The organism is Pseudomonas sp. OVF7 (assembly GCF_030644265.1).
GTDB lineage: Bacteria > Pseudomonadota > Gammaproteobacteria > Pseudomonadales > Pseudomonadaceae > Aquipseudomonas > Aquipseudomonas gorinensis.
This window is the reverse complement of record NZ_CP128996.1, coordinates 4005228-4062898: the sequence shown is the minus strand read 5'-3', so window position 1 is coordinate 4062898 and position 57671 is coordinate 4005228. Positions and strand designations below refer to the sequence as shown.

General features: G+C 59.1%; 47 protein-coding genes and 2 pseudogenes (2 of these 49 cut by a window edge). 23 read left to right on the top strand and 26 right to left on the bottom strand.

Going from position 1 to position 57671, the window contains the following annotated elements:
- The 3 genes in view from QU606_RS18435 to QU606_RS18425 are tightly spaced (at most 11 nt apart) and all read left to right on the top strand, a layout consistent with a single transcriptional unit that may run on beyond the window.
- Positions 1-482, top strand: the end of a protein-coding gene (locus tag QU606_RS18435; protein WP_017530617.1) for a caspase family protein. The gene continues 1435 nt to the left of window position 1, outside the view; the window shows 482 of its 1917 coding nt (coding positions 1436-1917); its start codon lies beyond the left edge, outside the window; the stop codon is at positions 480-482.
- Between the two features lie 11 nt (positions 483-493).
- Complete coding sequence (locus QU606_RS18430; RefSeq protein WP_017530616.1) at positions 494-1474, top strand: MoxR family ATPase; 981 nt, start codon at positions 494-496, stop codon at positions 1472-1474.
- Between the two features lie 7 nt (positions 1475-1481).
- Positions 1482-5090, top strand: a complete 3609-nt coding sequence (locus QU606_RS18425) for a response regulator (protein ID WP_304997297.1) — start codon at positions 1482-1484, stop codon at positions 5088-5090.
- An 836-nt stretch (positions 5091-5926) separates the two neighbouring features.
- Here QU606_RS18425 and QU606_RS18420 read toward each other — a convergent pair.
- Positions 5927-6073, bottom strand: a pseudogene (locus QU606_RS18420) (glutathione S-transferase); the annotation flags it as partial.
- A 278-nt stretch (positions 6074-6351) separates the two neighbouring features.
- Between QU606_RS18420 and QU606_RS18415 the strand changes: the two are divergent.
- From QU606_RS18415 to QU606_RS18405, 3 genes are read left to right on the top strand one after another with little or no spacing between them, the layout of a single operon-like run.
- Positions 6352-8772 carry a TerB N-terminal domain-containing protein gene (locus tag QU606_RS18415; protein WP_304997296.1) on the top strand — a complete coding sequence of 807 codons (2421 nt, stop codon included), beginning with the start codon at positions 6352-6354 and terminating at the stop codon, positions 8770-8772.
- On the top strand, positions 8769-10064 hold the full coding sequence (locus QU606_RS18410) for an ATP-binding protein (RefSeq protein ID WP_277378197.1): 1296 nt from the start codon (positions 8769-8771) through the stop codon (positions 10062-10064). The genes QU606_RS18415 and QU606_RS18410 overlap by 4 nt, the downstream gene beginning before the upstream one ends.
- A 43-nt stretch (positions 10065-10107) precedes the next feature.
- Complete coding sequence (locus QU606_RS18405) at positions 10108-12279, top strand: DEAD/DEAH box helicase (RefSeq protein ID WP_304998634.1); 2172 nt, start codon at positions 10108-10110, stop codon at positions 12277-12279.
- Positions 12280-12356: 77 nt separating this feature from the next.
- Here the strand turns inward: QU606_RS18405 and QU606_RS18400 are convergent, their stop codons facing one another.
- The 5 genes from QU606_RS18400 to QU606_RS18380 all read right to left on the bottom strand — a co-directional run bounded on the left by QU606_RS18400 (position 12357) and on the right by QU606_RS18380 (position 18428).
- Positions 12357-13397: a hypothetical protein gene (locus QU606_RS18400; RefSeq protein ID WP_024075606.1), complete on the bottom strand. Its 1041-nt coding sequence runs from the start codon at positions 13395-13397 to the stop codon at positions 12357-12359.
- The gene (locus QU606_RS18395) at positions 13397-14881 is read right to left on the bottom strand and encodes a hypothetical protein (protein ID WP_024075607.1); all 1485 of its coding nucleotides are present in this window, start codon (positions 14879-14881) and stop codon (positions 13397-13399) included. Before QU606_RS18395 ends, QU606_RS18400 begins: the two co-directional genes overlap by 1 nt.
- Entirely contained in the window at positions 14882-15688 is an 807-nt protein-coding gene (locus QU606_RS18390) for a hypothetical protein (RefSeq protein WP_024075608.1), read from the bottom strand. It lies immediately after the preceding gene.
- Positions 15689-15698: 10 nt separating this feature from the next.
- A complete protein-coding gene (locus QU606_RS18385; protein WP_024075609.1) occupies positions 15699-17132 on the bottom strand; it encodes a hypothetical protein in 1434 nt (477 codons plus the stop codon).
- Positions 17133-17987: 855 nt separating this feature from the next.
- Positions 17988-18428 (bottom strand): hotdog fold domain-containing protein, encoded by a 441-nt coding sequence (locus QU606_RS18380; RefSeq protein ID WP_024075610.1) that lies wholly within the window; start codon positions 18426-18428, stop codon positions 17988-17990.
- A 162-nt stretch (positions 18429-18590) separates the two neighbouring features.
- Here QU606_RS18380 and QU606_RS18375 point away from each other — a divergent pair, with 162 nt between their 5' ends.
- Entirely contained in the window at positions 18591-19211 is a 621-nt protein-coding gene (locus QU606_RS18375; RefSeq protein WP_069075952.1) for a TetR/AcrR family transcriptional regulator, read from the top strand.
- A gap of 6 nt (positions 19212-19217) precedes the next feature.
- Here QU606_RS18375 and QU606_RS18370 read toward each other — a convergent pair whose 3' ends face one another.
- The gene (locus tag QU606_RS18370) at positions 19218-20012 is read right to left on the bottom strand and encodes an SDR family NAD(P)-dependent oxidoreductase (protein WP_304997295.1); all 795 of its coding nucleotides are present in this window, start codon (positions 20010-20012) and stop codon (positions 19218-19220) included.
- Positions 20013-20407: 395 nt separating this feature from the next.
- Here QU606_RS18370 and QU606_RS18365 point away from each other — a divergent pair, with 395 nt between their 5' ends.
- The 4 genes from QU606_RS18365 (at position 20408) to QU606_RS18350 (ending at position 25452) form a co-directional block, all read left to right on the top strand.
- Positions 20408-21343, top strand: a complete 936-nt coding sequence (locus tag QU606_RS18365; RefSeq protein WP_024075613.1) for a LysR family transcriptional regulator — start codon at positions 20408-20410, stop codon at positions 21341-21343.
- Positions 21344-21513: 170 nt separating this feature from the next.
- Positions 21514-22962 carry an FAD-dependent tricarballylate dehydrogenase TcuA gene (gene tcuA, locus QU606_RS18360; RefSeq protein WP_304997294.1) on the top strand — a complete coding sequence of 483 codons (1449 nt, stop codon included), beginning with the start codon at positions 21514-21516 and terminating at the stop codon, positions 22960-22962.
- Positions 22949-24106 carry a tricarballylate utilization 4Fe-4S protein TcuB gene (tcuB, locus tag QU606_RS18355; RefSeq protein WP_069075949.1) on the top strand — a complete coding sequence of 386 codons (1158 nt, stop codon included), beginning with the start codon at positions 22949-22951 and terminating at the stop codon, positions 24104-24106. The genes tcuA and tcuB overlap by 14 nt, the downstream gene beginning before the upstream one ends.
- Positions 24107-24153: 47 nt before the next feature.
- Complete coding sequence (locus QU606_RS18350) at positions 24154-25452, top strand: MFS transporter (protein WP_069075948.1); 1299 nt, start codon at positions 24154-24156, stop codon at positions 25450-25452.
- A gap of 96 nt (positions 25453-25548) precedes the next feature.
- On the opposite strand, the gene QU606_RS33025 is transcribed toward QU606_RS18350, so the two are convergent.
- From QU606_RS33025 to QU606_RS18325, 6 genes and pseudogenes are all read right to left on the bottom strand, one after another.
- Positions 25549-26304, bottom strand: coding sequence for a methyl-accepting chemotaxis protein (locus QU606_RS33025; protein WP_370531121.1), 756 nt, complete (start codon positions 26302-26304; stop codon positions 25549-25551).
- A gap of 102 nt (positions 26305-26406) precedes the next feature.
- Positions 26407-27177: pseudogene (locus QU606_RS33020) on the bottom strand (cache domain-containing protein); the annotation flags it as partial.
- A gap of 126 nt (positions 27178-27303) precedes the next feature.
- The gene (locus QU606_RS18340) at positions 27304-28557 is read right to left on the bottom strand and encodes an OprD family porin (protein WP_304997293.1); all 1254 of its coding nucleotides are present in this window, start codon (positions 28555-28557) and stop codon (positions 27304-27306) included.
- Positions 28558-28650: 93 nt separating this feature from the next.
- The gene (locus QU606_RS18335; RefSeq protein ID WP_024075619.1) at positions 28651-29955 is read right to left on the bottom strand and encodes a CitMHS family transporter; all 1305 of its coding nucleotides are present in this window, start codon (positions 29953-29955) and stop codon (positions 28651-28653) included.
- 141 nt (positions 29956-30096) lie between these two features.
- On the bottom strand, positions 30097-31422 hold the full coding sequence (locus QU606_RS18330) for a dicarboxylate/amino acid:cation symporter (RefSeq protein WP_069075946.1): 1326 nt from the start codon (positions 31420-31422) through the stop codon (positions 30097-30099).
- A 43-nt stretch (positions 31423-31465) separates the two neighbouring features.
- Positions 31466-32548: a 4-oxalomesaconate tautomerase gene (locus tag QU606_RS18325; protein WP_024075621.1), complete on the bottom strand. Its 1083-nt coding sequence runs from the start codon at positions 32546-32548 to the stop codon at positions 31466-31468.
- Between the two features lie 167 nt (positions 32549-32715).
- Between QU606_RS18325 and QU606_RS18320 the strand changes: the two genes are divergently transcribed.
- On the top strand, positions 32716-33606 hold the full coding sequence (locus QU606_RS18320; protein ID WP_304997292.1) for a LysR family transcriptional regulator: 891 nt from the start codon (positions 32716-32718) through the stop codon (positions 33604-33606).
- A gap of 135 nt (positions 33607-33741) precedes the next feature.
- Here the strand turns inward: QU606_RS18320 and QU606_RS18315 are convergent, their stop codons facing one another.
- Genes QU606_RS18315 through QU606_RS18300 form a run of 4 tightly spaced genes read right to left on the bottom strand, consistent with a single transcriptional unit; the run spans position 33742 to position 38769 of the window.
- Positions 33742-36114, bottom strand: coding sequence for a hypothetical protein (locus QU606_RS18315; RefSeq protein ID WP_304997291.1), 2373 nt, complete (start codon positions 36112-36114; stop codon positions 33742-33744).
- 51 nt (positions 36115-36165) lie between these two features.
- On the bottom strand, positions 36166-36915 hold the full coding sequence (locus QU606_RS18310; protein ID WP_024075624.1) for an ABC transporter permease: 750 nt from the start codon (positions 36913-36915) through the stop codon (positions 36166-36168).
- A 13-nt stretch (positions 36916-36928) separates the two neighbouring features.
- Positions 36929-37930, bottom strand: a complete 1002-nt coding sequence (locus QU606_RS18305) for an ABC transporter substrate-binding protein (RefSeq protein WP_304997290.1) — start codon at positions 37928-37930, stop codon at positions 36929-36931.
- Positions 37927-38769, bottom strand: a complete 843-nt coding sequence (locus QU606_RS18300) for an ABC transporter ATP-binding protein (RefSeq protein ID WP_150054803.1) — start codon at positions 38767-38769, stop codon at positions 37927-37929. Before QU606_RS18300 ends, QU606_RS18305 begins: the two co-directional genes overlap by 4 nt.
- Before the next feature lie 136 nt (positions 38770-38905).
- Between QU606_RS18300 and QU606_RS18295 the strand changes: the two genes are divergently transcribed.
- A complete protein-coding gene (locus tag QU606_RS18295; protein ID WP_102624524.1) occupies positions 38906-39649 on the top strand; it encodes a GntR family transcriptional regulator in 744 nt (247 codons plus the stop codon).
- A gap of 56 nt (positions 39650-39705) precedes the next feature.
- On the opposite strand, the gene pqqA is transcribed toward QU606_RS18295, so the two are convergent.
- Together pqqA and hpaR (QU606_RS18285) are read right to left on the bottom strand one after the other, a co-directional pair.
- On the bottom strand, positions 39706-39777 hold the full coding sequence (pqqA, locus tag QU606_RS18290) for a pyrroloquinoline quinone precursor peptide PqqA (RefSeq protein WP_081329280.1): 72 nt from the start codon (positions 39775-39777) through the stop codon (positions 39706-39708).
- A 117-nt stretch (positions 39778-39894) separates the two neighbouring features.
- On the bottom strand, positions 39895-40317 hold the full coding sequence (hpaR, locus tag QU606_RS18285; protein WP_304997289.1) for a homoprotocatechuate degradation operon regulator HpaR: 423 nt from the start codon (positions 40315-40317) through the stop codon (positions 39895-39897).
- A gap of 212 nt (positions 40318-40529) precedes the next feature.
- Here hpaR (QU606_RS18285) and QU606_RS18280 point away from each other — a divergent pair, with 212 nt between their 5' ends.
- Complete coding sequence (locus QU606_RS18280; protein ID WP_304997288.1) at positions 40530-41786, top strand: OprD family porin; 1257 nt, start codon at positions 40530-40532, stop codon at positions 41784-41786.
- Positions 41787-41897: 111 nt separating this feature from the next.
- On the opposite strand, the gene hpaA is transcribed toward QU606_RS18280, so the two are convergent.
- The gene (gene hpaA, locus QU606_RS18275; RefSeq protein ID WP_024075630.1) at positions 41898-42788 is read right to left on the bottom strand and encodes a 4-hydroxyphenylacetate catabolism regulatory protein HpaA; all 891 of its coding nucleotides are present in this window, start codon (positions 42786-42788) and stop codon (positions 41898-41900) included.
- Between the two features lie 193 nt (positions 42789-42981).
- Between hpaA and QU606_RS18270 the strand changes: the two genes are divergently transcribed.
- The 8 genes from QU606_RS18270 (at position 42982) to hpaI (ending at position 50279) form a co-directional block, all read left to right on the top strand.
- Positions 42982-43647 carry a fumarylacetoacetate hydrolase family protein gene (locus tag QU606_RS18270; RefSeq protein WP_069075941.1) on the top strand — a complete coding sequence of 222 codons (666 nt, stop codon included), beginning with the start codon at positions 42982-42984 and terminating at the stop codon, positions 43645-43647.
- Positions 43644-44414: a fumarylacetoacetate hydrolase family protein gene (locus QU606_RS18265; protein WP_304997287.1), complete on the top strand. Its 771-nt coding sequence runs from the start codon at positions 43644-43646 to the stop codon at positions 44412-44414. The genes QU606_RS18270 and QU606_RS18265 overlap by 4 nt, the downstream gene beginning before the upstream one ends.
- A 5-nt stretch (positions 44415-44419) precedes the next feature.
- Positions 44420-45880, top strand: coding sequence for a 5-carboxymethyl-2-hydroxymuconate semialdehyde dehydrogenase (gene hpaE, locus QU606_RS18260; protein WP_150056289.1), 1461 nt, complete (start codon positions 44420-44422; stop codon positions 45878-45880).
- A gap of 148 nt (positions 45881-46028) precedes the next feature.
- A complete protein-coding gene (gene hpaD, locus QU606_RS18255) occupies positions 46029-46886 on the top strand; it encodes a 3,4-dihydroxyphenylacetate 2,3-dioxygenase (RefSeq protein ID WP_024075634.1) in 858 nt (285 codons plus the stop codon).
- Positions 46887-46900: 14 nt separating this feature from the next.
- Positions 46901-47293 (top strand): 5-carboxymethyl-2-hydroxymuconate Delta-isomerase, encoded by a 393-nt coding sequence (locus tag QU606_RS18250; RefSeq protein ID WP_024075635.1) that lies wholly within the window; start codon positions 46901-46903, stop codon positions 47291-47293.
- A gap of 48 nt (positions 47294-47341) precedes the next feature.
- Positions 47342-48646, top strand: coding sequence for an MFS transporter (locus QU606_RS18245; protein ID WP_024075636.1), 1305 nt, complete (start codon positions 47342-47344; stop codon positions 48644-48646).
- 12 nt (positions 48647-48658) lie between these two features.
- Positions 48659-49462: a 2-oxo-hept-4-ene-1,7-dioate hydratase gene (gene hpaH / locus QU606_RS18240; protein WP_304997286.1), complete on the top strand. Its 804-nt coding sequence runs from the start codon at positions 48659-48661 to the stop codon at positions 49460-49462.
- A gap of 16 nt (positions 49463-49478) precedes the next feature.
- Positions 49479-50279 carry a 4-hydroxy-2-oxoheptanedioate aldolase gene (gene hpaI / locus QU606_RS18235; RefSeq protein WP_304997285.1) on the top strand — a complete coding sequence of 267 codons (801 nt, stop codon included), beginning with the start codon at positions 49479-49481 and terminating at the stop codon, positions 50277-50279.
- A gap of 53 nt (positions 50280-50332) precedes the next feature.
- On the opposite strand, the gene hpaR (QU606_RS18230) is transcribed toward hpaI, so the two are convergent.
- The 4 genes from hpaR (QU606_RS18230) to QU606_RS18215 all read right to left on the bottom strand — a co-directional run bounded on the left by hpaR (QU606_RS18230) (position 50333) and on the right by QU606_RS18215 (position 54279).
- Complete coding sequence (gene hpaR / locus QU606_RS18230; protein WP_024075639.1) at positions 50333-50755, bottom strand: homoprotocatechuate degradation operon regulator HpaR; 423 nt, start codon at positions 50753-50755, stop codon at positions 50333-50335.
- Positions 50756-51144: 389 nt separating this feature from the next.
- Positions 51145-52107 (bottom strand): transcriptional regulator FeaR, encoded by a 963-nt coding sequence (feaR, locus tag QU606_RS18225; RefSeq protein ID WP_024075640.1) that lies wholly within the window; start codon positions 52105-52107, stop codon positions 51145-51147.
- 119 nt (positions 52108-52226) lie between these two features.
- A complete protein-coding gene (locus QU606_RS18220) occupies positions 52227-52799 on the bottom strand; it encodes a DUF3156 family protein (protein WP_304998633.1) in 573 nt (190 codons plus the stop codon).
- Entirely contained in the window at positions 52780-54279 is a 1500-nt protein-coding gene (locus QU606_RS18215) for an APC family permease (protein WP_102625746.1), read from the bottom strand. The genes QU606_RS18220 and QU606_RS18215 overlap by 20 nt, the downstream gene beginning before the upstream one ends.
- Before the next feature lie 293 nt (positions 54280-54572).
- Here QU606_RS18215 and QU606_RS18210 point away from each other — a divergent pair, with 293 nt between their 5' ends.
- A complete protein-coding gene (locus tag QU606_RS18210) occupies positions 54573-55901 on the top strand; it encodes a hypothetical protein (protein WP_150055351.1) in 1329 nt (442 codons plus the stop codon).
- Positions 55902-55940: 39 nt separating this feature from the next.
- On the opposite strand, the gene QU606_RS18205 is transcribed toward QU606_RS18210, so the two are convergent.
- Entirely contained in the window at positions 55941-56912 is a 972-nt protein-coding gene (locus QU606_RS18205) for a methyl-accepting chemotaxis protein (protein ID WP_304997284.1), read from the bottom strand.
- Between the two features lie 362 nt (positions 56913-57274).
- On the bottom strand, positions 57275-57671 hold the 3' end of the coding sequence (locus QU606_RS18200; protein ID WP_024074122.1) for an IS110 family transposase. 629 nt of this gene lie beyond the right edge of the window; the window shows 397 of its 1026 coding nt (coding positions 630-1026); its start codon lies beyond the right edge, outside the window; the stop codon is at positions 57275-57277.

The window sequence follows — 57671 nt, the reverse complement described above, 5'->3', positions numbered from 1 at the left end:
GCCTTGAGTTCATCCGGGATGAGGTACCCGCGTACCTGGGCCATGGCGAGTCGCTGCTGGCGTTGCGCATTCTGGAGCGCTGGACCGACGAGCGCTGGAATCGTGTGTGGAAACGCCACTGGAAGGACGCCAAGGTCAACAGCGGGCGACCGCCGAAAATGGCCTGGCTCTCCTCCGGCACCGCGATGCCCCGCAGTGACTGGCTTTGGCACGGCACAGCGCACCTAGACACCCAGAGGGCCGACCTCGAGCGGTTGCTCAAGCAAGGCGCAGCCTGTGCCACATGGTGCGAGCCTGCGCATATGGAGCAGGTCACTGCGATCGTGGAAAGCGGGCTGTTTGCCTACCTGCACCAGACCCGCACCGAGTTGGCCACACTCAACGCCCAAGGGCAGCATGGCATTACCTGCATATTTGACAACCCCGACCAGATTCCAGACGGTGCTGGCGGCTTTTCCAGTCGCTTCAAGCAACCCTCCTAAAGGACATGAACATGACCCAGTGGCACATTTTTTCGGGTGAGCGCAAACCTGCGACCGTTACCCTGCCTCCCGCACCACCGTGGCGCACTTTCGTCGAACCGGCCGCCGATCAACTGTACGACTGCGGATCAGTCGAGGATGACGACCGCTACTGGGATCATGCTAGGGCCTACCAGACGCCGCCCGCAATCATCGATGCGATCAACGCCGCCCTGATTCTCCGTCGTCCATTATTGGTCACCGGCCCTCCAGGCACCGGAAAAAGCTCGCTGATCTACCGTATCGCCTACGAACTGAAACTGGGCCCGGTGCTGGTCTGGCCGGTGAATTCGCGCACGACCCTGGAAAATGGCCTGTACGACTACGATGCCATCGGCCGCCTGCGCGACCAGAGCCTGAGCGGCGGCTCGGCGCCGGACATTGGCAAGTACATTCGCCTGCAAGCCCTCGGTACAGCGTTGCTGCCGTCGAAGCGCCCGCGGGCGCTGCTGATCGATGAACTCGACAAGGCAGACCCTGACCTGCCCAACGACCTGCTCAACGCGCTGGAAGAGGGCTGGTTCGAGATCCCAGAGTTGCAGCGAGATGAATGCGAAGAGGTGGAGGTACGGGTCGCATCGTCCGCCAAGGTCATGACAGCACAGGTTGAGAAAGCCAGGATCAGGGGCGGACGGGTGCAGTGCCATGAGTTTCCGTTCATCGTCTTCACCAGCAACGACGAACGGGAGTTCCCTGCGGCATTCTTGCGCCGCTGCATTCGCATCGAATTGCAGGCACCGGATGACAAGGCGCTGACGAAGATCGTCGAAGCACAGATGGGGAGCGAGGCCGCCGCCAAGGTGCAGAAGTACATCTCGGAATTTGCCGAGAACGATACGGTCAGCGCCACCGACCAGCTGCTGAACGCTGCCTACCTGATCCACAAGGTCAACCAGGGCACGCCTGACGAAGCGCAGAAGTTTTACGACCTGCTGACCCGCCCACTGAGCTGACACGACCATGCTCGACACGTTGATAAAGGCGTTGCGCGAAAGTGGCGCGTCGGTGGACAGCGACAGTATCGCCAACACACTGTGGCTGCGAATGGCCATGGGCGCGCATAACGCCGCAGAGAAGCCGCTCGCGCAGCGCCCCAGCGAGCCTGCATGGCAGGAAGACGTGGAGGCGCCCATCGACACGTCTACTAGCACGCCCGCCCTGCCGGCCACGGTCGAGAGCCCGCCTCCAACCTCGCCAGTCGTCGATGACATCCCGCTCGTCCCGACTGCCGCAAGCCCGGTCGCGGGACAGACGGCAGCGCTTGGCGTTCTTCCCTCGCTGCCCGAGCGCGCCGCGTTCAAGCGCGCAGTGAAGCAACTGCGCTCACAACACCGCCAACCTTCGCAACGGCTCGACGAACGGGCGATGGTCCGAAGCGTCGCCGAGGACAGCCTGCAAGCACTGAAGCCGGTGTTCATGCCAGGTTCGCGCCGCTCGCTGCGTCTGAGCCTGATCAGGGAACGCAGCGGCACCAACGCCCTGTGGACGCAGCCGCTAGATGAGCTGGCGGCATTGTTCCATGGCCAGGGCACCTTCAAGTTGCAGCGCGAGTGGTCGCTGGGCGAGCGCGAAGCCGGCGCAGAAGCGCCCATGGCGGTGCTTAGTGAACTCGACCGGCAAGGCCAGCCCATCGGCGTCGAGCGGTCGGCAGAGCGCATCAAATGGTGGCCTGGGGAGATCATCCTGATCGCCAGCGACTTCACCAGCAACGGATGGTGGGACGGCACCTACCTGAAACTGCTGCGCGGCCTGGCGGCGCGCCAGCCGGTTGCGCTGCTGCACACCCTGCCCGGCCGCTTATGGTCACGGACCTGGACCGGCACCCCGGACGCCTCAGTCAGCAGCGCACGGGCATTGGTTCCTGCACGCGCGCTGGATGTCCGCGTACTCCACCTCAGCAACGCTGCGGTACGCGACGATGCCCGGCTGGCCATTCCCTTGGTCGAACTGGCGGTTCAGCCCTTGAGTGCTTGGGCCAGGCTGCTGATGGGGCGCGCAGGGTCGATGGCCGCCATCCTGCTGGATGAGCGTGAACCGGAAGTGCCAGCGGCGGATGAGGTGCAAGAGCAGACGTCGCCTCCTGTGGACGCCAAGCGCCTGGCCATGCAATACCGCATGGCGTCGTCCCCCCTTGCCCGACTACTTGCCCAGCACCTGTCGGTGACCGCACCGCTGAGCTTCCCGGTGATGCGCTGGGTACAGCAGGCGATGCTGCCACACTCGGATACCTCGCATTTGGCCGAATTTGTCCTCGGTGGCTTGCTGAAAGTACAGCCCTCATCCGCTGACACCCCAGCCGATACCCTGACCTACGATTTCATCGAAGGCGTGCGCCCCCTGTTGCAGCAAGGCATGCCCAAGGTCTTGGGGCTGGAGACGCAGTTGCTCGTCGGACGCTATCTGGAACGCATGCATGACAGCACCCTGGACATGCGTGCGGTGGTAGAGACCTGGAGTGACGAACAGTTGCACGAGCTGTCGTCCGAGCACCAAGCATTCGCCATGGTTTCCCGGGGGTTTCTCGAACGGATCGGCCTGCGGCCGCGCGCGACCAGCAGCACAGCGCAAAAACCCGGAAAGCCGACACCAGTACATTCTACGGAGCCCGACCCGGACCAAGGATCACCTGCGCCCAAACCAGCTCCACCCTTGCAGTCCGCACAGAACCAGTGGACACGCACGTTGCGTGAACCGGTCCAGGAACTGCAATGGTCGCCTTTCGATGAAGAACGCCTGGCGATTCGCACCTTCAGCGGGATCGATCTCTGGCGACCGGCCCACGAAACCGACAGCAGGACCCTGCGCCAGCAGAAAAACGTCGCCAGCATCAGAAAACCGACCTTGGTCCTGTACTGGTGGGTGCCGGCAGGGCCTGAGGACGAAGGCGGAAAGCTCGAAGCCATCAAGATGATCGTTCGTCGCCTCAGCGAAGCACTGATGGCGCGCCTGCCGGGTCGTGTCCGGATCAAGCGGCTGCGCAATCCCATCGTGTTGAACAACCGGCGAAATCCGGCTCAGGCCTTGTTGATATTCCAGACGAGCGAGTATTCACGCTGGGCCCATGCCCAACCGCTGCAGTTTACCGCGATAGAACGTTTCAGCGCGCGCAAGAACATCCTCTCCTCTTGCGTGGAGATGGGCGCAAAGCGTTCCGCCCATCCTCTGATCCACAAAACCATTCACCTGAAAGAGCGTGATCTGCAGGCATCTGGGTACCTATCGACTTCTGAGTTCTGGGCGAAGCTGAGTTGGCTGACCAATACACTTTGCAAACGAATACAGCGGTTGTTACCTACGGAGAACGAGCCGATAACGGCCATGACGTGGCTCTCGGAGAACCAGATCGGCATCGCAAGCCATGATGGTGCGGCAACGACAGTGGCCGCATTGAATGTGGGTCGCAAAAGCCTGAGTGGCGACATCGACAGCGGGCTGCTGGCCTTCCATCGTTCGTCAATTCCGTTGACTCACCTGTTCGTCCGTCCCGCACTCGAAACACCTCGCGGGTCTCGAAACGAGCAGCCCGGTGCGGAGCAATTGGTCTGCATGGATGCGCAAGGCTCGACCTACATCAAGCGCGACCGAGAGGATCAAAACGCCCCCCTGAAAGAGGTGATTTCAGGTGAAGGCATCCCACGACGACCGGTCTTTTCACCCTTGGACCGGCGCTGGTGGATCGCAGGAGAGGAACCCCGCTTGCTGTCCCCCAGCACTGCCAGAAAACTCCACCCCCCCGAAGTCCCCCTGCTGTCCATCTGCGACCTGCGCAAGGAGGACAACGTGCATACCTTGTTGCATGACCAGATATTTGCCGGCTGGACGCTGGATGACTCCGTCTTCGCCATTACCGCGGCAGGCTTCCTGCACCAGGGTTCGATCCATGATATGCGGGTTTCCAACCGCACGTCGCAGCCGTTGCTCGACCGGCAACCCCGGTACCTTAACGGCATCTTGCGAGAGGCGGCGGCAAGCGCCGATGGCCATCGCTTCGCCACGTTGACTGCGTATGGACGTCTGGACCTATGGGACACCCTGAGCATGACCCGACTGAACAGCTGGCAGGTCATCACCGCGCTCGCCGAGGTCAGGCATGTGAGGCTGGGACTTTCGGCGACCGGGCAACGCATCGCGTTCAGCGATGGCAGGACGGTGAGGGTGTTCGAGGAGCCACTGTCGGCCATTAGCGACAGTCGCTGGATGCGTCAGGTCCTGTGGGTCGACGATCGGCCGGGTAACAACGAGTGGGAGCGCCACGCTCTGGCCTCCCAACAAGTGCGCTGCACCTTGGCGCTGTCCACCGACGAGGCCTTGGAGACGCTTGAGAAGCGCCGTTTTGCCGTGATCATTTCCGATATGGGCCGTAGGGAGGGATCGGCTGAAGGCTATGTCTTGCTCAAGGCCCTGCGCGAAGCAGGCAACCTGACCCCTTATTTCATCTACGCCAGCTCAGATCTGCCTGAACACCACGATCTGGCGCTGCAGAATGGCGCTCAAGGGTCCACGAGCAAGTCGGACAAACTGCTGCGGTGGGTCATGGAGTGCATCGATGGCCCCAGCGTCAAAGCGTAAGTGCCCTGATGCCCACAGCGCTGTCAGCTACTAGCTCTCGATCAGCCCTCCAGCCCCGCGTTTAACTGCTCGCTATGAAGGGTGAAGTTCATTTCGTTCAACAGTATCGGCTCAGGCGGATTTCACGCCGGCTTCGGCGCGCCCAGCAAGTGCCGTGGCCGTTGCAGGCCAGCGCGACATAAACGTTCGGTCGTAACTCGCAGAAGAACGGAATCACGCTCCAGAAGTACGATACTCGCCTGTTCAGCTGCGGCCATCGGCAGGTCAGGGTGCCGTAGGGGAAAATCGACAGCATGCGCCCCAGAAGTAAGTTGAAATAAGCACCGGGTGGATAGTTGGCGAGAATCAGCTGGTTGATAAAGGGGGCAAAACTGGGGGCACGATTCGATTTTTTCGGGTGATAACTACCGTCCTAGAGCCCAGTCAAAATGTTTTTCGGCGATCCTGAGAGTCTCTAGGCGTCGTCGGGCAGGCTGTTCATCTGATCATTTTTGCCTTTCCACAAACCATGGAGCTCCATCCACTTCCAGTGGATTGGTACATTGGGGGCACATCTGAGGGCATGCTTTGGATGTTTTGAAAAGGATGCCCTCAGTCTAAGGCTCAACAGTTCCGTTCTCGAAAAGTCTCCCCGGCGTCGTTCCCAGCCGCCGTGAGCGCTAGTCGATAACTTCAGTTAATAGCTGAGAACCTCCATACGAGAAGAAGTGAGGAGTCGTGTGATCGACAATGATGGTAGCGCACCATCATTCGGCCAAGACGACAGCGGCACGTGATCGTTTCCAACGATGCCGAGGGCCAGCAGGACACTGCATCAGGGCGCCCCTACGCCACCCCGTGGCACCTATGCCCTGCAGGAGGGATCCGGCAAGTTCGCTCAAGCGCTGGAAATAATCCGCCACTGCCGGCAACCACGGATGCTCGAACGGCGTGTCGAACCAGCGATTAACCGAGCGTCCCACAGGAATATCCGCCTGGGTATATGGTCCGTATCTACTAATGGGGGCGGAAGGCTTCGTTAGACTCAAGTTGTTGTCAGGCAGGTCTCACTACTGATGCTTGAAATTACTGAGGATGGCTCACGTAAACGCCGTGACGTTCAGATGAAATGCGTTAAGCATCAAATCTTGAGCTGAAATGACCTACATCCAAGATCGTTCAACTTTCCGATCATCTGCTCAGCCAAGCCATTGGCTCAAGCGTTAGAAATATTGGATACTGCCATTGCGCCAGCACCCATTTTTCAAGGTTGAAATGACACATGGCAAGGAAGAAAGCAAAAAACTCCGGTGGCACCGGCATACTTATTATTTTTGCTCTGGCATTCAGTGCTCTCGCTGCTATCCCAAAAAATGCCTGGATAGCGATCGGTGTCATAGCGGGTATCGGCACCATTATGTGGCTGCTGGCCGAACGCGGAAAACGCCGGCTCAATCAGCTTCAAGCATCCGCTGCAAAGAATGTACGCCCGCAAAAGCCACAAAGCTTGGGCGTAACGTTTTCCATGCGTGAAGTCTCGACGAGCAATAGGGACAATGAGGAAAGCCCCGAGTTTTATACGGTGCAACTCGGCTCTCCCCCTGCCAATACCTTTAAAATTCCAAGTATCAGCTCACAGAAGGCCGACGCCCGCTGGGTGCCTGCTGGCGAAATCATCGAAGTTGCCGGCTTCTCCCTGCCTGGCGGCATGTTTTATATCGGGAGCACACTCGGTAGCACACATGATGCTCAAGAGCCTTCACTGATCAACCCAAAGCTTCGGATTGCCAAGAACTACGTCGACCTCAATGAGCGACTGATGTCTTATTGGCCGAGCTTTCACTCCATTACACCGCAAGCGCGACGCGGATACCTGCAATGGCTCGCAGGTGGGCGTAGTGATCCGTTGGCGGATACCGGCTATGTATTTTTGTTTTTCTACGGTTTAGAACGTCGAGCCCTCATTGATCCCATTTACGATTCAAAGGTCATTAATGAGGTTCCTCTAATAGTCGACGAGGTCCGGCGTCTACTGAGTATTTATAGAGGAAATGGGTCATTCCGAGGCTATGCAGAAGGCTTCCTTGACTACCTAGGCAACCGCGTTGTTGACGCGAATCTCTACCTTGGCCTGCCACCCAATGTGGCCGAACACAGCTACGAAATGCCTTTGCCGCTGCGCATTGGTTTAGGTCAGCACGCAGCCAATAAGCATCCGCTGAATGCCGATTGGGCACTGGCATGGGCGTTGGCTGACCCCAACATCAGTAAACGCACGCCAGTCATACGCTGCAAAGATGTGTTTTCACGCTTGTTCAAGCTCAAGTACGAAAACACTTATCCTGCGGGCCTGACATTGGCGCAGAACAAAACCAAGCTGAAGGCCAGCTATCGCCCTGCCTCTGCCGTAATAAAGGCCCCCACGCTTACCCTGGGGGATCTACCTGACATCATGGCAACCTCGGGCACACGTAAAATTTTGCAACTGCTGGTCGAGCAATGCACCAACGAAGTTGAGCCCTACAGCCGTTATTTGGGAAGAAACCCTGAAAGCGCAGAGGCACTTGAGGGGCTCCTGCAGCTTCCTGTCGCGCTCTGGCCGAAGGCAGCCCACGATGAATTGGATGAGTTGCGGTCTAGGATTGGTAACGACCTGATCGTCATGAGTTTTGGAGAGCTCGCAGGACGCTTTAAAAGCGCGGGCGCGTTGTCTCGAGACAAAGTACTCGCTCTGGCCCGCGCATTGGAGTCGCTGCATATTGGAATGGAACCCGACGTACTGGGTGGTAGCAAGACGCCAAAAGCCCAGGACCGGATCGCGTTGTTTGTAACCCAGCCTGAAGATGGATCACTCCGTGCGTCTGCTGCATACAACGCTGCATCGGTAACCCTTGATTTGGCCAGTGCGGTGGCTTCGGCCGACGGTGATACCTCCAACGAAGAAATCACACTGCTTGCTCAGCATATCGATTCATGGAGTCACTTGAGCGGTGCCCATCACAAACGCCTCAAAGCACATCTGCAAATCCAACTCCAACAACCACCCACGCTTGCTAGCCTTAAGAAAAAGCTCGATCCCTTGCCCGTCGATGCAAAACGCACCATTGCCGGCTTCCTCGCTCATCTGGCGCAGGCCGATGGCATCGTCAGCCCTGCGGAAGTGAAGTTGCTGGAGCGTGTTTATAAGGCACTGCAATTGGATAGCCAGTTGCTTTACAGCGACCTCCATGGGGCGGCAGCCGGTGTGGGTATCGCCGTGACGCCTGCCACCACTTACCCATCCGCCGAACCCGGCGCGCAGCCTGCCTCATCTTCGAAACAAGGTTTCGTCCTTGATCATGATCGGATTGCACAGCTTCAGCGGGAGACAGCGGAGGTCTCCGCCCTCCTCGCCAAGGTGTTCACTGAGGATCAGGTTGAGGAGCCGGAGCGGCCGACTGAAAGCGCTGAACCGAATTCGGAGTCGAGCGTGGACGTGCCTGGGCTTGATCTGGAACACTCGGCCTTCCTCCGCCTGTTGATCTCTCGCCCGGAATGGACCCGCGCAGAACTGGAAATCGCTGCCAGCGACATGGAGCTGATGCTCGATGGCGCTCTGGAACAAATTAACGACATGGCTTTTGAACGATTCGACATGCCCGTCACAGAAGGCGACGACCCGGTCGAGATAAACACAGACATCCTGGAAGAATTAGCCCTATGAGCACTATCAGAGCCAAGGATCGCGATGCGGTCATTCAATCGTTACGCGCGGGCGTAGTGCCACGTGTTGGTCAGCACCTGATTCAGGTTGGCCGTGTAGGTGAGCTTGATGCTCTGATCAAGGATGTCGAACGCCTGGTGGAAAGCGGATCAGCGTTTCGGGTGGTGATAGGCGAGTACGGCGCAGGTAAAACGTTCTTTCTGAACCTGGTTCGTGCTATCGCCATGGAACGAAAACTCGTGACCATGCATGCCGACTTGAACCCTGACCGCCGGTTACACGCCACTGGGGGGCAAGCTCGCTCGCTTTACTCCGAACTGGCCAAGAATATGTCAACGCGCACAAAGCCTGACGGTGGTGCCATGCAAGGCATCGTGGAGAAATTCATTTCCCAGGCCAAAACAGAAGCCAAGGCAGCGGGTACCGACAGCGAGACAGTAATTCGTAAACACTTGGCCGAATTGACCGAAATGGTTAATGGCTATGACTTTGCCGAGGTGATCGCTGCCTACTGCCGCGGCTTTGAGGAAGGCAATGAGCAACTGAAGGCGGACGCCATTCGTTGGCTACGCGGAGAATTCACCACCAAAACCGATGCCCGCGCTGCCCTGGGCGTGCGGACGATCATTGACGACGCCTCCGTCTACGACCAGCTCAAATTGCTTTCCAGGTTCGTCAGACTCGCAGGGTTCGGTGGCCTGATGATATGCCTCGACGAACTGGTTAACCTCTACAAACTGGCGAATACGCAGGCTCGTAATGCCAACTACGAACAGATCCTCCGCATCCTCAACGACTCATTGCAAGGGTCATCCGAAGGATTGGGTTTCGTGCTAGGCGGCACGCCCGAGTTTTTGATGGACACTCGTCGAGGGTTATTCAGCTACCCCGCCCTGCAGTCGCGATTGGCTGAGAACTCGTTTGCCAAAACCGGACTGGTGGATCTCTCGGGGCCGGTCATTCGCCTTACCAGTCTTACCCCTGAGGACTTCTACGTACTGCTTCAAAAACTCCGCCACGTATATGCCGGCGGCGATGCCGAAAAGTATTTGCTGCCTGACGAGGCGCTTCCTCTGTTTATGGCTCACTGCAACCAACGCCTAGGGGAAGCCTACTTCCGCACACCGCGCACCACAATCACAGCGTTCATCAATCTACTGGCCATCCTGGAGCAAAACCCAGGGGCCGATTGGCGAACACTGCTAGGGGCGGTCGAGGTCGCCAAGGATTCCGGCGGTGAGGATGATATGAAGGTCGATGCGGACGATGAACTTGCCACCTTCACACTCTGATTCATCAGGCTTCGAACAGCTAGAGCCCCGAATCCAGCGCTGGATTTGGGCTGAAGGTTGGACCTCCCTTCGCGACGCCCAGGAATGGGCCGTGCCTGTTTTGGTGCACGCCGATCAGGACGTCATCATCGCCGCAGCAACAGCCGCTGGCAAAACCGAAGCCGCCTTCTTGCCCATCCTGACGAATCTGCTCAATAACGATGATCCGCCTGGCGCGGTGCTGTATATCAGTCCGCTCAAGGCCTTGATTAACGATCAATGGGACAGGTTAAGCCGACTCTGTGAGCAGCTTGAGATCCCTGTTGTCGCTTGGCACGGAGATGTTTCATCCAGCAAAAAACACCGTTTTCTCAAATCATCTGAAGGCGTGCTGCTGATCACTCCCGAATCTCTTGAAGCATTGTTCGTCAACCGTGGCTCAAGTCTCGGCGGGGTATTCCAACACCTGCGCTATATCGTCGTGGACGAACTACACGCTTTCATCGGCAGTGAGCGAGGCAAACAACTTCAGTCATTGATGCACAGGGTTGAACTTGCTGCGGGGAGGCGCCTTCCTAGGGTTGGGCTTTCAGCCACCCTCGGCGATATGCAGATGGCGTCAGCGTTTTTGCGCCCAGCCAATGCCGATAACGTTACCGTTATTGAATCGAAAAACGCTAACCAGACACTTCAGGTGCAAGTTCGCGGCTACATTCAGCCGCCAATGAGCGAGCTTAAAAAGAAACCTGCTCAACCCAATGAGCAGGAGGGGAATGAAGACGAAACGGAAAATGAGGCAAGCCCCGACTTCGCGATTGCGGAGCATCTCTACCAGGTACTACGCGGCAGCAATAACTTGATATTCCCGAATAGTCGGTCCCAGGTTGAATGGTACGCAGACCAACTGCGCCGACGATGCGAGAAAGACGGCGTGCCCAACGAGTTCTGGCCTCATCACGGCAGTCTCTCGAAAGACTTGCGGGAGCAGGCTGAACATGCGCTGAAAGCCGGAGACCGGCCAGCATCGGCGATTTGCACTACAACCCTTGAACTCGGAATAGACATCGGCAGTATCAAAACGGTGGTGCAAATTGGTGCCCCACCTTCCGTGGCAAGTCTGCGTCAACGTTTAGGGCGTTCCGGCAGACGCCCAGGAGAGAAAGCAACGTTACGCGTTTACTGTAAAGAATCACCGCTCACGGATAAATCTGGCTTATCCGACCAATTACGCCAAGGGTTGGTACAAACAATTGCCATGGTTCGACTGCTGACCAGAGGTTGGTTTGAACCTCCCAGAGCGCAGGGCATTCATGCCTCCACCTTGGTTCAGCAATGCCTTTCTATCATTGCTCAATGCGGCGGCGCTTCGGCTGCCGACCTATGGAAAAACTTGATTGCTGAAGGCGCATTTCAAGGTATTGAAAAACCGGACTTTGTGAAACTACTCAAATCTCTTGGGGAGCACGAATTGATTGTCCAGGACAGCTCAGGATTGCTGCTGCCTGGAACAGTTGGTGAGCGCATGATCAATCACTATGAGTTCTACAGCGCATTCACTAGCGATGAAGAATTCCGTCTGGTATGCGACGGTAAAGCCTTGGGCTCGGTCCCCGTTAGCCGTCCGCTGACCAAAGACCAACGCATTATCTTCGGTGGCCGTCGATGGCAGGTGCGTGATGTTGACCTGCAGGCCAAGGTCATCATCGTCTCAGCGGCACGCGGCGGTGCTCCTCCACAGTTCGATGGCTTGGGCGCAATGGTACATGACGCCGTACGCGCGGAGATGCGAGCAGTCTTAGCGGACTCCAGCCCCTGCCCTTTTATCGATCATGGTGCCAAAGCTTTACTCGAAGAGGCCCGGAAAACTTTTGCCTTATTGGGGCTTGGTGAGCGGTACCTTATCGAGTCGGGTGGGAAATGTTATTTGATTAGTTGGTTGGGTGATTACGCTAATGATGCATTAAGGCTGCTGCTTAATCATGCGGGCCTTTTTTGTGATAACTCGGGTCTGGCTATAGAAATCGATGCGAATATCGATCAGGCAAAAGAGGCACTTGCGGTTGTTGGAGGCCTGGACCCAAGTGACCTCAATTCGATTTTGGAGGACGTACAGAACATGTTGCGCGAAAAGTGGGATTGGGCGTTGCCGGAATCGTTGCTCGTGAAGTCTTTTGCTTCCATATCGCTCGATATCTCAACCGCTGTTTGCTTTGCCCAAAGACAGTCGATGAGCTGAATCTAAACCTTGAGAGGTTGGTGTTGTTCGGACAATCTCCTGTCCGAACAACACCACGGTATTTCAAGACGAATCCCTTACCGCCTGACTTCCACTTTGTAAAATAAATTCTCAACTGTCAGCCGGCGCCGATCAGACGTAACTGCATCCTGAATCTGGCTAGCCAAACGCACGTAGTACTTACACTCTTTTTGTGAACCCAAATCCGATACCGGTTTAGCCGCTTGAATAAAGCTTTCATAGGTGCGGGTGGTAGAGGACATCAACTCGCCAATACCTGGCAGCGCCATCGCGTCCTCCTGACGGGCAGGCGGCCAGGCAGGTTCGAATGTGAGATTGTTCTCACTGAGTTTGACCGTGAGGAACATCTCCGGCTTGCCCGTGACCTCATTCACCCAACACGGTGGAAGGTCGCCGCCGCGCCCCTTATTTAAGCGGTTCTGCAGAAACTGAACTTGGCCCCGTAAGTCTTTATTCGCTCTCTGCAACTCAACCGGATTTACGCCACTTTTTTCTGCCTGAATCAAGGCCACAGCATGCTTGATTGTTTGCTGGAGTTGATCATTTGTTGTCCCGAAAGCTGCCCCTAGCATGTCTTCCTGAGCCTTTAACGCCGCGACACGCTTCACCACATCGGTAGGCTGCGCGTCGCTTTCGTCATCAGGATCGACAACCAGCTTTTTCAACTGCTCAAACGACATCATGGTTTCTAGTATCAGTTGCTTGGCGTCATCACCTTTCTTCTGGCCAGCCACTTCCATCAACGCTTTTTCGATGGCTGCAAGAGCAGTCAGCTCTTGATCTTTTTGGGTCAAGAGCACTTTCAAGCGATCCAGCTCTGCATTGGCTTTGGAGGCATCTATCAGTTTGCTGATGATCTCATCAGGCTTACGCACACCTAATGCGGTCATACGTGCCTTCAAGGCCTCGGCTGCTGTACTGATCGCCTTTTCACGTATATCCAGATCTTGGAAGGCGGCCATTTTCTCATTCAACGCCTGATTTTTATGGGTTAACTTAAAAATCTGGTACCCCATTAGCAACAACAAAATAAAGCAGACGATGATAAAGATTTCGGTAAGTGAGAGCTGAAAAACCTGATCGTTCTTTCCGCTCATCAGGCGGTTCTCGCATCAGCCGGGCGGGCAGGCTCAGCATGTTGATTGGCCGACTCCCCAATCGATACGTCGCCGATCTTAGTGATCAGGGCATCCATCTGGCTGTGAACGGTTTCGATCACACGATTGTGCTGCTCCATACGTGCAGCGATCCCCTGATTCCTTTCATTACTCTCAACCAGTGCCTGGATCAGCGGCGCCAGGCTGAGCTCAAGACGCTCAGCCAAAACGTCTCGGTTGGTCTGAGTGACCTCACGTACACCCTTCAGGGTATCAGTGACTTCAGTACTCAGTCGCTCTACCGTATCGGCGTTTTCGATTCGAATGCTCAGGGCCTCCAGCTTGTCTGCAATGCGTTCAACCGATTGCTGGCGAGTCTTGATTTCGTTGAGGTACTCCTCTTGTTGGTCGTCCAGCGAATCCAGGTACTCTTTCTGCACACGCTCAACGCTGTCCATGACCTCTTTGCTCTGCTGTTTCATCGCATCCACCAGACGCTCCTGGCTGGTCACAATGGCACCTACAGCAACCAGATTCTCATCCAGCGTCTGAGTTTTGGCGTTCAGATTGCGTATGGCCGTGGTGACTTGGCGGGTGGCAGTTTTGACATCTTCGGCGAGGCATGCAACACCTTCACTGACACTGTCCGTTGTGCCTGCCAAGGTATCGATTGAACCACCCAATTTGCGGGTGAACAGGTCATCTGGAAAGATCATTTGCTCTACACGATCACGCGCCATCGTGCCGAAATCCAACGCGTTATCTTCCATCTGACGCAACGTGATGGTGCTCTTTTCGGCCAGTTCATTGATAGTGATCAACAATTTGTCACTGGCTTGCCGAGTGTTTTCCAGGATGAGCGAGAAGGCTTCATTGCTCTGCTGCGTAGCATTGGCAAAGTAAGCATCGGTGGCGGTGATGTTGTGCTCATACAGCGCCTTGACCTGCTCCTTGACACTCTGCACCGCCTCTCGGGAAGCGACACCGACTTTATCCCGGAACACTTCGAGCTGCTGAAAGCTATTGTCAAAGGAGATCGCGAGGTTTTCGGCCGCGTGAATCGCCCGCTCTTCGACACTTCTGACCGCGTCGTTAGCGTCGATACGAAATCCGGTATGAGTAACCCGCGCCAACATACCCAGCGCGGTACTGACCATTGCGGCGCCAAACCGAGTAGCCATTCCATTCAGGTTATCGCCTAGGCTCTCAATATCCAGCAAGCAGATGATGATGCTGGCCACAGTGAATAGAAAGCCCAGGTAGTAAACCGAGTCGGCAAATTTTGCCAGGGTGAGTTGCTTGTCCCATTTTTGTCGAACCGTATAGCCAATGGCCCAATAGCCCACCATCACCGAAAGTGGAAAAACAAACCCTAGCCACTTAGGGTCTTTTAGCAACAGACTGGCAATCGACAGGCTGATTTTCAGTACTACGGCGATCGCAAAGTAGGTGCTGACGCGCCTGATCCATTTATTGACGTCCATTTACAGCCCCTCAACCCGGGAAAACCCTTCCACGGATACACCGTTATCTTGAAAATATTGCTCCCAGAATACGGCCAACTTGTTGCTCTGCAGCGCTTTTTGATCAGCCGCCAACAAATTGATCGCCACACTGCTACCGTTCAGGCCCGGCGCTGCAGCATTTTGCCCATAAGCAGTCTTGCGAAACTCCGCGTACTGCGGCAAGGAGGCCTTATACATGCTGAACTCCGGCATGTTTGCCAGCATGTCCGAGTAAATCACCAGCCTGCGCTCACCTGACACATGCGCACGCTCAAATCCATTGATGCCTACCAGCTGCAGCATCTGGAAAATGGGCGAGTTTTTGCTGCGTTCTTCCAGCGAGATCTTGTGCACGATGTCATCGAACGGCTTTACGAATTTCTGGTTAAAGTCACGATCAACAAACTTTTTGTTATTGGTCTGTTGGTTTCTATCCTTCCACTGCCCAGGATTGCAGCGTTCAAATAACGGTTTTTCATTGCTTTTGAAGTCTTCACCGAGCAGAAACACCGAGAGCAGGTAGCCCTCGGGCAGCTCCTCAGTGACCATTGTTTTCAGCCGTTGGCCCAAAGCAACTTTCTGAGTAAACGGGAACGGCGAGGTGTTGTCGATCAACACCACGTATTGCCCTTTAGGCCCTGTAGACGGGCAAAGAGTCTCCTTATCGAAGGTTTCACGGGTGAAGTTGATATAAATCATCGCGCTGGCCGCAATCAGGGCGACACCACCGAACATTACGCCGACAACTTTACCGGAAAGCCCTTTTTTCTGGGCATAAATTGCCATTCTGCTCTCCTTAAAATAGCTGCTGCAGCGGCTGTACTTGATCGTATTTCTGGTTAAAGGACGATTGGATTCGGGCTCTGATCGTCTCGAGACTGGAGATCATTTCGTGCATCAAGCGTTCTTGTTCGGCCAGTTTTAGCTCGTCCTTTTCGGTGCCAAAGTCGGGCATCTCAGCCTTAACAAAAGTCACCGGCTCGTCGAAATAGGCCGGCGGTGGATTATCGCGAGGGCGGGCCATTTCGTTTTCAATTCGGTATGTCCGAACCAGACTGGTCAGTGTTTCGTCAGCCAGCACCATGCGCTCATCCACAACTTTCTTGATGACCGCTTTTTGGCTCATACTTCGCTTGAAGTTTTGGATGGCGGATGAGGCACGATCAACGTTCTGGTCGATCAGCAGCAAGGATTCGACCTTGCGCTGTTCAAGCACTTGTCGTAACGCCTCAATTACAAAAACATAACTCCGTTGCGCGTCTTCGTAAGCCAGGTAAACCCTCGCGTACCCTGGATAACGATCTGTCCAGGTATAACCTTTATAAACAGCCATCAGCCCGAAAATAACCGTCAGGGCAAATAACGCGCACGTGCTGATGTCCTGAAATGGAAGGACCGACGTGTGGACATAGCCGAGAATCAGCGCAATCGCTGATTGCGATTCATCTTCCAGTTGAGGCAACACAAAACGGAAATACGCAGTTCCTAGACCAACAGTGACCATGCTCAGCAAGGAGGCAACGAACGCGAAATATCCTGCAAAAGCCAGAGAGGATTTTATATGGTTTTTATAAGTACTGGCCCTACCGAGAAAGAAGCATACAAATACGTTAAATGCCGAAAGCATCAATGCAGTTACAAATCCGCCGACATAACCGCTGGCGATGCCCTCTGAAAACAAAAAGGCGTTTCCCGCCCCCTCAATGACAATCATCGCGATCAGCAGGCCGCCATTCTTCCATTTCGCATCTCCATCGGACGCCTCTGCAAGCCGACCTTGCAACTTGTGCTGCTCGCGAAACGCCTCCAGCGCACGGGCCTTATCCTCAGCTACCTGCTGAAGCTCCGTTAGCTCGCCGTCCATTTTTGAAATGTCTTGATCAGCGTTTCGCTCAAACTCCTCACCCAATGCAATCGTGCGCTTGATCTCCCGGGTCACATCAATCGAGTCCAAGCGGTTATCCAGAATTTTGAGCGACCGCTCGCCGTACTTGAGTATCTGCTCGCGCATTCTTCCGAGCGTCCCTCGAATACTGTGCTCAACATCTGACAACTGGGTCGCTGTACTAGACGGCACACCCGCTGCTCCACGCAGCTTTGCTAGCTCAACAACACGAAGTTCCCGTTGGATTTTCTCAGGATCAATGTTCGGCAGTACATCGCTATCCGGCTCATCCTTCCGACTGAATAGTTGGACGATGAAAGCCAGCAGCTTTCGAAAAAAACTCATTTATGTGAACCACAAAAATCAGAAATGGAGGGGATGCAGAGATAGGAAGGCACTAGGCTGACGCCCAAGAGGACGCACAGAAATAGGTGAGTGTCGCGGCCATCCCTGCGCCAGCGTCGAGTAATGGCCAAATAATGCCAAGCGCTACAGATAAGGGCAACAAATCAGCACAAAAATGTTTAATTTTGGACAAATGGTCAGTGCTGTTCTGGGAATACCAGCCGGCCTGTTCTAGCAAGCCTCGCTTAACAGGCGATCCGCTGGATATTGCCGCATTAACCCCATACTGTCCCGCAGCAGAGAGGCCTCAGCCAATCGCCATACAGCCCTTTGGGCAGGATGACGACTTATGCGTTTTCCATCCTCGGGCCGATGAAAACTGCGCATTAGCGCGTTTGCGTATGCCTTTCTGAAGGGCGTCCTCACTCGCCTGCCGATGCAGCGGGCGAGTGAGCAAGGAGTTAACTTATACGCAAGACGAGATACCCGTCTGCTTACAACGTGTCTAGAAAATCCGGGACGATTCACGTGATGGATGGACGCACACTGAAAGCCACCTAGCTGCACCTTGGTTTTCGGTCAGAAATTGCCATTCGTAATCGATCGCATATTGGCTGCGATTGGGGGCATAGCCAGGGATAAATTTCGACCTTAAAAAAACGCCGCCCCGCTAATTTGAGGTCCCCATCCCGGAACGGCCCGTCAGGACGCTCCAAACGAAAAGCCGCGATTGACTGCACATTCGATCACACCGCAAGTGACCCCTTATTGGTACGACCGCCCGATGTCGTTCACATCGCGTTGCCTAAGCCCGACCCGCCGCTCCTGCCCGGAACGGCGGGTAACCCAGGCGATCTAGCCGACTTTCACATTCATGGTGATGCGTGCCGTAAAGACCTTCACCCCGGCCTCGTCGAAGATATCGACCGGAACAATCTTGTCGCCCGAGGTCTGCCAGTCGATTTCGCTACCGTCGGCAATCGCGTGGATGGACGTTTTGGCCTTGGCCAAATATTCGACGCTCATGCCTTTAGGAATCCAGCGAGCGCCGCTGGGGATGGACACTTCGGTCATCATGCCGCCCGCCAGTTCTGCCGCGTTGCACAGCGCGATAGCGTGAACGGACGCCAGGTGATTGGTGATTTCCTTGCGAAACGGCACCTTCACTTCACCGCGGCCGGGGGCCAATACAGAAATTTCCGGGTTGATGGTGCCGAAGTACGGTGCCATCTGGCAGGCCATATTGCTGAAAGCGGACGGACCAACGCTTTGGTACATGCTGAGAGTCTGGCTCATGGGATATCTCGGGTCAGGTGGCTGGAGTCATGGACAAAACATTACTCAATTACAGAATATTGCTCTGTTACAGAACAATATTCTGTAAACGCTCAGCCTGTCAATCTCTCGTGCCAAGCCTCGGTTTCAATTACCATGGCCCCTTTTTGCCTGGGCCGAAAAATGGAACCTGTCGATCTCCTCGAACGCTGCTACCCAGGCCGTCGTGCCGAGTCCAAGCGGCACATCCTTCGATGTGCCCTGGCGCTGTTCAACCAGCAGGGCATTGAAGCGACCACCATCGACATCATCCGTGCCGAAAGCCAGATGAGCGTGGGGGCCATTTATCATCATTTCGAGAACAAGGAAGGCTTGGTCGCGGCGTTGTACATGACCGCCCTGGACGATCAGGCGCGCCTCAGGGACAGCTACCTTGCCGCTGTGACGTCGACCAAGGAATGGGTGCATGCTCTGGTGTTCAGCTACGTGGATTGGGTGGTCAGCCAACCCGACTGGGCGCGCTTCCAGTACCAGGCGCGCTTTGCGGTTGCCCGCAGCAGCTTCAACGAGCGGCTCGCCGAGGCGAATCTCGCCAGGAACGCCGCGCTCAAGAAGTGGTTCAGCGACCCGGCCCACCGGCAGAATTTGCAGGCCCTGCCCTCCGAGCTGATACCGTCACTGATCATCGGTTCGGCGGAGAGCTACTGCCGCGCCTGGCTCTCTGGCCGCGTCCAGCGCAACCCAGGGCTCTTGCGGCAGCAGCTTGCAGATGCGGCCTGGCGCGCAGTAGGACGTGAGGACTAAAGGCCGTCAGACAATATCGTCTACCACACCACCGTCGACTCTGAGCGCAGCGCCAGTGGTGGCTGATGCTTGCGTCGAGCAGACATAAACGATCATGTTGGCCACTTCTTCCACGCTGGATGCGCGCTGGATGATCGAGCTTGGGCGATGTTGCATGACGAACTCGGTGACCACCGACTCAAGGGATTTCCCGCTGCGCTCGACCTCGCCCTTCATCATTTCAGCGACGCCGTCGGACAGCGTTGGCCCAGGCAGCACGCTATTGACGGTCACGCCACTGCCCGCGACGCGCTTGGCCAAGCCACGCGCCAATGCCAATTGGGCGGTCTTGGAGACGCCGTAGTGGATCATGTCTGCGGGAATATTGCGGGCGGACTCGGAAGCAACGAACACCACCCGCCCCCACCCGCGCGCAACCATGACCGGCAGCAGCGCACGGCTCAAGCGCACGCCCGACATCACGTTGGTGTGCCAATAGTGGTCCCAAACGTCATCGCCGGTCTCAAAGAAGTCCTGAGGCCCATAGATGCCTGCATTGTTCACCAGGATGTCGATATCACTGACACCGGCCAGCAAGGTGGCGACACCTTCGGCGGTGCTCAGGTCTGCGGCCACACCGCTGACACTCGCATCGGGCACTGCCAACAGCAGACGCACTACCGCCTCGTTCACCGAACGCTCACTGCGGCCGTTGATAACAACGGCAGCGCCCGCTTCGGCAAGCCCTTTGACCACTGCAAAACCAATGCCGCCCGTCGAGGCGGTAACCAGTGCGCGCTTAGTCTTCAACTGAATATTCATGATTTCTCCGTCAGGCATGGGCGGGCTTTTATGCCCGCCATCAGTTCCAACCGTTGTGTGAAACAAAGCGACCCCTGTATGGCTTAGCCGCTCCTGGATAAATGTCAATTCAGGTGGGTGAGCCACGAAACTCGGGGGTGAGGGGCTGCGAGGGAAACTATTACTTTGCCATCAGTGGCCGCGAGCATAGTCTGAACGTGCCCGCTTCGCGCTCGGTCGTGGAGGATGTCAGCCAACTGAGCGACCGGTAGGCTCACGCCGTGAGCCGCGCCCACTCCATACCGCCAATTCCAGAAACGCCCCGTCACCTTTATCATCACGCGGCGCGGAGTGGTTGGATGTCTCTTCCCCACCGTCACTTGGACCGGTATCAATTTGAAATGGAGCCGTAACGCTTGGAACTAAGACAACTGCGCTATTTCGTAAAAATTGTCGAGCACGGCAGCCTGGGGCGTGCAGCCCTTGAATTGGACGTGGGGGTATCGGCGCTGAGCCAGCAAATCGCCAAACTTGAAAGCGAACTCTCGACTCGCCTGCTGAACCGCTCGACCACCGGTGTCACACCGACCCCTGCCGGAATGGCCTTCCTGCACCCTGCCCAGCTGTGCCTGCGGCAAGCAGACAATGCGATCCTGGCCGCGCACCGTGGCCGGATGAGTGGCTACGTGACCGTTGGATTACCGCCCACGACGGCCACGGTACTTGCCCTGCCATTGATCAGTGCGATGCGGGCGCGATATCCAGATATTCAATTGCACCTGATTGAGATGCTCTCCGGGCACCTGGCCACACAGCTGAATGCCCGCCAAATCGATCTGGCCGTTCTGTTTCAACTCGAAGGCGGCAAGCGCTGGAGCGTGACGCCTTTGCTTGACGAGAAACTATTTGTCATCTGCTCGCCACACCTGCCTGATGCGCCCCAAGGCCCCCGTGTGCAAATGGCCGACCTGGGGCAACTTCCCCTGGTGATGCCCAGCGCACAACACGGTTTGCGCTCAACGCTGATGGCGGCCTTTGAACGGTCGGGGTTGACGCCCAACATCATCATGGAAGTGGATGGCCTGGCCGTGTTGATGAACGCTGTACGCGCGGGTCACGCCGCGACCATCCAGCCCGGCGCCGCGGTGGCGCTCAAAGGTGAATCGGGGCTTTCGGTGGTGGAAATCGCCGATGCTCACGTGGGTCGACGAAACCTGCTGGCGACACTGCCGGATGATGAGCTGGCGCCCGCCGCACTGGCCGCGCGACGGGTCATCACCGACGTGGCGCGACAGCTGGTCATGGATCGGCAATGGCCCGGCGCCTCGTGGATCGAAGACATCACACCCTGATCTCAAGCGCCCCCTCTTATCTTTCACGGCATGCGCTAACCCGCAAAGCCTTTACGAAAACTAAACACCCCAACCGATAACGCGCCTTTCGACCCCACGCTCGCTGCCCTAAGGTCTCGCCACTCGCGAGGAGCCCTTCGTTCATGCCTCCTCGCGATCGAGGAGTGATGATGATCGACGTATTAGTCATTGGCGGCGGCAATGCCGCCTTGTGCGCGGCGTTAATGGCCCGAGAGGCCGGCGCCAGCGTTATGTTGCTTGAAGGTGCGCCCAAGGCCTGGCGCGGCGGCAATTCGCAACACACCCGCAACCTGCGCTGCATGCACGACGCACCGCAGGATGTATTGGTCGACGCCTACCCCGAAGAGGAGTATTGGCAGGACCTGTTGAAAGTCACCGGCGGGATGACCGACGAAAAGCTCGCGCGCCTGGTCATCCGCGCCTCATCGAACTGCCGTGACTGGATGCGCGCCCATGGTGTGCATTTTCAGCCGTCGCTGTCCGGTGCGCTGCACGTCGCGCGCACCAATGCGTTTTTCATGGGTGGCGGCAAGGCCTTGGTCAACGCGTATTACCGCAGCGCCGAGCGGTTGGGCGTGACCATCCGCTACAACGCTCAAGTGACCGACATTGAATTGAAGGATGGAACCTTCGTCGCGGCCCACTTGAGTGAACGTGACGTCGATGGGCAACGCGTGCCCGCCGAACGTATCCAGGCCAGGACCTGCGTGCTGGCGGCGGGAGGGTTCGAATCCAACCGCGAATGGCTGCGTGAAGCGTGGGGGCAAAACGCGCGCGGCGAGTGGCCTTCGGACAATTTCCTGATTCGCGGCACGCGCTTCAACACCGGCGTACTGCTTCGGCGCATGCAGCAACTGGGCGCCGACTTTATCGGTGACCCCACCCAAGCGCACATGGTGGCCATCGACGCCCGCGCGCCCTTGTATGACGGTGGCATCTGCACCCGCATCGACTGCGTGTCGCTGGGCGTAGTGGTCAATCGCGACGGCGAACGTTTCTATGATGAAGGCGAGGATTTCTGGCCCAAGCGCTATGCGATCTGGGGTCGCCTGGTAGCGGGTCAACCCGGCCAACAAGCCTATTCGATCATCGACCAGCAGGCCGTCGGCCGTTTTATGCCGCCGGTATTTTCAGGGACCACCGCCCACTCTCTGGAAGCGTTGGCCCGCCAATTAAACCTGCCCGTCGGGCCGTTCGTTAAAACCATCGAGGCCTACAACGCGGCCTGCCGCGTCGGCACGTTCGACCACACCGCCCTGGACGATTGCCACACCGAAGGGTTGACGCCCGCCAAAACCCATTGGGCTCGCCCCTTGGTGAAACCGCCTTTCTGCGCCTACCCGCTCAAGCCAGGCGTGACGTTCACCTATTTAGGCCTCGCGACCGACGAAACGGCCGCCGTTCACTTCAACGGCAAGGCCAGCCCGAACCTGTTTGTCGCCGGAGAAATGATGGCAGGCAACGTATTGGGCAAGGGCTATACCGCCGGTATCGGCATGGCTATTGGTACCGCATTCGGTCGCATCGCCGGTGCGCAAGCCGCCGCGGCCGGCTTCATGTCCCCTTCATTCCAGGAGCCGCACCATGCAGCTGTTTGATCCCCAGGCGCCGGGCACGCTGATTCCCGTCCTCAACCTTGATGAAAGCGAAGTCCAGCGACAAATGACCGTGTGCAATGCCTGCCGCTATTGCGAAGGCTTCTGCGCGGTCTTCCCGGCCATGACCCGACGCCTGGCGTTTTCGGCGGCGGACATCCACTACCTGGCAAACCTCTGCCACAACTGCGGCGCCTGCCTGCATGCCTGCCAGTACGCCGCCCCTCATGAATTTGCTATCAATGTGCCCAAAGCCATGGCCAAAGTCCGCCTCGACACGTACGCCGAGTACGCCTGGCCGCAGGTGATGGGCACCTTATACCGGCGCAACGGGCTGACCCTGGCGCTGTCATCCGGCGCGGGGCTAGCCCTGTTTCTCTGCCTGACGCTGATGGTGATGGGCAATCTGTTCACGCCAATGCCCGGGGGGAATTTCTACGGGATCTTCCCGCATAACACCCTGGCCCTGATGTTCGGCGCAGTGTTTGGTTTCGCGGTCCTCGCGTTGACGATCGGCGTGCGGCGCTTCTGGCGCAATGTCTCGCCGGTCGACGCCTCACCCCGGCAAACAACGTCGGCGGCGCTGGAAGCGACCGCCAATGTTGCCACGCTCAAGTACCTGGATGGCGGCCATGGCGAGGGCTGCAATAACGCCGACGATCAATTCACCTTGTGGCGGCGGCGCATGCACCACTTCACCTTCTACGGCTTCATGCTGTGCTTCGCCGCTACCGGTGTGGCCACGCTCTACCATTTCCTGCTGGGCTGGTCGGCGCCCTACCCCGTCCTGAGCGTGCCGGTGATGCTCGGCATCGCCGGCGGGCTCGGGTTGCTGGTTGGCCCGGCGGGGCTCTTGTGGTTGAACCTGCGCCGCAACGCCGAACAGGGCGACGAACACCAGAAACCCATGGACCGCGGCTTTATCGCGCTGCTGTTTCTCATCAGCGCCAGCGGCCTCGCGCTCCTGGCGTTTCGCGAAACCGTTGCCCTGGGCCTGTTGCTGGCGATCCATCTCGGCCTGGTCATGGCTTTTTTCCTGACCATGCCCTACAGCAAGTTCGCCCACGGCATCTTCCGCAGCGCCGCGCTGCTCAAATATTCCATCGAAAAACGCCAACCCAACCCGATTAACGCCGCAAGCGACTGATCGCTAACACCGTCATTCCAAAAACAAGACTGATCACCACGGTAGCCATGATGAAAACAACAACGCAAGACACCCCGTCCAAGGGTTCAAAACTGGGCGCCATCCTGCGGGTCACCAGCGGCAATTTTCTCGAACAGTTCGACTTCTTTCTGTTCGGCTTCTACGCGACCTACATTTCCCAGACGTTCTTTCCTGCCACCAGCGAGTTCGCTTCGCTGATGATGACCTTCGCCGTATTCGGTTCCGGGTTCTTGATGCGTCCACTGGGCGCTATCGTGCTCGGGGCTTACATCGACAAGGTTGGACGGCGCAAGGGCCTGATTGTGACGCTCTCGATCATGGCCGCCGGAACAGTATTGATCGCGTTGGTACCCGGCTATGCCAGCATCGGTATCGCGGCGCCCATATTGGTGTTGTTGGGGCGGCTGTTGCAGGGCTTCTCCGCCGGCGCGGAAATGGGCGGTGTTTCAGTGTATCTGGCTGAAATCGCCACACCGGGGCGATGCGGTTTCTACACCAGTTGGCAGTCGGCCAGCCAACAGGTGGCGATCATTCTTGCGGCAGCGCTGGGTTACACCATCAACGCCTCCATGGCAGCTGCCGAGGTCGCTGCCTGGGGATGGAGGATCCCGTTCTTCATCGGTTGCGTGATTATTCCGTTCATCTTCATCATCCGCCGCTCCCTGCAGGAAACCGAGGCGTTCAAAGCGCGCCGGCATCACCCAAGTGCCAATGAAGTGTTTCGCTCCATGCGCGACAACTGGCGCACGGTGCTGGCAGGCGGTCTATTGGCGTCCATGACCACTACCACGTTCTACCTGATTACCGTCTACACCCCCACCTATGGCCGCTCCGTACTCAACCTGAGCACCACCGACAGCCTGGTCGTCACGCTCTTCGTCGGCCTGAGCAACTTCATCTGGTTGCCCATCGGCGGCACACTCTCCGACCGCATCGGCCGTCGCCCCCTATTGTTGGCGATTTCCCTGCTGTGCATATTCACCGCGTATCCGGCCATGCACTGGCTGGCCGCAGCGGCAAGTTTCGAACGGCTGCTCTGCGTACTGCTGTACTTCTCTTTCTTCTTCGGTATTTACAACGGCGCGATGGTCGCTGCGCTGACAGAGGTGATGCCGCAAAACGTAAGGGTTGTGGGGTTTTCCCTGGCCTTCAGTTTGGCGACGGCTGTATTTGGAGGGTTTACGCCTGCCGTGTCGACCATGCTCGTGCAGGCGACAGGCGATAAGGCATCGCCGGCCTACTGGCTGATGTTTGCTGCGCTGTGCGGGTTCACCGCGACGACAATCTTGTATCGCAAACAACGCGCAGTGGCCGTCAACGCGTGATGAAAGAGCGTTTTCGTTTACCCGGATAGCGCATGAAAGCAATCATCGCCTTGGCCTGCATTGACGCGTGCTGCGTGTCAATCCAGGCCAAGGCCATCAAATTTTGAACTGCCCCAGCAAACCTTGCATACGACTGCCGATGGTATACAACTCATCGACCGTCTTGACCCCCAGTTGAGTCTGGTTGGCCACCGAATCAATGGCCCGCGCGATCTGATGGACCCCACGGTTGATCTCTTCAGCCACCGAGGTCTGCTCCTCGGCGGCACTGGCGATCTGTGCGTTCATCGCATTGATCGTCGCAATCAGCTCGACAGCATTGCCCAGGAACTCACCCGCCTGATCAGCCTGCGCACTCGCGCCTTGCGCGGCTTCGGTCGATTGGTGCATCGCCTTGACCACACCGCCGGTTGCGCTATTGAGACGCTCAACCATCACCTGGATTTCCTGGGTGCTGCGTTGAGTACGACTGGCCAACGCGCGCACTTCGTCAGCAACCACCGCAAAACCGCGGCCCGCCTCACCGGCACGGGCCGCTTCAATGGCCGCATTCAGCGCAAGAAGGTTGGTCTGCTCGGCGATCGAGCGAATAACATCCAGCACAGTGACGATTGACGTCACATCGTTTTGCAGACTCGCCATGGAGACCCCACTCTCATCCAGCTCCCCCCTGAGTGCCTGCATCCGAGTAATGCTGCCATTGACGATTTGCCGCGCGTGCTGGGACTGCTTGTCGGTCTCGACGGCAGCTTCTGCAGCATTTTGCGCGCTGCGCGACACTTCCTGCGCCGCCGATGACATCTGGTTTATCGCCGCCGCCACCTGGTCGGTTTCCTGGCGCTGCTGGTCCATGGCCCGATCAATCTGCCTGCTCTGCTCGGCCACCCGACTGACCGACCCCGTCAACTGTTCGCTCATGGCGACGATCTGGCTGACGAGGCTGTGGATTTTTTCGATAAAGGCATTGAACGAACCGGCCAGTTGCCCCAGTTCGTCTCGACTGACCTGCGGTAGCCGCCGCGTCAGGTCCCCCTCCCCCGCGGCGATTTCATCAAGGTGCGCCCGAATCAAGGTCAAGGGGCCTAGACTGCGTTTGACCAGCACGAGCGCCAGCGCCCCGATAATGCCGATCAGCGCGACGGCGATAAGCACAATGCTGTACATCAGGTTGCTGATGCGCTGGTCCACGGCGGCGCGCACCTTGGCCACCTGAACTTCAATACTGTCCAGGTTGATCGCGGTGACGACGACCATGTCCCACTTGGGCAAATAAAAACTGTAAGCGAGCTTGGGCACGACTTTATCGGTGTTGACGACCCCACCTGAATACGTGACGAAGTGGGTGTCGTTTTTTCCCGCTTCGACCATTTCACGGTTCAAGAACTTCCCGTTGATGTCTTTGCGATCACTCATATTGGTGCCGACGCCTTCGCTGCTGTCACCGCGAAACAGGCGCACAACCTGACTGTCGTAGCCGATGAAATAGCCGTCGTCGCCATACTTCACTTTGGACAAGCGGCTGATTGCCAAGGCGCGGCTGGCGAGGTCCCCGGTCGCGGCCCGATCATAGAGTTCGGCGATGGAAGTACGAGCGATGCTCGCGTAGTCCGTGAGTCGAGTGCGGCTTTCCTCGAGCAGCCGCTCGCGAGTCTGTGCGACTTCCTGCTCGGCCTGGGACTGCAACGTGCCACGGGCGCTCAAACCTAAAACAAGCGCAAACAACATCACCGGTAATAAGGTCAGCAGCAGTATTTTAGTTTTGAACGACATCATTTATTTCCTTCGTCTTATCCGATGAAGCCGCCAATGAAAACGCGGCCTGCGAACGTCGCAGAGCCGCGATCGGCGATTTCACCAGAGTGCGATGTCGTAGGTAAAGTAAATACGGTTGCTGTCCCGGCCACGGGAATAGTCGGCACGGTACACGTAGTTACGCAACCGCACGCCCAACCCCTTGAAGGTGCCTTGTTGCACCACGTAGGCCACTTCGGCGTCCCGCTCCCATTCCTTGACCTTGGTCGAGGACTTGCCGTCGTTACCGCTCAAGTAGCGGGTGGAGAACGTCAGTCCCGGCACCCCGAGGGCGGCAAAGTTATAGCCGTAGCTCAGCATCCAGGTCTTTTCATCCTCCTCGATGAACTTGCCTATCCCGGCATTGCTGAACGAATAAACGGTGGCGCCACTGATATAGGGCAAACCGGCGTCGCCCCTGAGGGCCTGGTACCCGCCGCCGAAGGTGTGACCTGAAATGGCGTAAGACAGTTGGCCGCTGAACATGTCGTTGTCGATCTTGCCTGCGTAGGCAGAACCGCTATCGACACTGTTGAAGTAGCGCAGGTCGCTGGTCAGCACGCCGCCGCCCAACGGCAGATCGTGCTGGACACCGGCGAAGTTCTGGCGGTAGAAGTTCTCCAATTCGCCGTAAAAGTAACTCAACCGGATGTTTTTCCCCAGTTTGTATTCGGCACCGGCGTAGCTGAAGTCGCCGGATTTATCGCCACTGTAGCCATCGGGCACGATCGGCATGCTGTTGCTGGAGTCACGCAACTTGAAGCGATCCAGGCGGCCCCCGGTGAGGCTCAGATTCTGGATGTCGAGGCTGCTGATCTGCGCGCCCTGGTAGGTTTGCGGTATCAGGCGTGCATCGTTGTAGATCAGTACCGGTGTCTTGGGTAACAAGGTGCCGTATTTGACGGTGGTCTTGGCCAGTTGGGCTTTGGCCGTCACACCCAGGCTTGCAAATTCGTCAGCCGCACGCCCGTCATCATGGACGGGCAACAACCCGGTACCGCTGCGACCACGGCCGGAGTCGAGCTTGACCCCGAGCAGGCCAAGGGCATCGACCCCGAACCCGAGGGTGCCTGGGGTGTATCCCGATTGGTAGTCCAACAGAAACCCCTGGGCCCATTCAGTCCGCTCGCTCTTCGCCGTCCTCGCGGCTCGGGCACTCATGCCATGCTCGTCACGGAAGTTTTCATTGAAATAGACGTTGCGTAATTGCAGCTTGAGTTTGCTGTCGTCGATAAATCCTTCTGCACTGGCAGTGGCCAGCGGCAACAAACCAATAACTGAAAACAGCGCGCGTCGGGAATGCAAAGTGCTCATGGCAAACTACTCATTGTTGTTATTTGAAGTGCAGGAAGTCGCGCGCCTCGCGGGTGAGGCGCGTCAGAAGAAGAACCCAGTGGCCTGGTTGAATCAGGTGAAGAGACTGATCGCTCCGGTCAACAGCGCCAGCGCCGTGATGACCAAGGAGGTGAGGACAGCCCATTTGACGGTGGCTTTCTGGAAGTCGCCGATATCGCGATCGACCATGCCGACCAACAACAAGGTTGAAGCGACCAACGGGCTCATCAGGTGGACCGGTTGACCCAGAATCGACGCGCGGGCGATCTCCACCGGATCGATGCCATAGGCGGCAGCAGCGTTAGCCAGGATCGGCACGACCCCGAAGTAATAAGCATCGTTGGACAGCACGAATGTCAGCGGCATGCTGGTAACTGCCACCACCAGCGGAAACAGATGCCCCCAGGAGGGTGGGATCCAGTCAACCAGGGTTTGCGCAAGGGCATCGACCATTTTGGTACCGGAGAAAATCCCGGCGAAAATACCCGCGGCGAACACCAGCAGCACGACGGTCATGGCGTTGCCCGAATGGGCCAGGATGCGTTCCTTCTGAATGTCCAGTTGCGGATAGTTGATCATCAATGCCAGCACGAACCCGATCAGGAACAGGATCGCCGAATGCATGATCCCCATGACCAGGGCAACCATCACCGCGATCACCAGCAACAGGTTGATGTAGGCCAGTTTCGGGCGTTTGTACGGCGTGTCCTCGAGGATCGCTTCGATGTAGCAGTTACCGCCGCCGCTTTGCAATTGCACGTTACCGATGCGCTTGCGCTCGGCACGCCCCAGCAGGAATGCGGTGAACACCACCCACATCGCGCCGCCAATCATGGTCGGCAGCAAGGGCACGAAGTAAGCACCGGCGTCCAGGCCCAACGCTGCGATCGCTCGGGTGGCGGGGCCTCCCCAAGGGGTCATGCCGCTCATGATGCTCAGGGAAAGCATGGCAATGGTGGCCAGAATCATCGGGTTCATGCCGATACGTTTATACAGCGGCAGCATGGCCGCACAGGTAATCATGTAGGTGGTGGTGCCGTCGCCGTCCAATGCCACCACCAGCGAGAGCAACGCGGTGCCGACAGCGATTTTCATCGGGTCGCCGTTGACGCGCTTGAGGATCTTGCGAATCAGCGGGTCAAACAAACCGGCGTCAATCATCAAGCCGAAAAACAGGATCGCGAACAGCAACAGCGCCGCTGAAGGCGCGACCATTTTCAAGCCATCGAGCATCATCTTGCCGGTTGTGCCACCGAACCCACCGATGACGGCGAACACGATAGGCACCACCGTCAGGGCGACAATCGGCGACAAGCGTTTGGTCATTATCAGGAAGGTGAAGACCACCACCATGGCCAAGCCAAGCAATGCGAGCATAGGTAAGTTCTCTTGTTCTTATGAGTAGCGTGGCCGACGCACAGGCGCGCGACCCCGTTCCCGCCAGATGGCACGACCAACGGTGCCTGGCGGGGGGTGTTCATTGATTTAATTGGGGGGGCAGGCCTGAGCCGTGACCGGTCAGACGTGTTTGGTGACCTTCACATCATCCCAGTGTGGCGTCAGGACCGGGGGCACGTCAGGCGAAGGCTTGCCTTCCAGGGTCCGCATCAAGACTTCGCGGTCACAGGCATTCTCCGAGAGCGATATCACCACGGTCGCCACCGCGTTGCTGGCCAGGCTGGTCAACGCCCGGGCTTCCGACATGAAGCGGTCGATACCGATCAGCAAGGCAAGGCCGGCCAGGGGAATGTCATGGATCACCGTCAGGGTCGACGCCAGTGCGACAAAACCCGAGCCGGTGACACCCGCCGCGCCCTTCGAGGACAACAGCATGATTGCCAGCATGGTCACGATCTGTGTCAGGCTCAGGTCGATGTTGCAGGCCTGGGCAATGAACACGGCGGCCAGCGAGAGGTAGATCGCCGTGCCGTCGAGGTTGAACGAGTAGCCCGTGGGCAACACCAGCCCCACCACGCTTTTCTTGCAACCCAGGGCCTGGAGCTTTTCCAGCATCCGCGGCATCACCGGCTCGGTAGAAGACGTCCCGAGCACCACCAGGAACTCTTCGCGCAAGTAGCGCAGCAACTTCCAAAGGCTGAAGCCATGGGCGCGGCAGATGCTGCCCAGCACCACAAAGACAAAGAACGCGCAGGCGATATACAACGTCATGATCAGCTTGGCCAACGAGCCCAGCGAGGTAATGCCGTACTGCCCTACCGTGAACGCCAGGGCACCAAAGGCACCGATGGGAGCAAAGCGCATCAGGTAGGAGAAGATCTTGAACACCATGTGTGAAGCCGATTCCAGTACATCCAATACCGGCTTGCCACGCTCGCCAATCGACGAAAGCGCAAAACCGCACAGCACCGCAATGAACAGCACCGGCAGCACTTCACCCTTGTTGAAAGCGCCGATGAACGTCTCCGGGATGATGTGCATGAAAAACTCGACCACGCCCAGCTTCGCCGCGGACTCGGTGTACTGCGACAGCCCCTTGGTACTCAATTGCGCAGGGTCGATGTTCATGCCCACGCCGGGCTTGAACAGGTAGACCGACACCAGGCCGATGATCAGGCTGATCACGGTCAGGCCCAGGAACAACAGCAGGGTCTTGCTCAACAAACGCCCGAGGGAGCGTTTGTCGCTCATGCCGGCGATACCGGTGACGATCGTGCAGAACACCACTGGCGCGATCATCATCTTGATCAGCTTGATAAAGGCGTCACCCAGCGGCTTCAAGGCAACGGCCTGTTGCGACCAAAAATGCCCGACCAGCACGCCCAACACAACGGCGAAGAGAATCTGGACGTAGAGCGATTTTACAAACTTCATGGCATCACCCATTTTTAGAATTGTTCTGATGCAGAAACGGTACGACTAGGGGGAGTTACCCGGCGAGTCGTCGGGAAGCCGCAGCGTATACATAACCGGAGAACAGCCTGCGCGACGTACGCACGACCGAGGCACGAATTGTCTCACCCTGAGCACCGGTGTAGGACAAAACAACGTCTATTCCACCACTTGGATGTTCAATCCGCACGTGTTTCAAGCGCGGCTCACTCACCCCGCCCAGCAATTGCGCAATCACACTGCCGTCGGTCACACATGCGGTCGCCAGGCCAATGGAGCCTGTAATCGCCAGTGCGCGGTGGCAATTATGCGGCATGAAATAACGCACCTGAATGGTTCCGCCCGCCTTGGCCGTAGACACCAGGACAGGCTTGGGAATCACTTTGTCACTCACATCGCCCAGGCCCATTGCCAGGCCGGCCTGCAGTCGCAGGGACTCCAGACGCCCCAGGAACGCCTTGTCGGCGTCCAGTTCAGCCGGGCTTTCATCACCGCGCTTACCCAATTGGCCCGCCTCGATGATCATCATTGGCATGGCCATGTCGATGCACGTCATCGGGATGCCGTCAATCACGTCCTGTGTCTGCCCCGTCGGGAAAAGCTTGCCGGTTTTGCTGCCCGCGGCATCGAGGAAGGTCAGTTGCACCGGAGCGGCAGTCCCCGGCACGCCGTCAATGGCGGTGTCGCCCTCATAGCTGACGGTTCCTTCGGGGGTGTAGACCTCGGCGTTCACGAACGTCCCGGTGTTGAGGTTGCGAATACGCACCAACGTGCGGCCTTTAGAGGCCTTGACCAGCCCTTGCTCAACGGCAAACGGGCCTACGGCGCACAGCATATTGCCGCAATTGGGCGCTGTATCGACTCGACGCTGGGACACCATGACCTGAACGAACAAATAGTCGACATCGGCATCCGGGTGCAGGGATGGGCTGACGATCGCGACCTTGCTTGTCTGGGGGCTGCCACCGCCGATGCCGTCAATCTCCAGCTCGTGGCCAGAGCCCATCAGGTTGAGCAACAGCTCATCACGCTGCTCGATCGAATCAGGGAGGTCCCAGGCGAGAAATACCGGCCCCTTGGACGTACCACCGCGCATAAGCACACAAGGAATTCGTTGCATGAAAACTAACTCTTATTGATCAATCGGGGTGATTAATGCTCTTGAAGCAAGAGTCGCAGGCTTTGAAAAATGTTTCCAATGCAAAAATCGGCCGGATTATTGCGTTTGGCGAATGATAAAATTAGGATGAGCGAGCGCCGCCGCCCCCTCTGGTTGAGGTATAAAAAATGCAATATGAGCTAAACGACATCCGATCTTTCGTGAAAATCGCAGAACTCGGCAGCTTCCACGAAGCGGCTGAAGCCTTGCACCTGTCCCAGCCCGCGCTGAGCAGACGCATGAAAAAACTTGAGGAAGGCTTGGGTACAGCCCTACTCGACCGCACCACAAGAAGAGTGAGCCTCACCAGCGTGGGGCGGGACTTTCTACCCAAGGCTCGCCGCCTGCTGGACGACTTCGACGACTCCATACTCAATATCCGCGAGTTGGCCGAACGCCAGAGCGGGCGCGTGACCCTGGCCTGTATCCCCACCGCAGCCTTTTATTTCCTGCCTTCGGTCATACGCCTCTACAACGAGCGCTATCCACAGATCCGGATCCGCCTGCTTGATCTGAGCGCGAACGAAGGGCTGGAGGCGGTACTGCGCGGCGAAGCCGACTTCGGCATCAACATGATGAGCGGCCAGCACCCCGACATCGAGTTCGTCCCCTTGGTCGACGAGCCTTTTGTCTTAGCGTGTCGACGCGATCATGAATTGGCCGAACGCAGTGCGGTGACCTGGTCTGAACTCAGCAATTACCGTCTGATCGGTGTCGGACGCCTGAGCGGCAACCGGATGTTGCTCGATCATGCCTTGTCAGGGTTGAGTTGGCGCCCGCAGTGGTTCTATGAGGTGCAGCATCTTTCGACGTCCCTGGGCCTGGTGGAAGCGGGCCTCGGGGTATCAGCCGTCCCCAGCCTGGCGATGCCGGCCGTGGATCACCCAACGTTGGTCAGCATCCCGTTGATAGAGCCCGTGGTGAACCGCTCACTGGGGCTGGTTTACCGACGCGGCGCTTCGTTATCTCCAGCCGCAGAGAAGTTTGTTTCGATTCTGCTTGAACAGTGGGAGAAGTGAGTTCGTCCCGTTTACCCTTCACTGGGCATGGCCCTCATGAGAGGGCGCTCGGTCCGCGAATGCCGGCCAACTGACGTAGCGGACTTCCCTGTCCAGTCATCAAACGTGCTGACGTACGGTCTGAACGCGACGGCCTCAAGTCAGTGTCAGGAACAGCGCCGAGGTCCAGACCCGGGACTGATCGCGCTGGCGCGCACAGATGAACAACGGATGCTCACGGCCCGCTTGCAGGTTGAGTCGGGCCAGCTCGATCGTGCCTTGCAGCTCGCGCGGCAGCGGCGCAGCGGCGGTTCGTTCAAGTGAGACTTTCAATTCGGCGCCCGGCAACTCTTCGATCACTTGGGACTGCGCCAGCAATTCTTCGCCGGACAGCTCCATCAGCACCGTCGGCGCATGCACGTAGGGTTGCGGTTCAGACGGATCGCCGACCTTGATGTAGTTGTCGATGCGGCTGCGCACCTGCAACCTCGCGCCGACCAACTGCGACAGGTCGATTTCGATACTGTCGGTGTCGCCGTTGGTGTCAGTGCGAAAGGCCAGGGTCGTGGCGTCCTTGCGCCACACGGTTTGCTCCGGATGATCCAGGCCCAAGGCGCGAAAGCCGTTGATCACCGCCCCGGTTACCCGAACCTCGCCGGTCCAATAGGCACCGCGATAACGATCCTTGATCCGCGCGCCGCCCAGGCGCAGGCGAATACGTTGGGTGGAAAAGCCCAGCTCCTGATGCAGGTTGCGCGACCAGATCAGTTGATCGCCATCGAACAAATCCACCTGCTCCCAGCCCGCCTCGCCCAGCAATCGATAGTCCAACGTTGCGTTCGAATCCGCCGTGAACACCTCACCCATGAAGTGCCGGCCCTGACGCAGGCTGGCAAACGAACGCTCGCCGGTGGTGGCAAACGTGCGCCGGGCACGCAGCGCCTTGCCGACACTCGCGCGGTCGAAGCCGTCGGCGACTACGCCGGTCAGCCCGCCGCGCGAACCGAACACGGCCGTGGCCGGTACACCGCCGCCGCAACGGCCCTGATGCTCATCGCTGTTCGCCGCGGCACCGACCCGATAGCCGCGCTGCAGGGCTTCGGCGTAGACCCAATGGAACTGGCCCCAGGCCGAGCCGACTTCGATCAAGCGCTCCAGCTCCGGGTGGTGCCAGTCGAGGTTGCAGCGGCGCCCGCCGACATGGGGCATCATCAGGTGACCTTCCGGGTCTTTCGCATAGGCCGCGTATAACTCATCCACCGGCCAGGCGCCCGGCTTGATGGTACCGGCAGTGAACTCGTTCCACTCAAAAGAGCGCACCAACCGCCCTTGGTTGTCGAACGGAAACTCGGGCTTGCGATCATGCAGGAATACGACATTGCGGTCGCCGCCCGCACAGGAGTTGCCGCACCACTCGGTGCCGGGGTAGCAGACGAAACGGCCGGGCTCGTTGAGTTCATGAATCAGCTTCACCGCCTGATCCCAGCGTTGCTCGGTGATATTGAAGTCGTTGGCGGTATAGCCGAGCACATCGAGGCCGGCGACATCGCGACCGTAGCTGAGGTTATACAGCGTGTCGTTGGTGCCCACAGTGTCATCGGAGTGCACATGCAGGTCGGCGTACAGCGGACGCAATGCGCTGCCGGCCGGGTCGACGCTGACGAAAGCCTGGGCGCCGCGCACGCCAGGCGTTTCCAGCTCGGCGGACAATCGCCACTCGCCCACCGCCCCGAGGTCAAACCCCTCGAGCCGCGCCGTCGCCCACCCTTCATTGGCCAGGGTAAACGCTTGTTGGCGCTCGCCGCCTTCAGGGTCGAGCAGGGTCAGCACACCCTTGAGCGGCAGGTTGCGGCACGTGTTGCCCCAGGCATCATCGACCCGCAGCAGCACGTCGAACGCCTCGCCAGCGCTGACCAGCCGCGGCACGATCAACTGCACGCTCTGCGCTGGCCCCGGCACGATGTTCAGCAACGGATCGCCTGGCACCTCGGCAAACTTCGAGCTGCCCAACGGGTCGATAAACAGCCGGAAACGGAAGTCTTTCTCGACGAAACTCTGCACCCGCGTGCCCGCCCCGCCCTGGCGACGGTCGCCCAGGCGAATGGTGATTTTGTCACCGGGGTTCAGGTAGCCGTCGATGATGTCGATGATGATCGCTTTCTGGAACGGCCGCTCATGCCCCTTCTGGTCGAAGCGCACTTTCAAATGCTGCACCGTGGCCTGGCTCTGGCCGGGGACCAGCTCGCCCGCCTGATACTCGGCGCTGACGTAGTTGGGCCCGGCCGGATTCGAGGTCTGGAACAGCGCCCAGTCGGAGTAGAACTTGAAGGCCAGTTTCAACCACGCGCCGTCGGCCAGGCCGCTGCCTCCCACCTCGTAGACCAGGGTGATTTCATCCCATTGGCCAGCGACCAGCGTGTCGCGATCACAGTGGATGCTGCCCAGGAACGGGCGTTTCTTGTTGCGTTCGTAGAGGCCTTGCGGGGCAATGTAGTGCCCGGCTTCGCGGGGATCGAAAACGTTACTCACATGACACCTCGTGCAGTGGTCCACTGAAGGTTTGAAGACACATGGCGATGCTCACTGCACACGCCATTTCTGGTAGTGACGCTCGATGCGCCGGAACACAAAACTCTCCATCAGCCAGGCAATCAGGCCGATCAGCACGATGCCCAGCAGCACCTGGCTGCTGTTGCCGATCTGCCCGCCCGTAGAGACCATCCAGCCAATGCCTTGGGAAGCGCCGATCATTTCCGCCGCAACCAATGCCCGCCACCCCTGGCTGAAGCCGATGCGCAAGGCTGCGGTCACGAACGGCAATGAAGCAGGTAGATAAACGTGGGCCAGCAGTTGCCCGGCATTGGCGCCCAAGGTGCGTGCGGCGCGGACTTCGCCACCGCGAATGCTCTGTACGCCCTCTTGGATCGTGACCGCCATGGGGAACACCGCTGCGATGAAAATCACCAGCACAATCGAGACATAGCCCAGGCCGAAAATGATCATGATCAGCGGCGCCCAGGCGATGGGTGGGATCGCCATGAACAGGCTGTTGAGCGGCGAGATGAAATCGCGAAAGCGCGAAGACAGGCCACCGGCGGTGCCCAACCCAATCGCCACGAGCACTGCGGCGCAGAAGCCGCCGACTTCTTCCAGGACACTCGCCCTGAGGTGCTGCCACAGCGAACCGTCGCTGAGCCAGCGCACGGCTTCGCGCGCCACATCCCAGGGCTGCGGCAGGATGTAGGTGGGAAAGCGGCTGGCCAGGGCCATCCAGATCAACAGCAGGAATGGCAGCGAAGCCCATCCCCAATTCGGTTTTGGCAAGGACATGACAGGCTCAGACTCAGCGCGAGGCTTTTTCCAGGTAGGAGGTATCCACGATCTGCTCGGTCTTGAGCGTGGTGTCGATAAAGCCCAGCGCGTGGGAGTAATTCATCAGCCGCTGGATGAATTGGATGTCCGCAGCCTGCAAGTCCGCCGACCAGCCCAATCGCGCCCGTGCCTGGGCGACGATGGCCTGCGGGGCAATGGTCTGGCCGTCGGGCCCTTGTACCGCTTCAAGCTTGAACGCCTCGGCGATGATCCGGTTCGACTCGTCAGGATGCTCATTGAGGAACGCGATGGCCTTGCGGTGCGCGCGCAGCAACTTGACCACATCGTCCGGACGTTCCTGCAAGGTTTTCGGCAGCGCGATCACCACGTACCACGGGTAATTCGGCAGCGCCTGGTTGACGTCGAGCAGAATCCGGCTCGACCCGCGCAGCAACGATTGGCTGACAAAGGGTTCCCAGGAAAACGCCGCATCGACAATCCCGCGCTCCAGCGCCGCGTTCATGTTGCCCGGTGGCATGTCGATGATGTCCAGGTCCTTGTCCGGGTTGAGCCCGGCTTTTTCTTTCAGCACATAGCCGCGCAACAGCACGTCCATGCCACTGCCCTTCTTGACCCCGGCGAGTTTTTTTCCCTTGAGCTGCTCCAGGCTGTTGATCGGGCTCTTGGCGTCGACAATGACCGCGGCTTGCCCGTAGTTGACCTTGGCCAGGATCCGGCTTTGCAGGCCGCGGGAAAACCATTGGTACACCGGCGGTGTGCCGACATAGGCCACGTCCAATTCACCGGCCGCCAACGCCTGCTGGATCACGGGGCCATCGCCCAGGGCCTTGAGGTCGACATTCAAGCCTTCCTCGCGGTAGTAACCCTGCTTGTCGGCGATCAGCGCCGGGGCGTTGGCCATGGCGAACACATACCCCACGCGCAGGGGTTTCTCTTCGGCAGCCACGGCAAATGTGCTGCTTGCCAAGGCGGCAACAGACAAGGAAAGAGCAAGCAGCGAACGTTTGATCATGCGGTTAACTCAGGTTGACGGGGGGTGGGATCAGCGATGGCGTCGGCCGCTTCCATGACGTGGGAAATGCGCTCCATCAGCTCATTGCGGTAATCAAGAAAGGCCGGCAGGCGACGGGTTTTCAGGTTGGAACGCGGACGTGGCAGATGAATGTCCAATTCGCTGTGGATGCCGCCCGGGGCGATGTTGAGCACGATGACCCGGTCGGCCAGGAACACCGCCTCGTCGATGTCGTGGGTGATGAACAGCACCGTCTGACCCAGTTCGGCCCAGATCCGCAGCGTCTCTTCATTCATGCTGTTGCGGCTGATCGCATCCAGCGCGGCGAAGGGTTCGTCCATCAGCAATACACTGGGCTCCAACGCCAAGGTCCTGGCCAGGGAGACGCGCTGCTGCATGCCCCCCGACAGTTGATGGGGCAAGCGTTGCGCCGCGCTTTCCAGACCGACCAGACGCAAGTACTGCAACGCCTGCGCGCGCTGTTGATCCTCGTTGAGCTGTGCCGTCATCCGCAGGCCGAAACGCACGTTTTCCAGCGCGCTCAGCCAGGGGAACAACTGCGGTGCCTGAAACACATAGCCCAACTCCGAGCGCTCCGGCCGCACGGCGGTCTGGTTGATGCTGATCTGGCCGCTCTGGGGTTGTTGAAAACCCGACAACAGATTCAGCAACGTGGTTTTCCCGCAGCCGGACGGCCCGAGGATCGCGACGAATTCGCCCGGCTTGGCGTTCAGGCTGAAAGCGTTGAACACCCGATGCCCGTTGGGGTAGCTGAAACTGATGGCATCGACCGTCAGGGCGTCGGCTTGCAGCGGTGCGTAAGGCAAGGAGTCGGGCATGGCAAGTATCGTCAGGTCGTTTACAATGGGAATGCCTGACATAATACGTATTAATACAAGTTGTCCCAATAACCTATTTTTATAACCTTAGAAGTGAAGGCGTACCGCCCCACTCCGAGGCCCCTGGAAGCCGACCGTGTCTACGTCCATTCTTCGCGACAGCACCACCTCGCTCTACGAACAGATCGCCCATCGTTTGCTGGAGGAGATTCAGCGCGGCGATTTCGAACCCTCCGGCAAACTGCCTTCAGAAGCCGAACTGGGCGAACGCTTTGGGGTCAGCCGCGTCACGGTGCGCCTGGCGGTGGGCAAGCTCAGCGACGACGGCGTGGTAGAGCGCAAGCAAGGCAAAGGCACGTTCGTCGCGGCGAAACAGGTTCGACATGGCCTGGATGCGTTGCGCAGTTTCCATGAAGCCTTGTTATTGCAAGGACTCAAACCGAGCATGCAGGTGATCAGCCACACGCTGCAGCCTGTTCCGGAAGCCTTGAAGGGATTGTTTGAAGCCGCGCACGATTGCCTGCTGTTGGAGCGCCTGCATTTCGTGGATGACGAACCCATCGCCCTGGGCCGCAGCCACCTGCCGGCCGAGTTGGCCAGTGTGGTCTGGGCCGACGTTGAGCATCAACCGATCTATTCGATCCTGGAATCGATCACCGGCCAGGCCGTCACCCGTGCCGACCTGGCCATTCGTGCGCAAGCCGCCGACGCAAGCCTGGCCAGCACCTTGCACGTCAAACGCGGCGCGGCGCTGCTGGTGATGGAGCGCACCTCGTACTTTGCCGACGGCCGCTGCTGCGACCGCACCACCTTCTTTATCCGTCCGGAACGCTACGCCTTTGTCCTCAGCGGCGTGTTCAAGTCCAGCCCGGCGAAATAGTCGATGTACAGCGCACACCTAGGGCTGGCGCGCCGTTTCCAGGCGTATCGGGGGGCTCATCGAGTGGCGAAGTACATCGTCACTTCAAAGCCAATGCGCATATCGGTATAGGCGGGTTTGGTCCACATGATCATGTCCTCTTATGGGGGGGCGGTAAGTCAGCTTATTAGAGGCCAGGCCAGAGCGCGGCACTTGACTGGACGTGACAAACCTTCTTGTCATTGCCTGCCAGGCAGGTAAGAGCATTAAGGCTTCAGGCTCTTGAGCTTGTTAAGCAGCTCGAGCAATTGCGCCAACGACTCTTCACCAAACTGCTCCTGAATCTTCAGGTAGTTGCTTTCCATCCCTGCGCTCATGTCGACGAAGCACTGCTGCCCCTGTTCAGTGAGGGCGATGAACACGCGGCGCTGATCTTCGGATGACTTCCTGCGCCGGACGATACCGTCCCGCTCCAGACGGCTCAGCACGCCGGTCAGACTGGGTTTGAGGATGCACGCCAGGTGCGCCAGTTGATGGCTCTCCAACTCGCCCTGCTGGCGCAGGATCCGAATGATTCGCCACTGCTGTTCGGTCAGGTCATGTTCATTGAGCAACGGCCGAAAGAACGCCATGGTCGCCTCGCGGGCCTGGAGCAAAGTCAGCGTAAGGGACGGTCTAGGGGTTGACATGGTTCCACGCACAGTTGAGGTCGAAGCGTCGAAGCTTAGAGTCGGCGCTACGCCCATGCAATAAGGCCGCCCCGAAAAAACGTTAACCTAGAAACATTTTTTTCAAAATATTGCAAAACCACCTACCGTGCACAACGATAACATGTTAACAATATGCCAGCCCTGAGCTGACAGGGGCCATACCCACAAAAACAACAAAAGGAACGTCCCTCATGCATTCGTACTTCTTACGCACGGCGGCAAGCGCTGGCCTGTGCGCCGCGTTTACCCCTCTGGTTGCCCACGCCGACTTTATCCAGGACAGCAAGGCCAACCTGGACCTGCGCAACTTCTATATGAACCGCGACTTTCGCCAGAGCAACGCGCCGCAGAACCAGGCGCAAGAATGGGCACAGGGCTTTGTGTTGCGCCTGGAGTCAGGCTACACCCAGGGCGTGGTCGGTTTTGGCGTGGATGCCTTGGGTGAGCTTGGGCTCAAACTCGACTCCAGCCGTGACCGTCGAGGTACCGGCCTGCTGCCGGCGGGTGCCAGCGGCGAGCCGGCCGACAGCTACAGCGAACTCGGCCTGACCGGCAAACTACGCGTCTCCAAAACCGTCCTGAAGCTCGGCACCCTGCAACCGTTGTTGCCGGTGGCCGCCTACAACGACACCCGCTTGCTACCGTCGACCTATAACGGTGAGCTGGTGACCTCCCAGGAGATCGACGGCCTGACCCTCAACGTCGGCCGCCTGGAGAAACAGAACCTGCGCGACTCCTCCAACAATGAATCGATGAGTTACGGCGGCGTCACCAGCAGCCACCTGGACCTGGCCGGTGGCACCTACGCCATCAACCCTCATCTGGCGGCGACCTACTACTACGCGCAAATGCAGGACATTTACCGGCAGAATTTTATCGGCCTGGTGCATGACCTGCCGCTGGCCGAAGGCGTGAGCCTGCGCAGCGACCTGCGTTATTTCGACACCCGTGAACAAGGCAGCGCACGGCTGCGCAGCCCTTCCAGGGTCGATGGCGGGCGAATCGACAACCGCTTTTTCAACGGCATGTTCAGCCTGTCGGTGGGGGCACACAAATTCGGCCTGGGCTATCAGAACCTGTCCGGTGACGGCGACTTTGCCTTCCCGGGCCAAGACCCCTATTCGGTCAACCTGGTGACCATCAACATCTTCACCAAGGCCAACACCGATGCCTGGCAGGCGCGATACGACTACAACTTCGCCGCCCTCGGCGTGCCTGGGCTGACCTTCATGACGCGCTATGTCGACGGCTCCCATGCGCAAACTGCCACCGTGCGCAATGGCCGCGAATGGGAGCGCGACACCGACCTGGTCTACACCGTACAAAGCGGGCCGTTGAAGAACGTCAACGTGCGGCTGCGCAATGCCACCCTGCGATCGAGCAATGGCTTGACCAGCGACATCGACGAAAGCCGCATCATCGTCGGCTACAGCGTGGCGCTGTGGTGATCCCAGGGCTGTGAAATGTGCAAGCCGTTCGCCGTAAAAGCCATTTTTCGGCGACAGCGCTGCAATGATCATGAGTGCAATGACGCCCTGGGAGAAGTCACGATGACGGCCTCACCGCAAACCCGATTGCCGCTGGCGATATTCCCCCGGCGTCATCTGCGCGTAACGCTGAAAGAACCGGCTGAAATAGGCTGGGTCCTTGAAGCCCAGTTGGTAGCAGATTTCGCTGGCGGAACTGCCCGTGAACAGCAGGAGCCGCTTGGCCTCCTGCATCACCCGCTCCAGGATCAAGCGCTTGGACGGCAAATCGGCGATCCGTCGACACACGTCATTGAGGCGTGCCTCCGTGACGCCGATACGGTCAGCGTAATGCGACAGCGGCCAATGTTGCAGGTAATGGTCCTCGATCAACTCGTTGAAGCGATGGAAGATCCGCAGGTCTTCATGACGCGCAGGCCGGGCTTGCAGCGAGTTGGCGCAAAGCCGCAGCAGGCTGATCATGATCAGGCGGGTCAAGCTGTCCAACGCCGCACTGCGCCCGGCGCCGGCCATGTTGATTTCATTGCTCAGTTCCTCGAACAGAAACTCCAGCCGCCTGACTTCAGGCGGGAACTGGGCCAGCGCAACGCAGGCCGCCGGCAATTGCGAACCGGGCACCAGCGTCGGGTCAGCATCGACCAGGCCCCAGACCAGTTGCTGGCGCACCGTCAGCACATGCCCGTCAGCGTCCGCTTCGGTGACAAAAGCGTGGGCCACCGTCGGCGGCGTCAGGAAAAACATCGGCCCCGACTCCAGGTATTGCTGGTCATCCAGGTAAACGCGCACCGCGCCGCTCTTGACGTAATGCACCTGGAAAAAACGGTCGTGCCGATGCACGGGCATGTTGCGGCCGAAAAACTCCGCCAGGTTGCCCAGCTTGTCGTAATGCACTTCGGCATCGCTGTAGCGCTGGTCGTACACCTGGCCGATGTTGATGTTGGGGATCGGCTTACGATCGATCATCGCGACGTTCTCTTTTTTATTGGGGGCTCAGCCGGCCTGAAACGCTCATCCTGCGCCGGATTTTAGCCCTGCACCACGCTCGGAAGAGTTTGCCACGCTTGACGATAGTTAACATCTTAATTATAACGTTAACAGGTTAACAATAATTCCAGGAGCCGGCCTTGATCCGCTCCGTCACTGCCAGGAGAAAAGCATGAGCCGTGCCCTGCACGATGTTGCGAACGGCACCCTGTTCGGCGTTGCGCTGAACTACCAGGGGTTGCTGAACCAACGTCTCGCCGAATTCGAACAAGCGCCTTACCAGAAGCCACCGGTCAAGCCGGTGCTGTTCATCAAGACGCCTAACACCCGTAATGGCCATGACGGCAGCGTTGTGTATCCCACCGGTGAACGCCTGCAGGCCGGCCCTGCGCTTGGCGTGGTGATCGGTAAAAGCGCCAGTCGCGTCAGCGTTGAGAACGCCATGGCGCACGTAGCCGGCTACACCATCGTCAATGAGTTCAGCCTGCCCGAAGACAGCTACTACCGCCCGGCCGTGAAGGCCAAATGTCGCGACGGCTTCTGTGCGCTCGGCCCGGAACTGGTCGGCCGCGACCAGATCGGCAATCCCAACCAATTGAGCCTGAAACTGTTCGTCAACGGCGAACTGCGCCAGCAAAACTCTACCGCCAATTGGGTGCGCGACATTCCCCAACTGATCGCCGAAATCAGCGAGTTCATGACCCTGCATGAAGGCGATGTGCTGATCACCGGCACGCCCGAAGGCCGCGTGGATGTGCAACCCGGCGACACGGTTGAAGTCGAGATCAGTGGCCTGGGCCGGCTGGTCAACCACATCAAGGCAGAGGAGCTGTCATGAAACATGCCCGTATTCGCTTTGAAGGCGTCACGCACCAGGTGCAGGTCGAAGCCCAAAACGCCGTGCGCCTGGCCGACGGTCGCCTGCTCGCCGAAGACCAGGTCGAGTGGCTGCCACCGGCCACCGGCAGCATGTTCGCCCTCGGCCTGAACTACGCCGACCACGCCGCCGAACTGGCCTTCAAGCCGCCGACCGAACCGCTGGCCTTCATCAAGTCCCCCGGCACCTACACCGGCCACAACCAGGTGACCTGGCGCCCGGACAACGTCGCCTACATGCACTACGAGTGCGAGCTGGTAGCGGTGATCGGCAAGCCGGCGCGCAACGTCAAGCGCGCAGACGCCCTGGACTACCTGGCCGGCTACACGGTGTGCAACGACTACGCGATCCGCGACTACCTGGAAAACTACTACCGCCCCAACCTGCGGGTGAAGAACCGCGATGCGACCACGCCGGTGGGCCCGTGGATCGTCGATGTCGCCGACGTGCCAGACCCCAGCAACCTGAAACTGCGCACCTGGATCAACGGCGAACTGCGTCAGGAAGGCAGCACGAAAGACATGATTTTCGACATCCCGTACTTGATCGAATACCTGTCCAGCTTCATGACCCTGCAACCCGGCGACATGATCGCCACCGGTACGCCCGAAGGCCTGGCCGATGTGGTGCCAGGGGACGAAGTGATCGTGGAAGTCGAAGGCGTGGGTCGCCTGGTTAATCGAATTGTCAGCGAGGCGGACTTTTTCGCCGCCCGTAAAGAGGCTTGAGCAATATGATCAAACACTGGATCAACGGCCGTGAGGTCGAAAGCAAAGACACCTTCATCAACTACAACCCGGCCACCGGCGAAGCCATCGGTGAAGTCGCCAGCGGCGGCGCCGAGGAAGTCGCGCAAGCGGTCGCGGCGGCCAAGGAAGCCTTTCCGAAGTGGGCAGGCACACCGGCCAAGGAACGTGCGCGCTTGATGCGCAAGCTTGGTGAACTGATCGAACAGAACGTGCCGCACCTGGCCGAGCTGGAAACCCTCGACACCGGCCTGCCGATCCATCAGACCAAGAATGTGTTGATTCCCCGGGCGTCCCACAACTTCGATTTCTTCGCCGAAGTCTGCACCCGCATGGACGGCCACAGTTACCCGGTGGACGACCAGATGCTCAACTACACCCTGTACCAGCCGGTGGGTGTCTGCGCGCTGGTATCGCCCTGGAATGTGCCGTTCATGACGGCCACCTGGAAGACCGCGCCATGCCTGGCACTGGGCAATACGGCGGTGCTGAAGATGTCCGAGCTGTCGCCGCTGACGGCCAATGAACTGGGGCGCCTGGCGCTCGAGGCTGGCATTCCCAAGGGGGTGCTGAACGTGATCCAGGGCTACGGCGCCACCGCCGGTGATGCGCTGGTGCGTCACCCGGACGTGCGGGCGATTTCGTTCACCGGCGGCACCGCCACCGGCAAGAAAATCATGCAGACCGCCGGCCTGAAAAAATACTCGATGGAACTGGGCGGCAAGTCGCCGGTGCTGATCTTCGAAGATGCCGACCTGGAGCGCGCCCTCGACGCCGCGCTGTTCACGATCTTCTCGCTCAACGGTGAACGCTGCACCGCCGGCAGCCGGATCTTCATTCAGGAGAGCGTGTATCCACAGTTCGTCGCCGAGTTTGCCGCACGCGCCAAGCGCCTGATCGTCGGCGACCCGCAAGACCCGAAAACCCAGGTCGGCTCGATGATCACCCAGGCCCACTACGACAAGGTCACCGGCTACATCAAGATTGGGATCGAGGAAGGCGCCACCCTCCTCGCCGGCGGCCTGGAGCGTCCGGCCAACCTGCCGGCGCACTTGAGCCGCGGGCAGTTCATCCAGCCGACAGTGTTTGCCGATGTGAACAACCAGATGCGCATCGCCCAGGAAGAGATCTTTGGCCCGGTGGTATGCCTGATCCCGTTCAAGGACGAAGCCGAAGCACTGCAACTGGCCAACGAGACCGAGTACGGCCTGGCGTCCTACATCTGGACCCAGGACATCGGCAAGGCGCATCGTCTGGCCTACGGCATCGAAGCCGGCATGGTGTTCATCAACAGCCAGAACGTGCGGGACTTGCGCCAGCCATTTGGTGGGGTAAAAGGTTCCGGCACCGGCCGTGAAGGCGGCCAGTACAGCTTCGAAGTGTTCGCCGAGATCAAGAACGTGTGCATTTCCATGGGCAGTCATCACATTCCACGCTGGGGTGTGTGACCCGGATACAACACCGCTTCCGGTAGGAGCGAGCTTGCTCGCGAAGAATCCGCAGGCGCCGCTGGCTAACAGAAGTGCTGCGTTATCGTTGACGTTATTCGCGAGCAAGCTCGCTCCTACAAAAGAATAAATATTCAGGAGAATCATCATGGGCGAAGTCGTCCTGGCCGCAAAGATCTGCCACGTCCCCTCGATGTACCTGTCGGAACTGCCCGGCAAGCACCACGGTTGCCGCGAAGCGGCCATCGCCGGGCACAAGGAAATCGGGCGCCGTGCCCGTGAACTGGGGGCCGACACGGCGGTGGTGTTTGACGTGCATTGGTTGGTCAACAGTGGTTACCACGTCAATTGCGGCGAGCACTTCAAGGGGACGTACACCAGCAACGAGCTGCCGCACTTCATCAAGAACATGGCATACGACTACCCCGGCTGCCCCGAGCTGGGCGAGTTGATCGCCGCCGAAGCCAACCTGGCGGGCGTGCGCACCATGGCCCACAACATCCCGAGTCTGGAACTCGAATACGGCACCCTGGTACCGATGCGCTACATGCACATGGACGTGCCGGACGCGCAGAAATTCGACGTCATCTCGATTGCCGCCTGGTGCGCCTGGCACCGCCTGGAAGACAGCTTCACGTTTGGCGCCGCGGTGCGCCGGGCCATCGAGAAGAGCGACCGCAAAGTCCTGGTGCTGGCCTCGGGTTCCCTCTCCCACCGCTTCTCGGACGACCGCGAAGCCGAAGCCAATATCCACAATTGGACCCGTGAATTCGACAAGCAGATGGACCTGCACGTCGTAGAGATGTGGAAGCAAGGCCGCTTCAAGGAGTTCTGCGCGATGCTCCCGGACTACGCCGAACACTGTTTCGGCGAAGGCAAGATGCACGATACCGCGATGCTCCTGGGCCTGCTGGGCGGGCCGGACTACCACCAGCCGGCAGAGATCATCACCCAGCCGTTCGGCAGTTCCGGCACCGGCCAGATCAATGCCATTTTCCCCCTCTGAACCGGGAGCCGCACATGCCGCACTTCATTGCTGAATACACGGACAACATCGAGCAGCACGCCGACCTGCCCGCCCTGTTCCAGAAGGTCCACACCGTGCTGGGCGACAGCGGCGTATTTCCCCTCGGCGGCATCCGCAGCCGTGGCGTGCGCCTGGACACCTGGCGCATGGCCGACGGCAAGCACGACTACGCCTTCGTCCACATGACCCTCAAGGTCGGCCACGGACGCGACCTGGCGACACGCAAGGCGGTCGCCGAAAGCCTGTTCGAGGTGATCACCCAGCACTTCGCCGAGCTGCAATCACAACGCTTGCTGGCGTTGTCGTTCGAGATGATCGAGCTGCACCCCGAGCTCAACTTCAAGCAAAACAACGTGCATGCCTTCTTGAAAAACCAGGCGAGCTGAACAGCGCTCGCCTTCCGCCAACGGCCACTCAAAAAAAAGTACAACATCATGAGCACAGCCAATACCGCCGACAGCACCACCCTGCTCGAACACCAGCGCACCCACAGCGTCGTCACCTGGCGCCTGATGCCGTTGTTGCTGATCTGTTATCTGTTTGCCCATTTGGACCGGATCAACATCGGCTTCGCCAAGATGCAGATGAGTGCCGACCTGCATTTCAGCGACACCGTGTACGGCCTCGGGGCCGGACTGTTCTTCATCGCTTACGCGCTGTTTGGCGTGCCCAGCAACATCGCCCTCGACCGGGTCGGGCCACGGCGCTGGATCGCCTGCCTGATGGTGGTCTGGGGGGTGCTCTCCACCAGCATGCTGTGGATCGAAAGCTCCACCGGTTTCTACGTGCTGCGCTTTTTGCTGGGGGTGGCCGAAGCGGGCTTCTTCCCAGGGATTCTGGTGTTTCTCAACCGTTGGTACCCGGCGCGTCGTCGGGCGCAAGTCACCGCGCTGTTTGCGATTGCGGTGCCCATGGCCGGTGTCATCGGCGGGCCATTGTCGGGGGCGATCCTGGAGCACTTCCATGACTTCGGCGGCTTGCGCGGCTGGCAGTGGATGTTCCTGATCGAAGGCGCCCCCGTGATCCTCCTCGGCCTGGTGGTGCTCAAGTGCCTGCCGGACACCTTCGAGACGGTGACGTGGCTCAATCCGCTGCAAAAGCAGCAACTGCGCACGCAACTGAGCAGTGAGGAGCAGCGTAAGTCGATCACCTCGTTTGGCGGCATTCTGCGCGACCCGCAGGTCTGGTTGCTGGTGGCGATCTATTTCGCCGTGATGCTCGCAGTCAACACCCTCGCGTTCTGGATGCCGACCCTGATCCACGGCGCCGGTATCGGCCGCGACAGCCAGGTCGGCCTGCTCAGTGCGGTGCCCTACCTGGCCGGGTGTTTCTTCATGATCGGGTGCGGACGCTCATCCGACCGCAACCGTGAACGGCGCTGGCACCTGTGCGTGCCCCTGCTGATGTCGGCGATCGGTATCGCCGTGGCCGGGCTGTCGCCGACCAATCCGACCTGGGTACTGAGCGGCCTGGTGATCGCCGGCATGGGGGCCAGCGCCGCCCTGCCGATGTTCTGGCAGTTGCCGCCGGCCTTCCTGTCCAACAGCACCCAGGCGGCGGGGATTGCCCTGATCAGTTCGTTTGGCAGCATCGCCTCGTTCCTCGCGCCCTACCTGATCGGCTGGATGCGGGACACCACCCAGAGCGCCAGCCTGGCCTTGTATGTGCTGGCCCTGTTTATCGCCCTGGGCGGTTTTTTGGTCCTGCGCACCGACGCGGCCATCGTCAATCCACAGTAAGAGAACTTCGTCATGCTCGATCAACAGCAGATTCTGCAAGCCGCCGCACAACTGGACCGGGCCGAGCGCTCCAGGGAACAGGTGCGGCAATTTTCGCTGGATTACCCGGCGATCACGATTGACGACGCCTACGCGATACAACGCGCCTGGGTCGCGCAGAAGATCAAGGACGGACGCAAGCTGGTCGGGCACAAGATCGGCTTGACCTCTCGCGCGATGCAAGTGTCGTCGAACATCACCGAGCCGGATTACGGTGCCCTGCTCGACGACATGTTCTTCGACGAAGGCACCGACATTCCCTTCGAACGCTTTATCGTGCCGCGCGTCGAGGTGGAGCTGGCGTTCATTCTCGGCAAGCCGCTCAAGGGCCCGAACTGCACGATTTTCGATGTGCTCGACGCCACCGAATGGGTCATCCCGGCGCTGGAAATCATCGATGCGCGCATCCAGCAGGTCGACCCGCAGACCCAGGCCACGCGCAAGGTGTTCGACACCATTTCCGACAACGCCGCCAATGCCGGTGTGGTCATGGGGGGCCGCGCCGTGCGCCCGACCGAGATCGACCTGCGCAAGGTGCCTGCGGTGCTGTACCGCAACGGCGTGATCGAAGAATCCGGCGTATCCGCCGCCGTACTCAACCACCCGGCCAAGGGGGTGGCCTGGCTGGCGAACAAGCTGGCGCCCTATGACGTGACCTTGCAGCCTGGGCAGATCATCCTCGGCGGCTCATTTACCCGTCCGGTGGCGGCCACCCCCGGCGACACCTTCCATGTCGACTACGACATGCTGGGCTCGATTGCCTGCCGATTTGTCTGACCCTGGAGGACCGTTCATGGAGATGCCCATCAACCGCTTCAAGCAGCGCCTGTGCAGCGGCGAAACCCAGATCGGCCTGTGGCTCGGCCTGGCCGATGCCTATTGCGCGGAGCTGGCAGCCAATGCCGGGTTTGACTGGCTGCTGATCGACGGCGAACACGCCCCCAATGACCTGCGTGGCATGCTCGGCCAGTTGCAAGCCATTGCGCCTTACGCCAGCCAAGCGATCATTCGCCCGGTGGTCGGCAATAGCGCACTGATCAAGCAACTGCTGGATATCGGCGCGCAAACGCTGCTGGTGCCGATGGTCGAAAGCGCCGACCAGGCACGGGAGCTGGTACGCGCGATGCACTATCCGCCCCAGGGCATTCGTGGGGTGGGCAGCGCCCTCGCCCGGGCGTCGCGCTGGAACAGCATTCCCGGCTACCTGGACCAGGCCGACGCACAGATGTGCCTGCTGGTACAAATCGAGAACCTCGAAGGCCTGGCCAACTTGGACGCGATTGCGCAGGTCGACGGCGTCGACGGGGTGTTCATTGGCCCGGCGGATTTGAGTGCGTCGATGGGTTACCGCGGCAACCCAGGGCATCCCGCCGTGCAGGCGGCGATCGAAGACGCCATCGCGCGAGTTCGCCAGGCGGGCAAGGCCGCGGGTATTCTCAGTGCGGACCCGACCCTGGCCAGGCGCTATATCGAACTGGGCGCTGCGTTCGTGGCGGTGGGGGTCGACACCACCGTGCTGATGCGCGGCCTGCAAAGCCTGGCAGCCACGTTCAAGGATGGCGTGGCGCCGCTCAAGGCCGGCGGTGTGTACTGACCCCGCGTCGTCGTTTCAACACGCCCACCCGGACGCAACAGGTGGGCTGACACTCAACGCTTGATGGTCTTCAACTCATCGAGCAACCCCAGCAGCGTTTGCAATTTCTCTTCGCCGAACTGCGCTTGCAGGCGCTGGTAGTTCTCCTCCATGCACTGGCTCATGGAGTCGAAGCTGGCCCAGCCTTTGTCTGCCAGGGTCACCAGCACCCGCCGCTGGTCCTGCTCGGCCTTGCGGCGATGAACCAGGCCGGCGGCCTCCATGCGTACCAACACACCGGTCATGCTCGGCTTGAGAATGCAGGCCAACTCGGCCAATTGGTAGATTTCCAGTTCCTCGTGCTGGCTGAGAATGCGGATAACCCGCCATTGTTGCTCGGTCAGGCCGTGCTCATTGAGCGAGGGGCGGAAAAAACTCATGGCCGCTTCGCGGGCCTGCAACAGGGTCAATGTCAGGGATTGTCGAGGTTTGAGCATGGGTCTGGGCATCAGGCTTCAGTTAGTTAATGTTTTAACGAAACTCTACCACTGTCCTCTTCGCCACGCGCGATAACTTGTTTCACTGCCCCCGCCACTGGCGCGCCGGGCCAACCCGTAATGCCAAACTAGCAAACAGTAGTGGCGAGCGGGCTTGCCCCGCGTTGGGCTGCGAAGCAGCCCCAGAACCAGCCGCTGAGGAGTGCCTGATACTCCGCGTTCCGATTGAGTGGGGCTGCTGCGCAGCCCAACGCGGGGCAAGCCCGCTCGCCACAACAAGCCCCTCACCACAACAAGCCCGCTCGCCACAGCTATCGTGTTCTTCCTTAACTGACTGGCATCACCAGGACGCAGGCTCGACGACCACTGCTTCCCTGCCCGTTGCGCACTCACACCACCTCGGCCATCTGCTGCAAATGGCTGGAGCGAAAATCCTTGGGCGACACCTCGAACTGCTTCTTGAACGAGCGGCTGAAGTGGGCTGAATCGGTGAAACCCCACTTGTAGGCAATCGAGGTGATCGACTCGCCACGCAGGAACGGATTGGCCAGGTCATCGGCACTGCGCTTGAGCCGTGCCCGCTGGATGTAGCGGCACACACTGTCGTCCTCGGCTTCGAACAGTCGGTACAAATGCCGCACCGAGATATTCAGGCGATTGGCCAGGCCCACCGGGCTCAACCCCGGCTGGTTGAGCGACTCATCAATGACCTTCTGCACGTAGCTGCGCAGGTTCACACCCTGTAACGCGCCGCAGTCGTCACTCGCCTCCTCCTGCTGCGCAAAGGCCGAACCCAGCAGCGCGACCAACGCCGACTGCAATGCCAGGCCCTCTGCCTCTGCCGCCTCGCCTTCCAGGGCGTCCGTACACAGTTGGTCCATCAGCACATGCAGCATGCGCCCGCAGGCTTTGCTCGATGAGATCTTGCCGAAGGTGCGCGGCCGCGCGCCAAGTTGCTTGCACACTTCATGACGGGACAGGCACAGGGAGGCGTGCTCGATCAGCCCGAACGGGGTGATCTCGATGGAGCCCACCGAGTCCATCAACAACAATTCGCCTGGGCCCAGGCGAATGACCTGGCCGTCCTGGGCAATCTGGCTATAGCCGCTGCGTTGGCTGACCAGAAAACATTGCTGGTCGTCATCGTGGTCAGCGCAGACCTTGGGGCGCTTGATCAGGCCCGCGTTGGTGCGCAAGTGAGCCAGGGGCAGCCCGCCACGGTAACCGGACGAGATACTGCCGATAAACAGCGAGCGATTGAAGGCCAGTTCGGTATTGAAGTGACCGCAGATCGCGCGCAGATCGCGGGTCCAGGTGTCGAGCCCCTCTTGTCCAGCCGACTGCATGATCATGGTTATGTCCACCTTGGTTTTTGTTGTTGTTGTCGCGCAATAGTTAACATGTTATCTAAGTGCGCGCAACACATCCGTCTTAACCAAAGCGATTGCACTAATGGTGCCAAAACCAGCGATCAGAGCGTGGCCAGCACGCGTTGGAAATGCAGCAAGGCCGCGACTAACCCATTGCGCTGATCGGCGCTCAGCGGGATGTAGCGACGAAACGCGGGCATGCGGTTGACCACCTCGCTGCCGCCCATATGCTCCAGGCGTACGCACCACTGGCCGGCCCGCAACTCGATGCGCAGGCGCTTGAAATCCAGAGGCATCAACGCCCGCAGCAAGTCCCCGTCAGGCTGCATCAGCGCCAGCAGCGCCGGATCGCCGCTGCGTTGCCGACAACGAATACCGGTACGCCGGACGGCCCCGGTGTGGTGCAGCTCAAAACTCGCGGTGCCCTCTCGCGAAGCAGGCACGCGCAGCAGGAACTCGGTCATCACCAGGTGCATCAGCAACTGGGACTCGGTGCGTTCGACAATCTCCACGTGCAACTGGCCATCCTGCAACACGGCCTCGGCCGTGGCCGACGCGGTGTGCTGGAAATGCGCCAGGCCGAGGTTACGGCGCAGGTGCTCCAGGGTCACCCCAGGGCGATACCCCGCCGGGGTATGCCGGGCGCTGAACCGCTCAAACAGTTTTTGCAGCATGGCGCTGATACTCGGCATGAGGCTGGGTCGGTTCGTGGGCGAACTCGTTGGTCAACACTTCTTCCACCGAGGCCGGTTTGAACGGATTGACCTTCTGCACCACCAGGGTCCAGAACAAGGCATACGCCGCGGTGCCGGCCAGCATTACGCCAAACGGAATGTAGATGTCCGCCGGGTTCATCCCCGGTGGCGTGATAAACCACATGCCCAGCAGGATGCCGAGGCTGGACAGGATCTGCGGCAACGGAAACCACGGCGAACGATAGGCGCGCGGCAGATCCGGGCGGCGGATACGCAGGCTCACCACCGAGATCGTCACCAACAGGTAGGCAAAGCTCCAGGCACACACGGCGGCCAGCACCAGGTGCATGATGTTGTCGGTGTTGCCGCCCAGGTACAGCGCGTGCAGGCAAGGAATCAGCATCGCCACCAGGATGCACAACAGCGGGGTCTTGAAGCGTGGGTGCAGGTAGGTGAAGACCTTGGGCAACGCGCCATCCACCGCCATGCCGTAGAGAATGCGCGGGACCCCGGCCATCAAGGTGTTGATGGTCGCGGCCCCGGCAAACAGAAAGCCGATCCCCAGCCACATCGGGCCGATGCTGCCCATCACCTGCTCCGCGAATTTCGGGATCGCCATCGGTGTATCCAACAGGTGCACGCCCGTGGTGGCGTCGAGCAGCACGTTCTCCACCTGGCGCTTCATTGCCGCGCCATAAATGAACATGCAACTGGCGACGCCGAGCAGCCCCAGCATCATCGCCTTGGGCATGACCCTGGCCGAATTGCGCAGGTCCGGCGCCAACGGCGTGACGAACTCGCAGCCGACGAACATGAACATGGCCATGCCCACCAACGACAGGATGGTGGTCATGTCGGTGCCCACCTGCGATACGCCGAACCAGCCCTCCAGTGGCACCACCGGCGCCGCGATCAGCCCCAGCACACCAAACACCATCAAGGTGGTCCACATGCCGAAGGTGAGGATGATCTCGGCCTTGCCAAACACACTCACGCCAAAGGCATTGAGAATACCGAACACCAGCACGAACCCCACCCCGAGCAACCACGAACCGCCGGCCGACTCCGCCAGGGTATTGAGGTGTTCGAAGTTCACCAGCGCCATGACCCCGGAAAGGATGGTTTCCGCTGTGCCGGCAAACACATGCACGATCAGGTAGGCCGACAAGGTGCCGGTGATGGCGAAGAACCGGCCCATGCCGCAATTGATGTAGTCGTAGACCGAACCGGTGGTCGGCAGGATCGACGCCGCTTCAGCGAAGGTCGTCGCCTGGGCCAGCATCATGACCACCGCAATCAGCATGGCCACCGCAAAAGCGCTGCCGCCGATACCAAACCCCATGGTGGCGGTGAGAATCACCGGGCTGGCCATGATCAGGCCGATGGTACTGGCGAGCGCCGTGGGAAAGCCCACCGTGCCCTGTTTCAAATGCTGTGTGAGCCGGTCATTGATCGACATGGTGCGGATCCTCGAAAGCGGATTTCTTGGTGGATGTATCGAACCGTTCAAGGCGCCGGCGATGAAGCCTTCCCCAGCCAGTCCCTGATCGAAACGGGATCGAGTACACCATCACTGTGCGCCCCTCCCATCCTGGTCGTCTTGCCCATGTCTGCCTTTGGTTTTGTTGCTGTCTGCCAAGGTGCACGGCTTGGCTGGCAGGGTCAATTGCGTGGCACGCAGGTGAAAGACTTGCCCCGCTCGCGGTTGCCCTAATGCGCCATCGCTGTCCAACCCTGCAGGGGAACGTAACAATGGAGCAAACGCTGAAAACTCGCTCACTGTCCAAGGCCGTTGGTCTGGGTATAGCCCTCTTGATCGCTGATTCATCGGCCCAGGCCTATGAGCTGTATGCCGATGACGACACCCATCTGAATGCTGATTTCCTTTCGGTATACGGGATGTTCAACAGCCGTAACAACTACGACGGTACGCCCGGGGGTTCAACCTGGCGGGAGGGTTTCATCAAGTATGGCGTGAGCGGCGACCAAGGCCTGGCCGGGTTCGGCACCGGCTACGGCGCACTCAACTGGGTCAGTTCCGGCACCTGGGGCGACGGCGATGCGGCGGGGAATACCGACGGTTCGGAACGCACGACCAAAATCGAAGATGCGTACCTCGGATGGCGCTCCGCCGATCTGTTCCCGGCGCTTGGCAAGGACGGCATCGATTTTTCCGCCGGTCGCCAGGTGGTCAAGGTCGGCAGAGGGTTCCTGATCAACGACGACGGTCCTAATCTGGGGAAAGGCCCGGCCGACGGCGCGTTGAATCGCGGAGGCGCCTACTACCTCGCGGCGCGGCACGCCTTCGATCGCACCGCAGTCCTGCGCCTGGGCGGGCAGGAAGGCCTGCATGGCTCGGTGTTGTGGCTCAAGTCCGATAACCGCGCCCAGGCGGAAACCGAGCTGGCGGCGGGCACCCTCGACTACACGGCTGCCGCCGGTACGCTCGGCCTGACCTGGGTCCACGGCATTGATGTCACGGACCAATGGGCCAGCGACTTCCAGAAACAACGCGAAGGCCTGAATACCTACAGTCTGCGCGGCGAAGGCAACGCGGGCATGGAAAACGCCAGTTTCGCGTTTGAATACGCCTGGCAAGACAAGGATGCCGGCCCTCAAAAAGCCTGGTATGCCGAAGCCGGCTATACCTTCGCGGACGTGACCTGGTCACCGAAACTGACCTACCGCTACACCCGTTACTCGCAAAAATGGGACCCGCTGTTCACTGGGCTAAGCAGCGGTTACGGCACCTGGTTCCAGGGTGAAGTGGCCTCCAATTACGCAGGTCCCTTCAACAGCAACACCGGTATCCAGCATGTCGGCCTGAAGGCGACCCCATTGGAAAACCTGACGGTCGGCGCGTTGTACTTCGACTTCAATACCCTACGCAAAAGCGATGCACTGAATCTCGATGCGAGGGAGCTGGATCTGTATGTGGAATGGGCGGTCAACAGCCACTTGATCATCAGCCCTTTGGTCGGCATTTATCAGCCAAAAAAGGATGCGACCACGGGTGGGAACCAGGTGGGCGGCAACGCTACCAACGTCTACAGCCAGCTAACGGTGGCCGTACCGTTCTGATCCCATTCAGGCGCTGCCGGGTGCAGCGCCTGAACAGACTTACTGTTTGTGCTGATGCAACATCGTCTGAATCTGATGCGTCGCCTGGCGGGTATTTTCCGCCAGTTTGCGCACTTCATCGGCCACCACTGAAAACCCGCGCCCGACCTCTCCTGCCCTGGCCGCTTCGATAGCGGCATTCAAGGCCAACAGGTTGGTCTGGTCGGCGATGCCCTTGATGACGCTGACCACCGTCGCAATCTGGCCATAAGTCGCCTGACTCTGCTCAAGCAACTGGTGATGGGTGGCCTTGGCTGACTGCTCATCGCTGATATCCCGTACTGCGCCGATCACCCGGGTCAAGCGTCCCTGCTGATCGCGCACAGCTCGACCCCGCTCTCGACACCAGATGTAGCCACGCGTCTTGTGGCGCATCCGGTATTCAAACACGTACTCACCACTGCCGTGCATGCCGAGAATCTCACGGTCAAAGATCGCCATGATCTTCGGCAAATCGTCAGGATGAGTGATGCTGACTTGAGCATCCCAGCCGTCGGGCAACTCATGCGGGGAATACCCCATGAGGAGGCGAAATTGATTGAAAATCCGCATCCGGCTGCCGGGGTCCTGAACGTCACCGTTGACCACGGTGATGTCCCAGCAGCCCTCGGTGAGGGTTGACTGCAACAGCTCCCAGATTTGCGCCTCCTGCTGATGCTGACGTGACAGCTGAATGTGCTGTTTCAGCTCGGCCTCCAGTGCCTCCTCGCGTTGCCGGCTTTGCTCGACTTGCTGGCGAAAGGCTTCAAGCGCTTGTTCACCGCATTCCAATCGAGCGGCCTGAACCATGGCTCGTTCATCGGCCGCAAGAAGCCGTTGGTTGGCATGGGCTCTCTGCTGCGCGAGCTGTTCCAGACATGCCTGCACGCTCGGATAAGCGGCCAGCGCCTGCATCTTATCCGCCTCACCGGCAAGCAACCGGTTGAGGGTTTCAGCGAGCGCCTGCATCGGTTTACTTTTCTTGAAGAACATCAGTCTGTCCCTTGCCAATCGAGTCGATACTCAGAATCTGATAGCAAACCGATGCGGATTACTTGTACGAGACTGCTAAGGCATTTGCTCCTGTCTGCCATAAAAATCTATGGTCCCCCCATTTTTGCAATACTGATTAACGGGCGATGTGGTTGGCTTGCTTAAATCTATCCGGCGTCTGTTTGGGGCTTGCCCCAGCGCCACGATGAGAGTCGCGCCTGACGATCCTTAAAAGCCCGTCGGCTTCTGAAGCCGATTTTTATGTCAGGATCTTCGCCAGGCCGGTAGGCCGTTCACGTCATCCGTTGTTCAGCTATCGCAAAACCTGAAGGGTGAATTGTGGTACTGCAACAACCGCAGGGTCAGGCGTTCAAGGCGTCTGGCCCTGCTTCATATTGCGCATGGTGAGCCGCTATCGCCCAAGCGATACGCGCCAGTTTGTTGGCCAGGGCACAGGCCACCACATTCGAGTGTCGTCGGCGCAGCAGCGCTCGCACCCAGTCGGCCAAAGCCCCCTTCTGATGATCCAGCCTCTGCATGTAAACCCTGGAGCATTGCACCAGCAGTTGCCGCAGGTGCTTGTCACCCCGCTTGCTGATCCCCAACAAATTGGCTTTGCCGCCCGTGCTGTACTGTCGCGGCACCAAGCCCACTGAAGCCGCAAAATCGCGACTGCATCGGTATTGCTTGCCATCGCCCATTTCTACAGCCAGAAGGCTGGCGGTGATCGGACCGACACACGGCATGCTAAGCAAACGG

Coding starts and splice junctions, on each gene's coding strand:
- QU606_RS18430 (WP_017530616.1), top strand. CDS start 494: ATGACCCAGTGGCACATTTTTTCGGGTGAGCGCAAACCTGCGACCGTT.
- QU606_RS18425 (WP_304997297.1), top strand. CDS start 1,482: ATGCTCGACACGTTGATAAAGGCGTTGCGCGAAAGTGGCGCGTCGGTG.
- QU606_RS18415 (WP_304997296.1), top strand. CDS start 6,352: ATGGCAAGGAAGAAAGCAAAAAACTCCGGTGGCACCGGCATACTTATT.
- QU606_RS18410 (WP_277378197.1), top strand. CDS start 8,769: ATGAGCACTATCAGAGCCAAGGATCGCGATGCGGTCATTCAATCGTTA.
- QU606_RS18400 (WP_024075606.1), bottom strand. CDS start 13,397: ATGAGCGGAAAGAACGATCAGGTTTTTCAGCTCTCACTTACCGAAATC.
- QU606_RS18395 (WP_024075607.1), bottom strand. CDS start 14,881: ATGGACGTCAATAAATGGATCAGGCGCGTCAGCACCTACTTTGCGATC.
- QU606_RS18390 (WP_024075608.1), bottom strand. CDS start 15,688: ATGGCAATTTATGCCCAGAAAAAAGGGCTTTCCGGTAAAGTTGTCGGC.
- QU606_RS18385 (WP_024075609.1), bottom strand. CDS start 17,132: ATGAGTTTTTTTCGAAAGCTGCTGGCTTTCATCGTCCAACTATTCAGT.
- QU606_RS18380 (WP_024075610.1), bottom strand. CDS start 18,428: ATGAGCCAGACTCTCAGCATGTACCAAAGCGTTGGTCCGTCCGCTTTC.
- QU606_RS18375 (WP_069075952.1), top strand. CDS start 18,591: ATGGAACCTGTCGATCTCCTCGAACGCTGCTACCCAGGCCGTCGTGCC.
- QU606_RS18370 (WP_304997295.1), bottom strand. CDS start 20,012: ATGAATATTCAGTTGAAGACTAAGCGCGCACTGGTTACCGCCTCGACG.
- tcuA (WP_304997294.1), top strand. CDS start 21,514: ATGATCGACGTATTAGTCATTGGCGGCGGCAATGCCGCCTTGTGCGCG.
- tcuB (WP_069075949.1), top strand. CDS start 22,949: ATGCAGCTGTTTGATCCCCAGGCGCCGGGCACGCTGATTCCCGTCCTC.
- QU606_RS18350 (WP_069075948.1), top strand. CDS start 24,154: ATGATGAAAACAACAACGCAAGACACCCCGTCCAAGGGTTCAAAACTG.
- QU606_RS33025 (WP_370531121.1), bottom strand. CDS start 26,304: ATGGACCAGCAGCGCCAGGAAACCGACCAGGTGGCGGCGGCGATAAAC.
- QU606_RS18340 (WP_304997293.1), bottom strand. CDS start 28,557: ATGAGCACTTTGCATTCCCGACGCGCGCTGTTTTCAGTTATTGGTTTG.
- QU606_RS18335 (WP_024075619.1), bottom strand. CDS start 29,955: ATGCTCGCATTGCTTGGCTTGGCCATGGTGGTGGTCTTCACCTTCCTG.
- QU606_RS18330 (WP_069075946.1), bottom strand. CDS start 31,422: ATGGGTGATGCCATGAAGTTTGTAAAATCGCTCTACGTCCAGATTCTC.
- QU606_RS18325 (WP_024075621.1), bottom strand. CDS start 32,548: ATGCAACGAATTCCTTGTGTGCTTATGCGCGGTGGTACGTCCAAGGGG.
- QU606_RS18320 (WP_304997292.1), top strand. CDS start 32,716: ATGCAATATGAGCTAAACGACATCCGATCTTTCGTGAAAATCGCAGAA.
- QU606_RS18310 (WP_024075624.1), bottom strand. CDS start 36,915: ATGTCCTTGCCAAAACCGAATTGGGGATGGGCTTCGCTGCCATTCCTG.
- QU606_RS18305 (WP_304997290.1), bottom strand. CDS start 37,930: ATGATCAAACGTTCGCTGCTTGCTCTTTCCTTGTCTGTTGCCGCCTTG.
- QU606_RS18300 (WP_150054803.1), bottom strand. CDS start 38,769: ATGCCCGACTCCTTGCCTTACGCACCGCTGCAAGCCGACGCCCTGACG.
- hpaR (WP_304997289.1), bottom strand. CDS start 40,317: ATGTCAACCCCTAGACCGTCCCTTACGCTGACTTTGCTCCAGGCCCGC.
- QU606_RS18280 (WP_304997288.1), top strand. CDS start 40,530: ATGCATTCGTACTTCTTACGCACGGCGGCAAGCGCTGGCCTGTGCGCC.
- hpaA (WP_024075630.1), bottom strand. CDS start 42,788: ATGATCGATCGTAAGCCGATCCCCAACATCAACATCGGCCAGGTGTAC.
- QU606_RS18270 (WP_069075941.1), top strand. CDS start 42,982: ATGAGCCGTGCCCTGCACGATGTTGCGAACGGCACCCTGTTCGGCGTT.
- QU606_RS18265 (WP_304997287.1), top strand. CDS start 43,644: ATGAAACATGCCCGTATTCGCTTTGAAGGCGTCACGCACCAGGTGCAG.
- hpaE (WP_150056289.1), top strand. CDS start 44,420: ATGATCAAACACTGGATCAACGGCCGTGAGGTCGAAAGCAAAGACACC.
- hpaD (WP_024075634.1), top strand. CDS start 46,029: ATGGGCGAAGTCGTCCTGGCCGCAAAGATCTGCCACGTCCCCTCGATG.
- QU606_RS18250 (WP_024075635.1), top strand. CDS start 46,901: ATGCCGCACTTCATTGCTGAATACACGGACAACATCGAGCAGCACGCC.
- QU606_RS18245 (WP_024075636.1), top strand. CDS start 47,342: ATGAGCACAGCCAATACCGCCGACAGCACCACCCTGCTCGAACACCAG.
- hpaH (WP_304997286.1), top strand. CDS start 48,659: ATGCTCGATCAACAGCAGATTCTGCAAGCCGCCGCACAACTGGACCGG.
- hpaI (WP_304997285.1), top strand. CDS start 49,479: ATGGAGATGCCCATCAACCGCTTCAAGCAGCGCCTGTGCAGCGGCGAA.
- hpaR (WP_024075639.1), bottom strand. CDS start 50,755: ATGCTCAAACCTCGACAATCCCTGACATTGACCCTGTTGCAGGCCCGC.
- feaR (WP_024075640.1), bottom strand. CDS start 52,107: ATGATCATGCAGTCGGCTGGACAAGAGGGGCTCGACACCTGGACCCGC.
- QU606_RS18220 (WP_304998633.1), bottom strand. CDS start 52,799: ATGCTGCAAAAACTGTTTGAGCGGTTCAGCGCCCGGCATACCCCGGCG.
- QU606_RS18215 (WP_102625746.1), bottom strand. CDS start 54,279: ATGTCGATCAATGACCGGCTCACACAGCATTTGAAACAGGGCACGGTG.
- QU606_RS18210 (WP_150055351.1), top strand. CDS start 54,573: ATGGAGCAAACGCTGAAAACTCGCTCACTGTCCAAGGCCGTTGGTCTG.
- QU606_RS18205 (WP_304997284.1), bottom strand. CDS start 56,912: ATGTTCTTCAAGAAAAGTAAACCGATGCAGGCGCTCGCTGAAACCCTC.